52 protein-coding genes and 1 pseudogene (2 of these 53 cut by a window edge) are annotated in these 57671 nt (G+C 38.1%); 24 read left to right on the top strand and 29 right to left on the bottom strand.

Annotated elements, in window-relative coordinates; translation table 11 throughout:
• Positions 1–1812, bottom strand: the 5' portion of a protein-coding gene (locus POF52_RS18820; protein WP_271994061.1) for a (Fe-S)-binding protein. Its footprint begins 300 nt before the window's first position; the window shows 1812 of its 2112 coding nt (coding positions 1–1812); its start codon is at positions 1810–1812; its stop codon lies beyond the left edge, outside the window.
• A gap of 198 nt (positions 1813–2010) precedes the next feature.
• On the opposite strand from POF52_RS18820, the gene cls reads away from it, so the two are divergent.
• Both cls and uvsE read left to right on the top strand, forming a co-directional pair.
• Positions 2011–3204 carry a cardiolipin synthase gene (gene cls / locus POF52_RS18815; RefSeq protein WP_013085490.1) on the top strand — a complete coding sequence of 398 codons (1194 nt, stop codon included), beginning with the start codon at positions 2011–2013 and terminating at the stop codon, positions 3202–3204.
• 24 nt (positions 3205–3228) lie between these two features.
• Positions 3229–4182, top strand: a complete 954-nt coding sequence (uvsE, locus tag POF52_RS18810) for a UV DNA damage repair endonuclease UvsE (protein ID WP_271994058.1) — start codon at positions 3229–3231, stop codon at positions 4180–4182.
• A 31-nt stretch (positions 4183–4213) separates the two neighbouring features.
• On the opposite strand, the gene argS is transcribed toward uvsE, so the two are convergent.
• From argS to speE, 4 genes are all read right to left on the bottom strand, one after another.
• A complete protein-coding gene (gene argS, locus POF52_RS18805) occupies positions 4214–5884 on the bottom strand; it encodes an arginine--tRNA ligase (protein ID WP_176585192.1) in 1671 nt (556 codons plus the stop codon).
• Positions 5881–6321 (bottom strand): DUF1934 domain-containing protein, encoded by a 441-nt coding sequence (locus tag POF52_RS18800; RefSeq protein WP_014457736.1) that lies wholly within the window; start codon positions 6319–6321, stop codon positions 5881–5883. The genes argS and POF52_RS18800 overlap by 4 nt, the downstream gene beginning before the upstream one ends.
• Before the next feature lie 187 nt (positions 6322–6508).
• A complete protein-coding gene (gene speB, locus POF52_RS18795) occupies positions 6509–7387 on the bottom strand; it encodes an agmatinase (protein WP_013059842.1) in 879 nt (292 codons plus the stop codon).
• A gap of 75 nt (positions 7388–7462) precedes the next feature.
• Positions 7463–8290 carry a spermidine synthase gene (gene speE / locus POF52_RS18790; RefSeq protein ID WP_013059843.1) on the bottom strand — a complete coding sequence of 276 codons (828 nt, stop codon included), beginning with the start codon at positions 8288–8290 and terminating at the stop codon, positions 7463–7465.
• Positions 8291–8556: 266 nt separating this feature from the next.
• Between speE and POF52_RS18785 the strand changes: the two genes are divergently transcribed.
• Entirely contained in the window at positions 8557–10623 is a 2067-nt protein-coding gene (locus tag POF52_RS18785; RefSeq protein ID WP_074896238.1) for a transglycosylase domain-containing protein, read from the top strand.
• 38 nt (positions 10624–10661) lie between these two features.
• Here POF52_RS18785 and POF52_RS18780 read toward each other — a convergent pair whose 3' ends face one another.
• Complete coding sequence (locus tag POF52_RS18780) at positions 10662–11174, bottom strand: YwhD family protein (protein WP_013085495.1); 513 nt, start codon at positions 11172–11174, stop codon at positions 10662–10664.
• A gap of 19 nt (positions 11175–11193) precedes the next feature.
• Positions 11194–11838 carry a site-2 protease family protein gene (locus POF52_RS18775; protein WP_271994050.1) on the bottom strand — a complete coding sequence of 215 codons (645 nt, stop codon included), beginning with the start codon at positions 11836–11838 and terminating at the stop codon, positions 11194–11196.
• Positions 11839–12112: 274 nt separating this feature from the next.
• Here POF52_RS18775 and POF52_RS18770 point away from each other — a divergent pair, with 274 nt between their 5' ends.
• Positions 12113–12298, top strand: coding sequence for a 2-hydroxymuconate tautomerase (locus tag POF52_RS18770; RefSeq protein ID WP_013085497.1), 186 nt, complete (start codon positions 12113–12115; stop codon positions 12296–12298).
• Between the two features lie 46 nt (positions 12299–12344).
• Here POF52_RS18770 and POF52_RS18765 read toward each other — a convergent pair whose 3' ends face one another.
• From POF52_RS18765 to POF52_RS18755, 3 genes are all read right to left on the bottom strand, one after another.
• On the bottom strand, positions 12345–12854 hold the full coding sequence (locus POF52_RS18765; RefSeq protein WP_013085498.1) for a YwgA family protein: 510 nt from the start codon (positions 12852–12854) through the stop codon (positions 12345–12347).
• Between the two features lie 23 nt (positions 12855–12877).
• Positions 12878–14185 carry an HD domain-containing protein gene (locus POF52_RS18760; RefSeq protein ID WP_013059849.1) on the bottom strand — a complete coding sequence of 436 codons (1308 nt, stop codon included), beginning with the start codon at positions 14183–14185 and terminating at the stop codon, positions 12878–12880.
• Positions 14186–14378: 193 nt separating this feature from the next.
• Complete coding sequence (locus tag POF52_RS18755) at positions 14379–14603, bottom strand: DUF1450 domain-containing protein (RefSeq protein ID WP_013059850.1); 225 nt, start codon at positions 14601–14603, stop codon at positions 14379–14381.
• Positions 14604–14804: 201 nt separating this feature from the next.
• On the opposite strand from POF52_RS18755, the gene POF52_RS18750 reads away from it, so the two are divergent.
• Complete coding sequence (locus POF52_RS18750; protein ID WP_271994046.1) at positions 14805–15479, top strand: RsfA family transcriptional regulator; 675 nt, start codon at positions 14805–14807, stop codon at positions 15477–15479.
• A 128-nt stretch (positions 15480–15607) separates the two neighbouring features.
• Entirely contained in the window at positions 15608–16459 is an 852-nt protein-coding gene (locus tag POF52_RS18745; protein ID WP_271994044.1) for a lipoate--protein ligase family protein, read from the top strand.
• Between the two features lie 32 nt (positions 16460–16491).
• Here the strand turns inward: POF52_RS18745 and pta are convergent, their stop codons facing one another.
• A complete protein-coding gene (gene pta, locus POF52_RS18740) occupies positions 16492–17463 on the bottom strand; it encodes a phosphate acetyltransferase (RefSeq protein ID WP_013059853.1) in 972 nt (323 codons plus the stop codon).
• 276 nt (positions 17464–17739) lie between these two features.
• On the opposite strand from pta, the gene hemQ reads away from it, so the two are divergent.
• The 3 genes from hemQ to gerQ all read left to right on the top strand — a co-directional run bounded on the left by hemQ (position 17740) and on the right by gerQ (position 19591).
• Positions 17740–18483: a hydrogen peroxide-dependent heme synthase gene (gene hemQ, locus POF52_RS18735; protein WP_013085502.1), complete on the top strand. Its 744-nt coding sequence runs from the start codon at positions 17740–17742 to the stop codon at positions 18481–18483.
• Positions 18484–18662: 179 nt separating this feature from the next.
• The gene (locus POF52_RS18730; protein WP_016765947.1) at positions 18663–19085 is read left to right on the top strand and encodes a cell wall hydrolase; all 423 of its coding nucleotides are present in this window, start codon (positions 18663–18665) and stop codon (positions 19083–19085) included.
• 26 nt (positions 19086–19111) lie between these two features.
• Entirely contained in the window at positions 19112–19591 is a 480-nt protein-coding gene (gene gerQ, locus POF52_RS18725; RefSeq protein WP_013059855.1) for a spore coat protein GerQ, read from the top strand.
• 24 nt (positions 19592–19615) lie between these two features.
• On the opposite strand, the gene POF52_RS18720 is transcribed toward gerQ, so the two are convergent.
• From POF52_RS18720 to POF52_RS18710, 3 genes are all read right to left on the bottom strand, one after another.
• A complete protein-coding gene (locus POF52_RS18720; protein WP_013085504.1) occupies positions 19616–19987 on the bottom strand; it encodes a DUF423 domain-containing protein in 372 nt (123 codons plus the stop codon).
• Between the two features lie 15 nt (positions 19988–20002).
• A complete protein-coding gene (locus tag POF52_RS18715) occupies positions 20003–20308 on the bottom strand; it encodes a YwdI family protein (RefSeq protein ID WP_255323494.1) in 306 nt (101 codons plus the stop codon).
• Positions 20309–20423: 115 nt separating this feature from the next.
• Positions 20424–21098, bottom strand: a complete 675-nt coding sequence (locus POF52_RS18710; protein WP_271994036.1) for a uracil-DNA glycosylase — start codon at positions 21096–21098, stop codon at positions 20424–20426.
• Between the two features lie 177 nt (positions 21099–21275).
• Between POF52_RS18710 and POF52_RS18705 the strand changes: the two genes are divergently transcribed.
• A complete protein-coding gene (locus POF52_RS18705) occupies positions 21276–21722 on the top strand; it encodes a staygreen family protein (protein ID WP_271994034.1) in 447 nt (148 codons plus the stop codon).
• Positions 21723–22027: 305 nt separating this feature from the next.
• Positions 22028–23530 (top strand): glucose-6-phosphate dehydrogenase, encoded by a 1503-nt coding sequence (gene zwf, locus POF52_RS18700; RefSeq protein WP_013085508.1) that lies wholly within the window; start codon positions 22028–22030, stop codon positions 23528–23530.
• Between the two features lie 42 nt (positions 23531–23572).
• Here the strand turns inward: zwf and gndA are convergent, their stop codons facing one another.
• Positions 23573–24985, bottom strand: a complete 1413-nt coding sequence (gene gndA / locus POF52_RS18695) for an NADP-dependent phosphogluconate dehydrogenase (RefSeq protein WP_271994029.1) — start codon at positions 24983–24985, stop codon at positions 23573–23575.
• Positions 24986–25380: 395 nt separating this feature from the next.
• On the opposite strand from gndA, the gene POF52_RS18690 reads away from it, so the two are divergent.
• Both POF52_RS18690 and ald read left to right on the top strand, forming a co-directional pair.
• On the top strand, positions 25381–26616 hold the full coding sequence (locus POF52_RS18690; RefSeq protein WP_271994027.1) for a PucR family transcriptional regulator: 1236 nt from the start codon (positions 25381–25383) through the stop codon (positions 26614–26616).
• Between the two features lie 252 nt (positions 26617–26868).
• A complete protein-coding gene (gene ald, locus POF52_RS18685) occupies positions 26869–28002 on the top strand; it encodes an alanine dehydrogenase (RefSeq protein WP_013059863.1) in 1134 nt (377 codons plus the stop codon).
• 62 nt (positions 28003–28064) lie between these two features.
• Here ald and POF52_RS18680 read toward each other — a convergent pair whose 3' ends face one another.
• Positions 28065–28754, bottom strand: coding sequence for a hypothetical protein (locus tag POF52_RS18680; RefSeq protein WP_271994025.1), 690 nt, complete (start codon positions 28752–28754; stop codon positions 28065–28067).
• Between the two features lie 364 nt (positions 28755–29118).
• On the opposite strand from POF52_RS18680, the gene pdxK reads away from it, so the two are divergent.
• The gene (pdxK, locus tag POF52_RS18675) at positions 29119–29943 is read left to right on the top strand and encodes a pyridoxine/pyridoxal/pyridoxamine kinase (RefSeq protein WP_057240039.1); all 825 of its coding nucleotides are present in this window, start codon (positions 29119–29121) and stop codon (positions 29941–29943) included.
• A gap of 33 nt (positions 29944–29976) precedes the next feature.
• On the opposite strand, the gene POF52_RS18670 is transcribed toward pdxK, so the two are convergent.
• Positions 29977–30846, bottom strand: coding sequence for a Cof-type HAD-IIB family hydrolase (locus tag POF52_RS18670; protein WP_057240041.1), 870 nt, complete (start codon positions 30844–30846; stop codon positions 29977–29979).
• Between the two features lie 88 nt (positions 30847–30934).
• Entirely contained in the window at positions 30935–31642 is a 708-nt protein-coding gene (gene pgmB / locus POF52_RS18665; RefSeq protein ID WP_271994020.1) for a beta-phosphoglucomutase, read from the bottom strand.
• A 274-nt stretch (positions 31643–31916) separates the two neighbouring features.
• On the opposite strand from pgmB, the gene POF52_RS18660 reads away from it, so the two are divergent.
• The 9 genes from POF52_RS18660 to POF52_RS18620 all read left to right on the top strand — a co-directional run bounded on the left by POF52_RS18660 (position 31917) and on the right by POF52_RS18620 (position 41980).
• Positions 31917–33554: a PTS transporter subunit IIBC gene (locus POF52_RS18660; protein ID WP_271994018.1), complete on the top strand. Its 1638-nt coding sequence runs from the start codon at positions 31917–31919 to the stop codon at positions 33552–33554.
• Positions 33555–33558: 4 nt separating this feature from the next.
• The gene (locus tag POF52_RS18655; RefSeq protein ID WP_271994016.1) at positions 33559–34344 is read left to right on the top strand and encodes an endonuclease/exonuclease/phosphatase family protein; all 786 of its coding nucleotides are present in this window, start codon (positions 33559–33561) and stop codon (positions 34342–34344) included.
• 290 nt (positions 34345–34634) lie between these two features.
• Positions 34635–35735 carry a glycosyltransferase family 4 protein gene (locus tag POF52_RS18650; protein ID WP_057240049.1) on the top strand — a complete coding sequence of 367 codons (1101 nt, stop codon included), beginning with the start codon at positions 34635–34637 and terminating at the stop codon, positions 35733–35735.
• Positions 35732–36670, top strand: coding sequence for a glycosyltransferase family 2 protein (locus tag POF52_RS18645; RefSeq protein WP_013059871.1), 939 nt, complete (start codon positions 35732–35734; stop codon positions 36668–36670). The genes POF52_RS18650 and POF52_RS18645 overlap by 4 nt, the downstream gene beginning before the upstream one ends.
• A gap of 2 nt (positions 36671–36672) precedes the next feature.
• Positions 36673–38391, top strand: a complete 1719-nt coding sequence (locus tag POF52_RS18640) for a DUF6020 family protein (RefSeq protein ID WP_271994012.1) — start codon at positions 36673–36675, stop codon at positions 38389–38391.
• Positions 38391–38726 carry an EamA family transporter gene (locus tag POF52_RS18635; RefSeq protein ID WP_013059873.1) on the top strand — a complete coding sequence of 112 codons (336 nt, stop codon included), beginning with the start codon at positions 38391–38393 and terminating at the stop codon, positions 38724–38726. The genes POF52_RS18640 and POF52_RS18635 overlap by 1 nt, the downstream gene beginning before the upstream one ends.
• Positions 38719–39051 carry an EamA family transporter gene (locus POF52_RS18630; protein WP_016765961.1) on the top strand — a complete coding sequence of 111 codons (333 nt, stop codon included), beginning with the start codon at positions 38719–38721 and terminating at the stop codon, positions 39049–39051. The genes POF52_RS18635 and POF52_RS18630 overlap by 8 nt, the downstream gene beginning before the upstream one ends.
• 30 nt (positions 39052–39081) lie before the next feature.
• On the top strand, positions 39082–40584 hold the full coding sequence (gene murJ / locus POF52_RS18625; protein WP_271994007.1) for a murein biosynthesis integral membrane protein MurJ: 1503 nt from the start codon (positions 39082–39084) through the stop codon (positions 40582–40584).
• Positions 40585–40609: 25 nt separating this feature from the next.
• Entirely contained in the window at positions 40610–41980 is a 1371-nt protein-coding gene (locus POF52_RS18620; RefSeq protein ID WP_271994005.1) for an O-antigen ligase family protein, read from the top strand.
• A 27-nt stretch (positions 41981–42007) separates the two neighbouring features.
• Here POF52_RS18620 and POF52_RS18615 read toward each other — a convergent pair whose 3' ends face one another.
• From POF52_RS18615 to proB, 11 genes and pseudogenes are all read right to left on the bottom strand, one after another.
• Positions 42008–43807, bottom strand: coding sequence for a cation:proton antiporter (locus tag POF52_RS18615; RefSeq protein ID WP_271994003.1), 1800 nt, complete (start codon positions 43805–43807; stop codon positions 42008–42010).
• Positions 43808–44033: 226 nt separating this feature from the next.
• Positions 44034–45782 (bottom strand): thiol reductant ABC exporter subunit CydC, encoded by a 1749-nt coding sequence (cydC, locus tag POF52_RS18610; protein WP_442956653.1) that lies wholly within the window; start codon positions 45780–45782, stop codon positions 44034–44036.
• Positions 45779–47491, bottom strand: a complete 1713-nt coding sequence (cydD, locus tag POF52_RS18605) for a thiol reductant ABC exporter subunit CydD (protein WP_057240062.1) — start codon at positions 47489–47491, stop codon at positions 45779–45781. Before cydD ends, cydC begins: the two co-directional genes overlap by 4 nt.
• On the bottom strand, positions 47491–48507 hold the full coding sequence (gene cydB / locus POF52_RS18600) for a cytochrome d ubiquinol oxidase subunit II (protein ID WP_057240064.1): 1017 nt from the start codon (positions 48505–48507) through the stop codon (positions 47491–47493). The genes cydD and cydB overlap by 1 nt, the downstream gene beginning before the upstream one ends.
• On the bottom strand, positions 48494–49900 hold the full coding sequence (locus tag POF52_RS18595) for a cytochrome ubiquinol oxidase subunit I (RefSeq protein ID WP_025752440.1): 1407 nt from the start codon (positions 49898–49900) through the stop codon (positions 48494–48496). Before POF52_RS18595 ends, cydB begins: the two co-directional genes overlap by 14 nt.
• A 301-nt stretch (positions 49901–50201) precedes the next feature.
• A complete protein-coding gene (locus POF52_RS18590) occupies positions 50202–50657 on the bottom strand; it encodes a threonine/serine exporter family protein (protein ID WP_013059882.1) in 456 nt (151 codons plus the stop codon).
• A gap of 14 nt (positions 50658–50671) precedes the next feature.
• A complete protein-coding gene (locus tag POF52_RS18585; RefSeq protein ID WP_013085528.1) occupies positions 50672–51433 on the bottom strand; it encodes a threonine/serine exporter family protein in 762 nt (253 codons plus the stop codon).
• A 143-nt stretch (positions 51434–51576) separates the two neighbouring features.
• Complete coding sequence (locus POF52_RS18580) at positions 51577–52587, bottom strand: LacI family DNA-binding transcriptional regulator (protein ID WP_271993995.1); 1011 nt, start codon at positions 52585–52587, stop codon at positions 51577–51579.
• Between the two features lie 95 nt (positions 52588–52682).
• A pseudogene (locus POF52_RS18575) lies at positions 52683–53459 on the bottom strand (alpha/beta hydrolase).
• 291 nt (positions 53460–53750) lie between these two features.
• Positions 53751–54995: a glutamate-5-semialdehyde dehydrogenase gene (locus POF52_RS18570; protein WP_013085532.1), complete on the bottom strand. Its 1245-nt coding sequence runs from the start codon at positions 54993–54995 to the stop codon at positions 53751–53753.
• On the bottom strand, positions 54992–55825 hold the full coding sequence (gene proB / locus POF52_RS18565) for a glutamate 5-kinase (protein WP_014457700.1): 834 nt from the start codon (positions 55823–55825) through the stop codon (positions 54992–54994). Before proB ends, POF52_RS18570 begins: the two co-directional genes overlap by 4 nt.
• A 243-nt stretch (positions 55826–56068) precedes the next feature.
• Between proB and cstA the strand changes: the two genes are divergently transcribed.
• Positions 56069–57671, top strand: the 5' portion of a protein-coding gene (cstA, locus tag POF52_RS18560; RefSeq protein WP_271993991.1) for a carbon starvation protein CstA. The gene runs 206 nt beyond the window's last position; 1603 of the gene's 1809 nt are visible here — the first part of the coding sequence; it begins with the start codon at positions 56069–56071; the stop codon falls past the right edge of the window.

Genomic DNA, 57671 nt, shown 5'->3' with positions numbered 1-57671 from the left:
TTTCAAAACTTCTCTTGGTGCACTGTATACTTCGTTATATCTTCCTAAATAACAGGAATCATGGAAGGTGATTTTTTCATTAACCGCGTGTTTTGGTGACAGCTTACCTTCTTTCACCAACATAGCTAGTAATTCTGTGTGATGATACACTTCTCCTTCAAAACCGAAATCTGGATATTCATTTTTAAAAATATTGTAAGCATGTGGATCAATCGTAACAATTTTTTTGATTTCATTTTTTTCAAATTCAGCGATATTTTTAGAAGCTAACTCTTGGAATAAAAATTCATTGCCCAACCTGCGCGGCGTGTCACCAGAATTTTTTTCTTTATTTCCTAAAATCGCAAATGAAACACCCGCTTCATTGAGAAGCTTTGCAAACGATAGAGCGATTTTTTGGCTGCGGTTATCATAAGATCCCATCGAACCTACCCAGAACAAATACTCAAACGTTTCACCAGCTTTACTTACTTCTTTAACAGTCGGAATGTGAACATCTTCTCTTACATGCCGCCATTCTTCACGCTCTTTTCGGTTTAATCCCCAAGGGTTTCCTTGACGTTCAATATTCGTCATGGCACGCTGAGCATCCGCGTCCATCTTTCCTTCAGTTAATACTAAAAAACGTCGTAAATCTATGATTTTATCTACATGCTCGTTCATTACGGGACATTGATCTTCACAGTTTCGGCACGTTGTACATGCCCAAATTTCTTCTTCCGTAATGACATCTCCGATTAAAGCGGGATTATATTCCGCTGTTGCTGCAGCCTCTGCTCCGCCTTGACCGGCCGCCATCATCGCCAGCTGATTTCCTTTTGTTTTGGAGAATGCATACGTAGGAACCCAAGGTGCCTTGGATGTCACAACCGCTCCTTTTTCTGTTAAGTGATCGCGCATCTTTAAAATTAAATCCATTGGAGATAAAATTTTCCCTGTACCCGTTGCCGGACACATATTCGTACATCGACCGCATTCCACACAGGCATATAAATCAATAAGCTGATGCTGCGTGAATTCTTCAATCTTTCCAACCCCAAACGTCTCCTGGGTCTCGTCTTCAAAATCAATCTTTTCAAGCTTACCTGGCTTAGAAACACGGTTAAAAAATACATTAGCCGGTCCAGCCAGTAAATGAGCATGTTTTGATTGAGGAACATATACTAAAAACGTCAATAACACGGCTAAGTGAATCCACCATGAAACATAAAAAATGGAGATAGCGGCAATATCATTGATTCCCTTAAACAAGATCGCAATCGATGACGCAATCGGTTCTGTCCATGACGGTTCATGATTATGCCAGATGATTGACATACCGTTTCCGACAAGCACTGACAGCATAAGTGCTCCAATAAAAATCAGTACTAACCCAGATTTAAACCCTCTTTTTAAACGCACAAGCTTTTCTACGTAGCGACGGTGAAAAGCCCAGACAACTGCTACTAAAATCAAAAACGTCACAATTTCTTGAAAAAATGTAAAACCGGGATATAAAGGTCCAAGCGGCAAATGTTTACCTGGAAGCAAACCTTTTATAATGAAGTCTAACGCGCCGAACTGAACTAAAATAAACCCATAAAAAAACATGACGTGCATAATTCCACTTTTTTTATCTTTTAACAGCTTCTTTTGTCCAAACACGTTCACCCAAATTTTTTGCAGTCTTTCTTTTAACCGCTGATCAAATTCAACTTTTTTCCCTAATTGAATATACTCAATGCGTGTGCGAATTAAATATACAAACAAAGAAGCAGCGTAAGCGGTTACAATAATAAAAAAGAGAAAATTCACCCACAGCAACCCTGTCATCTCGTCCCCTCCTTGAATAGTTTGTTACCTTTCTTTCCTCCTGACGACTAAATTTTCTGATAATATATCTGTTTTCATTGTATATAATGAATGAGCATTCAGTCAATATCTTTTCGTTCTTTTGTTCATATTCTATTTAAACAAGGTGACACTAAGAACAACATAAAATGTATTTACATCGGGAAAAGAGGTGACATGATGAGCGGCATGGTTGTAATTTTACTTTTTATTATTTTTATTGCTTGGCTTGCAATTGACCTTGGCGTTGGAAAGAAAGTATTTTCTCAGGCTGAAAATACATTTCCAAAGCGCCGTGCTTCTCTTTTTTTGTTCGCAGACGGGAATGTCTTGTATAAAGATCTATTTCACGAAATAGAAAATGCCTCTTCGTTTATCCATTTATCGTTTTACATCGTACAAAATGATGAAATTAGTCAAGATTTTTTAGATTTACTAGTCCAAAAAGCACAGCAAAATATTGAAGTCCGGTTATTGGTAGACCGTGTGGGAAGCTATAAAATCAAGAAAAACAAAATTGCATTCTTAAAGAAACAAGGTGTTCATTTTGCTTACAGTCGAACGCTACGGTGGCCTTATTTGTTTTATACACTCAACGCACGCAATCACCGTAAAATGGCCGTTATTGATGGGAAAGTTGGCTACATTGGCGGTTTTAATATCGGAAGAGAATATTTAGGACTTGACGCCAAGCTTGGGGTGTGGAAAGATTACCACCTGCGTATGGAAGGTGAAGGTATCCAAGATCTTCAAATGCAGCTGTTGAGCGACTGGTATGCTGCTACCGGCATAGACCTGCGTAAAGTGGAAAGATACTTTCCACCAACCTCTGAAGGAGACTATGTTATTCAGCTACAGTCAACTGAAGGTTTTTCACTTGAAGAAAGCTTTTTATCGATTATCAACCAAGCCAATAGGGAATTGTACATAGGTACTCCTTATTTTATTCCAAGTGAACCTTTGATGAATGCTTTATTGCAAGCTCGTGCACGGGGAGTACAAGTTCATATATTGATTCCAATGCGTGCAGATCAACCGCTTGTTCATCATGCTGCATTTGCCTATCTTCCTACATTACTTCAAGCAGGCTGCATGATTTATCAATATTATTACGGTTTTTACCACGCAAAAGTATTAATTGCAGACAATGTTATCTGCGATGTAGGAACGGCTAATTTTGATAAAAGAAGCTTGTTTTTAAACGCTGAAATTAACTGTTTAATCTACGATGCCACATACATTGAAGAGGTAAAGAACAGCTTTAAAGCTTGTATGGGGGAATGCCCAGTTTTGTCTTTAGAAGACGTCAAAAACCGAAAATGGAGTGAAAAACTAAAGCAAGGATTTGCAACCTTTATTTCTCCGTTACTTTAATGAACGAAAAGAGGAAAATTTATAATGAAAATTAGATTTGGCTATGTATCACATGCCCTGTCGCTTTGGGACTGCTCACCTGCGAAGACTCTCACGTTTACTAGATGGGGGAAAATGAAAAAAGATGAGAGGCTGGATAAGCTTCATTACGTCACAAAACAAAATTTGAATCATACTAAGCGCGCTTTACATTTTAATATTGCCCATGAAATTATGCTGTATCGATTATCATCTTCTCTTGTCCCTTTAGCTACTCATCCTGAAGTAGATTGGAATTACATTGATGCGTTCCAAGACGATTGGTCAGAGATAGGAGAATTGATTCGGAATCATCAGCTGCGCGTGAGTTTTCATCCCAATCAGTTCACATTATTTACAAGCGACAAAAAACATATTACAGAAAATGCGGTAAAAGATATGGATTATCACTATAGAATGCTTGAAGCGATGGGAGTAGCCGATCAAGCTCTTATTAATATTCATGTAGGAGGAGCCTATGGCAATAAAGAAAAGGCGATCGGTCGATTTCATGAAAACATTCAAACGCTGCCACCTGTCATTAAAAAGCGCATGACTCTTGAAAATGATGATAAAACATACACAACTGAAGAAACATTAGCTGTATGCGAAAAAGAGAAAGTCCCTCTCCTCTTTGATTATCACCACCACAAAGCAAATGAAGGAGAAGAACTTCTTGCATTATTGCTCCCTCGTATCTTTGACACGTGGAAACATATCGGGTTAAAACCAAAAGTACATATCTCTTCTCCTAAATCTGAAAAAGAATTCAGAAGTCACTCTGATTATGTCTCAACTGATTTTATCGCACCTTTTTTGCAAATAGCTAAAGATATTGGAAAAGATTTTGACGTAATGATTGAAGCAAAGTTAAAAGATAAAGCGCTGCTAAAATTAGTGGAAGATTTAGCATCAATGAGAGGGGTAAAGCGTACGGGAGGTGCCACGCTTGCTTTTTAAATTTAAAAAGAGCCAAGAGGCTCTTTTTTTGTTACATTTTTTCGGGTGCTGAAACACCAATTAGTTTTAAGGAGTTTTGAAGCGTTACTTGAACAGCTTTCACTAGTTCAATACGCGCTTTACTTGTTTCTACATTATCGCTGTCTAATACTTTTTCTGCATTATAGAAGCTATGGAACGTAGAAGCAAGATCAAATACATAGTTTGTAATGCGGTGCGGAATACGTTTTGTTGCTGCTTCCGCTACGGCCTGAGGGAACTCTCCGATTTTCTTCAGCAGTTCCGTTTCTTTTTCTGCACTAATTAATGAAAGGTCAGCGTCAGATGTTGATTGAATCCCCATCTCTTCACCTTGACGAAGAATACTGCAAATACGGGCATGAGCATACTGCGCGTAGTATACAGGGTTTTCATTAGATTGAGAAACAGCTAAATCTAAATCAAAGTCTAAATGTGTATCTGCACTTCTCATCGCAAAGAAGTAGCGAGTTGCATCAAGGCCTACCTCTTCTACTAGATCACGCATTGTTACTGCTTTACCTGTACGTTTGCTCATCTTCATTTTTTCGCCATTTTGATACAGTTGAACCATTTGAATGATTTCTACTTCAAGCGTATCTTTTTCATAACCAAGCGCTTGAATCGCCGCTTTCATACGAGGAATATATCCATGGTGGTCGGCTCCCCAAATGTTAATTAGCTTATCAAATCCGCGTTGAATTTTGTCTTGGTGATACGCAATATCTGGTGTTAAGTACGTAAATGAACCGTCATTTTTAATTAACACACGGTCTTTATCATCACCAAATGTCGTAGAACGGAACCACGTAGCACCTTCTTCTTCATATACATGGCCTTGTTTTTTCAGCGTTTCAAGTGCAACTGATATTTTATCATTTTTATAAAGAGACGTTTCAGAATACCATACGTCAAATTTCACACGGAACTGTTCAAGATCACGCTTTAATTTAGCTAACTCATAATCTAACCCGTATTGACGGAAGAATTCAAATCGCTCTTCTTCAGAGGCATTTACATACTTGTCTCCGTGCTCTTTTGCTAGCTCTTTTCCGATGTTTATAATGTCAGCACCATGATAGCCGTCTGCAGGCATTCCTTTCTCTAAACCAAGAGCCTGCATGTAGCGTGCTTCTACTGAATAAGCCAGGTTATTAATTTGGTTACCAGCATCATTAATATAGTATTCACGTGACACATCGTAACCTGCTTTTTCAAGAACATTACATAATGAGTCTCCAACTGCAGCACCGCGGGCATGTCCTAAATGTAAATCCCCTGTCGGATTAGCTGAAACAAACTCAACTTGTACTTTTTGTCCGTTCCCTACGTTTGTTTGACCGTACGCTTCACCAGCTTTTACAATCGTTGGGATAAGCTCTGTTAAATAAGAGTTATTCATATAAAAGTTGATGAATCCAGGGCCTGCAATGTCAATTTTCTCGATAGATGCTTTTGATTTATCGAAGTTTGCTACAAGCTCTTCAGCGATAACACGCGGTGCTTTTTTTGCAATACGAGCTAGCTGCATAGCCATATTGGTAGAATAATCACCATGTGTTTTATCTTTTGGGGTTTCTAATAGAACTTCTGGAAGTTCTGCTTTTTCAGCAAGTCCTGCTTTGACCACAGCATCTTGAATTTCAGCTTTTAATTTTTGCTGCACTTGTTCGACGATGTTCATTTTTTCTCCTCCTTGAATGTAATGGTTAGCGCATATTTCCCGGTAGGCTGACCCTGTACTTCTAGATCATACGTTAAAAATAATCGACCCTTTTGAGTCATTTGTTTATATTCAATGTTATGAGCGAATGTCAGTAAATCCATACGTCCATAAGGGCTTATATAAGTTCCTTCGATCTGTACCTTTTTACGAAACGATTGCTTCATTTGAACAGCACCGGTTCGATTAATTGATACTTCATCTTCGCTAATTTTCACCATTGTTCTAATATCTCCGATTTCCTCTTGGCGCTCTGTGTATGTAAGATAAATTTTCGATCCTTTTTCATAATACATACCTTTTGCATTTACCGATGTTGTCTCTTTTCGGTGACCATCGCGGATATCCGTCACAATTTTAACTTCAATGGGTTTCTTGACTTCTGAAGCGTTACTCACAAAAGACACTTCCTTATTAAAATGAATACGTTATAACTTAAATAGTATAAACATTCTAAAGAAAGAATTCAATAATACTTCAAAGGAAATATGATAGATACGCCGAGAATTCACCTTTTTACAGTACGTGACGCATTCACATATTCCAAATAAAAAAGGCAGCCACAGCGGCCGCCTTTTACTTTATTTATTTCTTTTGTACCCAGCCTAAGATCATTTCGCGAATAAGCTTGCTTGCTGTATTAGCTGTTTGTTCAGACGGATCATAAATTGGAGCTACTTCTACTAAATCTCCTCCGACAATGCGAAGATCTGATTTAGCAATTGCGTGAATAGAAGCTAAAAGCTCTTTTGATGTGATACCGCCCGCATCTACTGTTCCTGTACCAGGAGCGTGCGCTGGATCTAATACATCGATATCAATTGTTACATAAACAGGACGACCTGCAAGTGTTGGTAGAATCTCTTTTAACGGCTCTAGAACTTCAAATTTTGAAATATGCATGCCGTTTTCTTTTGCCCATTGAAATTCTTCTTTCATTCCTGAGCGAATACCAAATGAATAAACATTCTCCGGTCCGATTAGTTCTGCAACTTTACGAATCGGAGTGGAATGAGAAAGTGGTTCTCCTTCATACTCTTCACGAAGGTCTGTATGAGCATCCATATGGATAATGGCCAAATCCGGGTATTTTTTATACATAGCTTTCATAACAGGCCAAGAAACCAAATGCTCTCCGCCCATGCCTAATGGGAACTTGTCTGCTGCTAAAAGCTGGTCGATATACTCTTCAATCATATTTAAGCTGCGCTGAGGATTCCCAAATGGAAGTGGAATATCTCCTGCATCAAAATATTTTACTTCCTCTAGCTCTCGATCTAAATACGGGCTGTATTCTTCTAATCCAATTGATACTTCACGAATACGAGTTGGGCCAAATCGTGAACCTGGACGATAGCTAACTGTCCAGTCCATTGGCATTCCGTAAAGAACCGCTTCACTTTCTTCAAAAACAGGGTGACTGCCGATAAATACATTACCTGAATAAGCTTCATCAAAACGCATATTTTGTTCCTCCTTCATTATTCATAGAAAAGATGCCAGCCTTAAACCTCTGGCATCTCACTTGTATGTGCTAACTTATTTAATAAGATCTTGCACAAATTTAGGTAAAGCAAATGCGGCTTTGTGCAATTCTTTTGTGTAATACTTTGTATCAATATCGAAGAAACGATCTTCGCTTACTTCTAATGGATCATGTTTCTTTGAACCCATTGTAAATGTCCATAAACCGCTTGGATATGTTGGAATATTTGCTACGTATAGACGTGTAATCGGGAAGATTTCTCTTACATCACGCTGAACATTTGAGATAAGTTCTGGCGTGAACCAAGGATTGTCCGATTGAGCAACAAAGATACCATCTTCTTTAAGTGCTTTTGAGATACCTGCATAGAATCCTTTTGTAAATAAATTCACAGCTGGACCTACTGGCTCTGTTGAATCCACTAAAATGACATCGTATTCGTTCTCGCTTTTAGCGATGTGCATAAATCCGTCATCTACTTGTACATCAACACGAGGATCTTCTAGTTTGCCCGCAATTGAAGGTAAGAATTTTTTCGAGTACTCAATAACTTTTCCATCGATATCAACTAACGTCGCTTTTTTTACGCTTGGGTGTTTTAAGATTTCACGGATTACGCCTCCGTCTCCTCCACCTACAACTAGTACGTTTTCTGGATTTGGATGCGTAAATAACGGTACATGCGCAACCATTTCATGATAAACGAACTCATCTTTTTCCGTTGTCATAACCATACCGTCAAGTAGGAGCATGTTACCAAACTCTTCTGTTTCAACCATGTCTAATTTTTGAAACTCCGTTTGCTCTGTATGTAAAGTGCGATTAATTTTAGCTGTAATACCAAAGTTCTTTGTTTGCTTTTCTGTGAACCATAATTCCATTTCAAACTCTTCCCTTCTATTTTGAGAATTAACCTATGCATAGATTACCCTAACATAATTTATACAAACATGAAAAAAGTATAGATGAATTCAGCAAAAAAGCAAGTAAAATTTTTAGCAATGGAGGTTTAAAACCACCTTTTCTATTTCATACTGATGATAGATACAAGCTTTAGAATCTACTTGCACCGCTCTTTTAATAGAATTTTGTTGTGTTGAAAACAACATGTACGGTGCATAGTGACACATATTGGTGGTGAATAGAAATGGAAACGGTATTAACCGAACATTTAAAAAAGGCAAGACGCATCTTCCGAATTCTTCTCGTCCTTGGTATATTAGCGGGGGCTTTATTGTTGTTTGCCTACATAAGCATCTTTCTCTACGCCAAAATCGCTGGCCCCCCTCCGCTAAATGTTTCTCAAACAGCTGTTTTCTACTCAGCAAACGGTAAAGTTCTTGATGAAGTTCACAATGGACAAAAGCGCTACTGGGTTTCACTTAATCAAATTTCACCTTACGTAAAAGATGCGACTTTAGCCGTTGAAGATAAGCGTTTTTATGAGCATCACGGCTTTGATATGCATCGAATCGCCGGAGCAGTTGTAGCTGATATAAAAGCTATGGGGAAAGTACAGGGTGCGAGTACCATTACTCAGCAGTATGCACGAAACTTGTTTTTAGAGCACGACAAAACATGGACTCGAAAGCTTCAAGAAGCTCTCTATACGATTCGTTTAGAAATGAATTATAGTAAAGACCAAATTCTAGAAGGCTACATGAATACGATTTACTACGGCCATGGAGCTTATGGAATTGAAGCGGCAGCTAGGCTGTATTTTGATAAGCATGCCAAAAATTTGACATTAAGTGAAGCGAGTATGTTAGCAGGTATTCCAAAAGGCCCTAGCTACTACTCTCCTCTTATTCATCAAGAAAATGCAAAAAAACGACAAAATATCATTTTATCTCTTATGAAAGAGGATGGAATTATCACAGCCAAGCAAGCAACAAAAGCGCTTGTAACACCTCTAGCATTCGCAAAGCCTGCCGAAAAAGATCCTAATAAAGAAGATGCTTCTTACTTTATGGATGCAGCGCTAGCAGAATTAAAGCAAGATTTAGGCATTGACGAAACCATGATTTATACAAATGGACTTCGCGTTTATACAACGCTGGATGAAAAGATGCAGCGAACGGCAGAAGAAAAAATGAAAGATGTTATCAGCAGCTCTTCAGACGTACAAAGTGCATTTGTTGCGATGAATCCTAAAAATGGACAAGTGAAAGCTCTTATTGGTGGAAGAAATTATGAAAAGAGCCCGTTTAATCGCGCTACTCAAGCAATAAGACAGCCTGGCTCAACGATGAAGCCATTTTTATACTATGCGGCGTTAAAAGATGGTTTTACTGAATCCACTCCAATGAAAAGTGAAGAAACGACGTTCAAATTAGAAGATGGTGTTTCGACATACACACCTAGTAACTATCACAACTATTATGCAGATGCTCCTATTACAATGGCTCAAGCCATCGCACTTTCAGACAACATTTATGCGGTAAAAACGCATTTGTTCATTGGGGAAAACCGCTTGATCGAAACCGCTAAAACACTTGGTATATCATCACCTTTAAAGAAAGTTCCATCTTTAGCTCTTGGAACTTCACCTGTCAAAGTCATTGATATGGTTAATGCGTACGGCATCTTTGCTAATGGCGGAAAAGAAATTCGTCCAACATTTATTAAACGAATTGAAACCCATGATGGAGAAGTTGTTTATCAAGCTCCTTCTGAACGGAAACAAGTCATTGATAAACGCTATGCTTTTCTTACTACCCATTTAATGACAGGCATGTTTAATCAAAAGCTAAATGGCTATACAACCGTCACAGGAAAGCCTATTTCTAAATATGTATCTCGTCCTTACGCGGGAAAATCCGGCACAACCTCTACGGACAGCTGGATGATTGGCTACTCTCCTCAGCTCGTTTCAGGCGTTTGGGTTGGATATGATCAAGGAAGGACAATGGATGATGTAGCTGAAAAAGGATACGCAAAAAAAATGTGGGCGCTATTTATGGAAGATGCTTTAAAAGGAAAGAAAAAAGAAAAGTTTAAAGCACCAAATGGATTAATGAGCGTAAACATTAATCCTCAAAATGGAAAGTTAGCATCCAAATCATGCCCTGTTCAATATAAAGCTTATTATTTAACTGGAACACAGCCGAAAACATATTGTACTGACCACATCGATCATGCAGCAAAAACGAAGAAAAAACAGCATGAAGCAGAGAATAAAAAGTTTCATTGGCTACCAAAATGGTTTGATTAAAAAAAGCTTAAGGCCAAGGCCTTAAGCTTTTTTTAGCATTACGATGTTTGAAGCGCTTCTTTTAAGTCATCATTAGATAACGTCCAGATTTCTTCATTATGAGACTTCAAAAACTCGCGAAGCAAAGCCTTAGACTTGTTATCCATCTCTTCTACCATAATGCGTCGTTTTAAAGATTTATCCATTTTGTTCACATGTTCAGGAAGTGACTTATAGCCGCGGCGAATTTCACGATCAACGGTCATTTCACATGCTGTCATACCTGCGTAGTAAGGTCCTTCTTGCTTACGATCAATCGTTACCCATACAAGCCAATATAACTTGCCATTTGGCACCTCGTCTTTATTCGGTAAGAACTTAATTCCTTTTTCTACTACACTTCTTGCATGCATCGCACCGATATCCACAAATACTTCTTCGTCGCTCGGACAAACAAAAACGGGTGAAATGTTTTCTAAACTTAACGCTCCAACTCCGTAGCCACCGTGGCCGTCGGTTGAATCGTCTTTTATGATATTAAATCCTATACTTTTCTTTTTTGGCTGAGTCATAGTAAGCCTCCTCTATTCATTAAATCAGTGGTGCTAATATCTGCTGAAAGATATTCATAACAAACGTTGCTGCTCCGTTTAGAAGCGGCCAGATCATAATTCGATCCAGAGGTGTAATCACAAGAATCAAAAATACAAAAATACCCCAAGACTCATACTGCGTCATTTTAGCTCGCGTAGACGGCGGAACGAGGTCTTCAATCACGCGGTAGCCGTCTAAAGGCGGAAAAGGCAACAAGTTAAATACACCTAGTGTTAGGTTTATTTGAATAAATAATGTAACAAAACGATAAAGCGCATCGTTGTCCACTGCGGCATTATTCATCAAATAGTAAATAAGCAAGCCGATAAATGCCAACACCAAGTTGCTAAACGGTCCCGCTATCGATACTAGAATACCAGCTAAACGAGGCTTTTTAAAGAAATAGCGATTAACAGGAACCGGCTTCGCCCACCCAAAACCTGCGATAATTAACAAAAGCGTTCCAAATGGATCTAAATGAGCCAGCGGAGAAAGCGTTAGCCTTCCTTGCTTTTTAGCCGTGTGGTCTCCAAATAAATAAGCTACATACGCATGTGCAAACTCATGCAGTGTGAATGCAACAATAAGGGTCATCACCACGTAAGGAAGGTCTTGCAATGAAAAAGCTAAAAAATGTTCCACTCTTTATCTCCTTTATTTTAAAATAATTTCTACACATCATATCTACTAGATAAAACGTTTGCTTACGCTAAAAAGGATACAAGGCTTCTTGAATATGGCCTCAAAGGTCTCAAAAACCAGACATGGGCTCCCTTTGGCCACACCTGGTTTTCTGCATCGATGTTATGATAAAAGTATACTACAGATTATGACCTGCATCACTACCTCATACTGTCATTTTATTCAGAAAACGGGTACACTAATCATATACTGACCAAAAAGGAGTGTACACATTATGCCAGTTGTAACTGTTAAGATGCTTGAGGGGCGTACAGATGATCAAAAAAGAGCTCTTGTTGAAAAAGTAACGGATGCTGTTGTAGAAACAACAGGTGCATCACCTGAAAAAGTATCCATTATCATCGAAGAAATGTCTAAAAACCATTACGCTGTAGCGGGCAAGCGCATGAGCGATCAATAACGCCTACATAAAAAAGATGCCATAGGAGTTGACCTATGGCATCTTTTTAATGCACAGACAGAGTTGCCTGAAGTTTTTCAATATATTCGTATGCTTCTGCAATGTCTTCTTCTGTATAATTTTGCTTACGCTTTAACGTAAACACTTTTTCTTTTACTTCTTCTTTAGGTAAATTATCAAAATATAAAATCGTAGAGACGAGCTCCAAAAATTTAGAGCTTTGTTCGTTCATATCCTTCATACATTCCTGCAAGTGTGGAAGCTCTAAGTCATAGTGACTTAAAAATCCTTCTCCCGCTTCTGTTAATACGTAGCGATACTGCATATACCCGCCTTTTTTCTCTTTAATTTCACTTAAAAAGCCTAAGTTACACAGCTCTTCAATTCGAAGCGTTAATTCCTCAGAATAAGGTCCAAAAAAGTGAAAATTATACTTTTCATAAAAAGGAAACTTCAGTTTTTTTCCGATAAATATCATCTTTTGTAACTTTTTTCTGCCAACAACTTCTCCCGCCGCGGAAAATACTTTCACAATCTTTGCGTGATCGTTTAACACAGCCCCTTCAACTCCTATACTATTTAACTCTGATCTCCTTTTAGTAAGTTTATAATCTGATCTTTAACTTTTCGCTTAGACGACAATTGATCAATGAGATCTTGTGGAAAATATAATTTATGATCGGTTCTCTTTTTCCCTGAAATTGCTTCAACAATCTCCGACTGACGTGATAATTCACGCACTTCATTATTTGGCATCAACAGATGAATCGGCAAACGTTCTTCCTCTTCACCCGGTCGATAAAAATCGTATGGTAAGTCGCTTGAAGAATCGACGACTAAATAATAATCTGGGTTAATGCCCGCTTTTTTAAAAAGTGTTGTAAGCTCCATCCACATTTTCATTTGTGAATTTGGATTAAACTCAATGTATTTAAAAAGCTGACGATTCATAAATCTTCGGCATAGATCAGATAAAATTTCATCCTCTTCTTCTTCCCATGCTTGAAAATAAAATAAAATAACAGATTCATCTAATTTCAAATACTCTTTTAGCGATATTTCTTCTTCAAAAATCGAATAAAAATGAGTGGGCTCCTGCTTGAACTCATAGTAATGATGATGGAGCTCTTTCGCACGATGTAAAATTTTTGTCAAAATAACTTCAGCACTTCTCGTAACAGGATGAAAATACACTTGCCAGTACATTTGATAGCGGCTCATAATATAATCTTCAACCGCATGCATACCGCTGTGTTTAATCACGGCTTGGTCTTCCCGAGGACGCATAACACGAAGAATTCGTTCCATATCAAAGTGACCGTAGCTTACTCCTGTGTAATAAGCGTCACGCTGCAAATAATCCATGCGATCTGCATCAATTTGACTGGAAATTAAACTAACGACAAGCTTATTTTCATATGTTTTCGCGATTACTTCGGCCACTTTTTTAGGAAAATCCTTTCCTACTTTCGTCAACACTTGATTTACCTCTGTGTCACCTACGATAATGGCTTGTGTAAATTCTTCATGATCTAAGTGGAAAACCTTCTCAAACGAATGTGAAAACGGACCGTGACCTAAATCGTGCAGTAAAGCAGCACAAAGACAAAGAAGACGCTCATCTTCATTCCATTCAGGGCGTCCTTGAAAGCCGTCATCAATAATACGGCGCACAATTTCATAAACACCTAAGGAATGACTAAAACGGCTGTGCTCAGCCCCATGAAACGTTAAGTATGTCGTTCCTAGCTGTCTAATACGACGCAGCCTTTGAAATTCGGCTGTCCCAATTAGCTCCCAAATAACACGATCTCTTACATGGATATAGCGGTGAACAGGATCTTTAAATACTTTTTCTTCACTGAGTTTTTCATTAGGATATGTCATTTACATACCTCTCTATCTTCACTTTGTTGTTGCTATAATTTTTCGACACTCACTTCCTATTTTCCTATTCAGAATAAAAAATCACCTTGTCAAGCAACCAAGGTGATTTACCTAACAAACAAGGCGATTCTGTTTGTAAGAAGCTCGTTCGACAAATAAGTAGCAGAAAAGCAGCTATTTATTGTTTCACTATCTATTTTTTTACTTTTTTCTCAATCTTCTCGATTAGTTCATCCTCTGTTGGCGCTGCTACAGGACGGTTATTTACAAATGCAAATGACTTTTTACGTCCGGGCCCACAGTAAGACTGGCAACCGATTTGTACTTCAGCTTGTTCATCTATTTTTTTAAGTCGAGGTAACAACGTTTTGACGTTTGTTGCCTGACAATCATCACAAATTCTAAATTCATTTGCCATGTTGACACAATCCTTTCAAAATTGGTTCATCATTTTGTCTAAGGGGTATTTTACCCCTATTTGAAGTCCGATGCAAGTTAAAGAAAGAAGCAAAATCTATCATACTCCTAGAAGAAATGGTATAAAGTATGGATTTTTTGTACATGATGATACTACAAAACATGATTACTATGAGTCATGGAAAATAGAGGAGTGAACAAAGTGAAAGATAGACAAGATGCTTGGACAGAAGAAAACGACTTATTATTAGCTGAAACAGTATTGCGCCATGTCCGCGAAGGAAGTACGCAGCTGAATGCGTTTGAAGAAGTTGGAGATGAATTAAATCGAACGTCAGCAGCATGTGGATTCAGATGGAATGCTGTGGTACGCCATCAATATGAAAAAGCACTGCAGCTAGCTAAAAAACAGCGAAAACAGCGCATGCGTGCACTTGGACAAGAGCAAGGCAAAAAGAAATTATTATATACGCCACCAGCATCTGTAGAGCATGTGGAACAAATGATGTCTGCACCTACAGCAACATATAGCTTATCTGAAACACAAGTAGAAAAAAGCAGCAGTGAAGAGCTTTCAATGGCTGACGTTATTCGCTTTTTGCAAACAATGCCAAATCAAGCGAGCAATTTACAGGCATTGCAAAGCGAAAACAAACGCTTGGTGCAAGAAAATGCAGAGCTAGCTAAGAAAAACACAGAGTTGGAAAAACAAATCAAACATCTCGAAGCAAATGCTACTACTATTCAAGAAGACTATGAAACATTAATGCAAATCATGAACCGTGCGCGGAAGTTAGCTCTATTTGATGAAGAAGAACGTTCTTCTACTACGTTTAAAATGGATCGTAACGGAAATCTTGAGAAAATGGCTGAATAAGCTATACGAACGAAGAAAGAGAGATGCCAAACTTGGCTCTTCTTTCTTCTTTTTCTATTTTACAGACAATGATATGACGCCTTTATGCTATAATATGTTCGTTTACTGTTTATAAAGGGGTTTGAGATATGCAGCAGAATAGTTTAAAACTTTTAGCACAGCCCGCTTGGCGTATTATTGATCAATCCAGTCTAGGTCCTCATTTTGATGCCCGTCATTCTTTTGCCATCGATGACACGCTTTGTACAACGGTTGGAAGAGGTGAATCTCCAGCTGTCATGCGCTCATGGGTTCATCACGATACGATTGTATTAGGCATTCAAGATACAAAGCTACCTCACCTAGCTGAAGGTGCAGCTTATTTACATGAACAAGGGTATAAAACAATCGTCCGCAATTCAGGCGGCCTCGCTGTCGTACTTGATCAGGATGTTCTAAACATTTCTTTAATTTTTCCAGATGCCGAAAAAGGAATTGATATTGATCGTGGCTATGAAGCCATGTTTGATTTGATTAAGATCATGTTTGCATCTTACGGTACCGCAATTGAAGCGAAGGAAATCGTAGGCTCCTATTGCCCCGGCAGCTTTGATTTAAGCATTCGTAATCAAAAGTTTGCAGGCATTTCACAGCGACGCGTTCGCGGCGGAGTGGCTGTACAAATTTACTTATGCGTTAACGGAAGCGGCTCTAAACGCGCTTCTCTCATTCGAGAGTTTTACAAAAAAGGGCTCCAAAACACGGAAACTAAATTTTCATACCCAGATATCCAGCCCCATACAATGGCTTCTCTATCTGAGCTATTACAGATTGATTTAACCGTTTCTGATGTCATGCTGCTTTTATTGCAAACACTAAATAGCATGAGCTCTTCTCTTGTAAATATGCCTTTAAATGCTACCGAACAAGAGCTGTTTGAGACGCAGCTGCAGCGCATGTATGACCGCAACGGAAAAGCATTGGGTTCATTAGCTGAATAAAAAAACTCCGCCCTAGGACGGAGTTTTTTTTATTAAAGTGCTTGAGCTGCTGTGATTAAAGCAAGCTTGTACACATCTTCTTCGTTACAACCGCGAGATAGATCGTTTACCGGTTTGTTTAGACCTTGTAAGATTGGACCTACTGCTTCGAAGTTTCCTAAGCGCTGTGCAATTTTGTAACCAATGTTACCTGCTTCAAGACTTGGGAATACAAATACATTTGCATCTCCTTTGATCACTGAACCTGGTGCTTTCTTTTCAGCTACAGAAGGAACAAATGCTGCATCGAATTGGAATTCGCCGTCTAATGTTACGCTTGGTGCTAATTCTTTTGCAATTTCTACTGCGTTTGCTACCTTTTCTGTTTCCGGAGATTTTGCTGATCCTTTTGTTGAGAAGCTTAGCATAGCAACACGAGGATCGATATCGAACATTTCAGCTGTACGAGCACTTTCGATAGCAATTTCAGCTAAATCTTGGCTGTCAGGTGAAATATTGATTGCACAGTCAGCAAATACGTATTTTTGGTCGCCGCGAACCATGATAAATACGCCAGATGTTTTCTTAACACCTTGTCTTGTTTTGATAATTTGTAGAGCAGGTCGCACTGTGTCTGCTGTAGAATGAGCAGCTCCGCTTACAAGACCGTCAGCTTTGTTCATGTGAACAAGCATTGTGCCAAAATAATTTTCATCTAATAAAATTTTGCGAGCATCTTCTTCTGTTGCCTTGCCTTTACGACGCTCAACAAATGCTGCAACCATTTCATCAAATTCAGAGTAGCTTTGAGGATCCAAAACCTCAACACCGTCTAATTTTACGTTTAGTTCTGCTGCTTTTGATGCTACAGCGTCTTTATTTCCAACAACGATAGGCTTTAAGATATTGTCGGCAGCTAAACGAGAAACAGCACCTAATACGCGCTCATCTAATCCCTCTGGGAATACGATTGATACATCGCTAGCTGATACTTTTTGTTTTAAACCTGTAAATAAATCACTCAAAGTAAATCCTCCTCGATATGTAAAAAACTTTTCTCATAATAGGATACTCCACTTTTTTTAAAAATCAAAGGCATGTCCTTCAAGAATCCATGATTACGAAAAAGTCTTTTAATTCTTAATTTTCCGCTAACACCTAAAATAAAACCTGTTTTTACTTTGTGACAATTGTTTAAAGTTTAGTCACAAAATCACAGGTTTTTCATTCCAGATCTTCGGACAAACTATGATATAGTAGAATTGGAATTTATCATAATCGGACAATAGGAGTGAAACGAAATGGCAGAAGCAGCACAAACATTAGACGGTTGGTATGCACTTCATGATTTCCGTTCAATCGATTGGGGCGCTTGGAAGCAGTTATCAAGCGATGATCGTCAAGCGGCTATCCATGAATTTTTAGGATTGATTGAGAAATGGAAAGGAACTGAAGCTGAGCAGCAAGGCAGTCATGCTTTATATACTGTTGTCGGTCAAAAAGCAGATTTTATGCTAATGCTTGTTCGTCCTACTATGGAAGAACTAAATGAAATTGAAACAGAATTTAATAAAACAAAGCTTGCTGAGTTTACCATTCCTACTTATTCATATGTATCAGTAGTTGAATTAAGCAACTACTTACCTGCCGGTGAGGATCCTTATGAAAATCCTCAAATCCAAGCTAGACTATATCCAACTTTACCAAAAGCTAGTCATGTTTGCTTTTATCCAATGGATAAACGTCGTCAAGGAAATGACAATTGGTACATGCTTCCTATGGAAGAACGACGCAGCTTAATGCGCAGTCATGGAATGATTGGACGTCAATACGCTGGAAAAGTAAAGCAAATCATCACGGGTTCTGTTGGTTTTGATGATTACGAGTGGGGCGTTACTCTTTTTGCAGATGACGTACTTCAATTTAAAAAATTAGTATACGAAATGCGTTTTGACGAAGTAAGTGCTCGCTACGGGGAATTTGGAAGCTTCTTTGTCGGAAATTTATTAAAAGAAGAAGCTATTGCACGCTTTTTACACGTTTAAACTAAGCCGCAAAAGCGTTCATCTCTTTTGTAACGCCTAGAGCAATGAACATCAATGAGCTTCACCTGTAAAAAACCTGTTTCCAAGTGGAAACAGGTTTTTTATTTTCTAGCCATGGCATATTCGCACTGAAAGGACCATATATATACAACAGTGTCACAAGTAAGCGAGGTGGGATAATGGCAGTCGTTGCACACAACGAAGAAGATGTTAAGCTCCTAGCCAGACTCATTCGAGCTGAAGCTGAAAGTGAAGGAAAACAAGGGATGTTACTGGTAGGAAATGTAGGCGTGAACCGCGCTAAAGCTCCCTGTTTGGATTTTAGAAATATAAGAACCATTCGTCAGATGGTGTTTCAAAACCCAGGCGGATTTGAAGCAACTCAAAAAGGCTACTTTTACCAGCGTGCCCGCCAGTCTGAAATTACACTTGCACGACGTGTATTAAGAGGGGAACGTTTTAACCCCGCGGAAAACTCACTGTGGTTTTTCAAGCCCAGCGGCGACTGTCCTGCTCAATGGTATAACCAAAATAACACAGGACGATTTAAATCTCACTGTTTCTTTGCACCAACTCAAGCTGATTGTCCAGGAGTTTACTAATTTCTTTTTGTTTGAAGGAGGTTCCTATGAAAAAACCAAAGTCTAATCAACCGCAACAGCAATATATGCAAAATCCGTATATGAGTCCAAACTACCCTTATTATATGCCTCAGCCGCAGCAGCCCCAACCAGGAGGCCAGCAGGTTCAAGGGCAAAGCCAAGGAGGTCCGCCCCCTACCTCTTCTGGAGGCAGTGGTGCACCCCAAGACCCAAATCAACTGCCCATTGAAGAATCATATATTGAAAATATTTTACGTTTAAATCGAGGAAAAATAGCGACTGTATATATGACGTTTGAAAATAATACGCAGTGGAACGCGAAGGTCTTTAGAGGAGAAATTGAAGCAGCCGGACGCGATCATATCATTTTAAGTGATCCGCAAACTGGCACCCGTTATTTACTGCTTATGGTTTATCTCGATTACATTACTTTTGAGGGTCCAATCAAATATAATTATCCGTTTAGCGGTGGAGGCCAGCAGTTGAGCAATTATTCTCCGCGTTAAAAAAACCCCTTTTCAGGGGTTTTTTTATAGCCATTTTACAGCTGCAACAACAATTAAAATCCAAGCCACAATAAACGCTACTCCACCTAGCGGAGTAATTGCGCCGAGAACTTTAATGCCGGACGTACTTAATACATAAAGACTGCCTGAAAACAGCACAATCCCTGCGAACATAATCCAGCCCGAAGCTGTTAACAAAGAAGACTGAGGAAATTTGTTTAATAGAAACGCAATGACAAACAGCCCCATTGCATGGAACATCTGGTACTGCACTCCTGTTTTCCATACCTCTAAATACTTCTCTGAGATTTTCCCTTCTAACCCGTGTGCTCCAAAAGCACCAAGAGCAACCGCTAACATCGCATTGATTGCACCGATTATTAAAAATAGTTTCATTTTTTTCTCCTCACTTTAGAAATCAAACAAACTATCGCCGTTTGCATCATCTGATTTCAATTTCGTTCCCTCAAAATTAGGTTTGGATGACTGAATAATCTGTTGGTGCATAATCTCAGGCGATTGCATAATTTCCGGTGAAGACATTACAACAGGTTTTGAAACCGAGATAGGTTTCGATACTGGAACCTCTTCATTTTGATCTAATGCAAGCTCACACAGTGCTTTTATGGCAACCAATTGATCTCGAACGTTCCCACTATTCGAATGGTGCTTTGCTTTTTGTACTTCTGCACTAATTTTATCAAGGAGCTGCGCCATTTTTATATCCATGTAGACACCTCATCTTACATTCAATATGACTTTATACAGCTATTTTATCAAAAGATGAAATAGGAGGCTATGTCTGAAGCTAATCTTCATGAAATGCTCACTTTTACACATCATCAATTTGCCAATCGATGGATTGACGTCCGTTTTGGAGCAAAAACTCATTTGCTCGTTGAAAATGATTATTGCCAAAAAATCCTCGATTAGCTGAAAATGGGCTAGGATGCGGGCTTTCCAAAATTAAATGATGGGAATGATGAATGAGCTCTTTTTTAGCTTGTGCATGTTTGCCCCACAGCAAAAACACGACGGGCTCCTCTTTTTGTGCCACTAATTCAATAATGCGGTCGGTCAGCTGTTCCCATCCTTTTCCTTTGTGAGAATTCGCTTCTCCTTTTCTAACTGTTAAAACAGTGTTAAGCAAAAGAACACCTTGTTCTGCCCATTTGACTAAATAACCGTTATTCGGAATGTGATAATCCATTTCATTTTTCAGCTCTTTGTAAATATTCACTAAAGAAGGCGGCGTTTTTACTCCTGGTTGAACAGAGAAGCTCAGTCCATGCGCTTGATTTGGTCCATGATAAGGATCTTGTCCTAATATGACAACTTTTACATTTTTATAATCCGTATAGTGTAAAGCGTTAAAAATATCATATTTATCAGGGTAAATAGTGTGGTGATTATATTCATCCACTAAGAATTCTCGAAGCTGTATGTAATAGTCTTTTTGAAATTCTTCTTCTAATAAAGGAGCCCAGTCATTTTTTAAAATACTCATTGCTTATCACCTCATAATAATCTTTTTTGTTATTTTATCGTAAACTCTGCCCCCTGCTCAAACGTTGCCTGCTTTAAATATACTGAGAGCCTGGGCATATTTTAATATTGTCATGTTCAATGAAACTTTGTATACACTTATAAAGAGTGTATTTTTATATTAAAGGAGGGATTCCATATGATCATTAGCAATCCCCACCAAATAGACGTAACCTACAGCCTGGGTGTTACACCCGTTGAACCGATGATACCAAGAAAATACACCGTTTTCCCAGGTCAACACACTTCTGTTCCTTCCATTCAAATCGGCATTGAATTTGCCTACGATCATATGCAAAAAGAGCGGAACGAATATTTAGCATCCTTCGTCTTTGATAAAGGTTTTTATTCCCTTACTGTGTATTATTACATCGGTGCGCATACATCAACAAATAAAACCATTACACGCTACCTTCACTTTTTAGAACAGCTCCCTGTCATTCTATCGTCCATCTATCACGCTGATGCTTCTTTTTTCGAAAAACATCCAATTTTAATGCACTGTCCTATTTTTATCATTGCCGATAGCCCTGAGCTGCCATTTTCAACAAAAAAATCTATCGGTTCTCTGTATCAATATAAATAAATGAGAAAAGCTACTGTTAAAATAACGGTAGCTTTTTCTCCGTATTCGAAACAAAATACTTTTAAACTTGTTAAAAACATGGAATAATAACTACAAATTGTTTTAATCTATTTGCGTTAACCCTTTAAAATCGTTACAATTTATTAGTAGTTCTATACATAAAGGAAAAGGTAAACAAGCAATCATTCGTTTGTTTATAAAGGCCGGGTTTAACGGGCAATGAATCCCCAGATTTCATTTAAGTGTTGTCTGTTAAAGCGGAAAAAAATTGAACGTAACTACGACAAAGTGAGGTCCTAGAAGTAATGACAAATGTACAACCAAAATCCATTATCGTAATTTTTGGCGCTACAGGTGATTTAGCAAAACGTAAGTTATTCCCCTCTATTTTCCGCTTATATAAAGCGAACAAACTATCGGAAGATTTCGCTGTTGTTGGTGTCGCAAGAAGACCTTGGACTAATGACGAATTACGCGAAAATGTAAAAAAATCAGTGAGCAGTTTCAAAAACAGTGACGCTGACATTGAAAAGTTTGCTTCACATTTTTATTACCAACCGTTTGACGTAACAGATGTCGCTTCTTATCAAGAATTAAAAAGCCTAACAGAAAGCCTTGATGAGCAATACAACGTGCCTGGAAATCGTATTTTCTATCTAGCAATGGCACCTGAATTCTTCGGAACAATTGCTTCGAATTTAAAAAATGAAGGTTTAACACAAACAGAAGGCTGGAGTCGCCTAGTCATTGAAAAGCCGTTTGGTCATGATTATCCTTCTGCTAAAGAATTAAATGAACAAATTCGCCATGCATTTAAGGAAGATCAAATTTATCGTATTGACCACTACCTCGGTAAAGAAATGGTGCAAAATATCGAAGTTATCCGTTTTGCAAATGCTCTATTTGAACCGATGTGGAACAATCAATACATTTCAAACATCCAAATTACGTCTAGCGAGACGCTTGGTGTAGAAGACCGTGGCCGTTACTATGAATCTTCAGGTGCCCTTCGAGATATGGTGCAAAACCATATGCTTCAAATGGTGGCATTGCTTGCAATGGAGCCGCCGATTAAATTAACACCGGAAGAAATTCGCAGTGAAAAAGTAAAAGTACTGCGTGCTCTTCGCTCTTTATCAGTGGATGAAGTAGATGATTATTTTGTACGAGGCCAATACGGCAAAGGTGTACTTGAAGGAGAAGAAGTGATCGGCTACCGCGAAGGAAATTCGGTTGATCCTGAGTCTAATACCGCTACGTTTGTATCTGGTAAGCTTATGATTGATAACTTCAGATGGGCTGGCGTACCGATTTATATCCGTACAGGTAAACGCATGAAAGAAAAAGCAACGACAATTGTTGTACAGTTCAAAGACTTACCAATGAACCTGTACTTCAATAAAGATAAAGAAATTCATCCAAACTTGCTTGTCATTCATATCCAACCGGAAGAAGGCATTACGCTTCACTTAAACGCGCGTAAAACGCCAGGTGCCACATCATCCACACCGATTAACTTGAACTATTGCAATAACTGTGGAGATAAAATGAATACACCGGAAGCTTATGAGCGCCTTATTTATGATTGCATGCTTGGAGATGCGACGAACTTTACTCATTGGGATGAAGTAGCCCTTTCTTGGAAATTTGTTGATACCATTTCAGAAGCATGGGAAAGCACAAAAGCACAAAACTTCCCGAACTACGAATCAGGTTCCATGGGACCAAAAGAATCAGACGCATTGCTTGCTGAAGACGGTTTCCACTGGTGGCCAGTCGGAGAAGACAACTTCTCACCTAAAGAGTAAATAAAAAAAGCAGCTGTAGTATACAGCTGCTTTTCTTGTTTTTTATTTTAACCACTCAGTATGGAATACGCCCTCTTTATCAACACGTTGATATGTGTGAGCTCCGAAGTAGTCACGTTGCGCTTGTAAAAGGTTCGCTGGTAACGTTTCTGTACGGTAGCTGTCATAGTAAGCTAATGCACTTGAGAAACTTGGTACAGGAATACCTTGTTTAACGGCAATTGAAATAACTTCACGAAGAGCGGACTGATAGCCTTCTACGATATCCTTGAAGTATGGGTCTAATAATAAGTTTGTTAGATCTGCATCGCGATCATAAGCTTCTTTAATTTTTTGTAAGAATTGTGCACGGATGATACAACCACCACGGAAGATCATTGCAATATCACCGTACTGTAAATTCCATTCATATTCTTCAGAAGCTGCTTTCATTTGAGCAAACCCTTGCGCATATGAACAAATTTTACTCATGTACAATGCTTTACGGATTGCTTCTACTAATTCGGTTTTATCACCTTCAAATGCAGCTGCATTTGGACCGCTCAATACTTTGCTTGCTTTTACACGTTCTTCTTTCATAGCTGAAATAAAGCGCGCAAATACAGATTCCGTAATGATTGGTAGTGGTACACCTAAATCAAGCGCACTTTGGCTTGTCCATTTACCTGTACCCTTTTGACCTGCAGTGTCTAAAATAACGTCTACAAGTGCTTTACCTGTTTCTTCATCTTTTTTCGTAAAGATATCAGCTGTGATTTCAATTAAGTAGCTATCTAGCTCGCCTTTATTCCATTCAGCAAATACTTCATGTAGTTCATCTGTTTCTAAACCTAATACGTTTTTCATAATGAAGTATGCTTCACAAATTAACTGCATATCGCCGTACTCGATGCCGTTATGAACCATTTTTACGTAGTGACCTGCACCATTTGGTCCAATGTATGTGCAGCAATCATCGCCTTCAACTTTCGCTGAAATAGCTGTTAAGATTGGTTTTACAAGTTCATATGCTTCTTTTTGTCCGCCAGGCATGATTGAAGGTCCTTTTAATGCGCCTTCTTCTCCGCCAGATACGCCTGTACCGATGAAATGGATACCTAATTCTTCTAGCTCTTTGTTACGACGAATTGTATCCTGGAAGAATGTATTTCCGCCATCGATTAAAATGTCGCCTTTTTCTAAGTATGGTTTTAACGAATCAATTGTTGCATCTGTAGCAGCACCAGCTTTAACCATTAATAAAATTTTACGCGGTTTTTCAAGAGAATTAATAAACTCTTCCACACTGTATGTACCTGCAAAATTTTTACCTTCTGCTTCTGTTTTTAGGAACTCTTCTGTCTTTTCAGGAGAGCGGTTATAAACTGAAACAGAATAGCCTCTGCTCTCAATGTTTAGCGCCAAGTTTTTCCCCATAACCGCTAAACCGATAACACCGATTTGTTGTTTTGCCATGTTAAATTCTTCCCTTCATGTGTAATATGAATTGGTCAACCTAATCGTAACTGAACATATCATAAAGAAAGTTACAGATTCAAGTTCGATATAACCATAATCATACGTTTTATTATACACATTTGAAAAGAATCATGCTCACCGAACATTGATTATTTTGAAGAAAATTTCGATAAAATAAGCGAAATGAACGCAGTTACTAATCATCCGTACATTCTTAACTACCTTTAGACGCATTTTAACATTTTCTTAAACAATTACTTTTGTTAAAATATTAAGCAGTTAATCATTTCAATGAATTGATGATCAACACGGTTGTTACCGTTTTACTATATTTATTGTAGCTAAAAAGCTGTACTAGTACTTATTTTGTTTTATGAAGAGGGATTTTATATATGACGAAACCAATCAAAGATCCGTTCAAGGAAAATTTTGATACGCTTGAAGAATTCGCTGATCGCATTAGCGAAGTATTGAACTGTCCTATTACCATTGAAGATGCTAATCATCGCTTATTAGCTTATAGCACCCATGACGAAAGAACGGACCAGGCGCGTATTGCCACGATTATTGGAAGAAGAGTTCCGGAAAAGGTCATCAACAACTTATGGAAAGAAGGCATTATTCCTAAACTGCTTGAGACAAATGAACCTGTGCGTGTGAAAAATATAAATGAAATTGGGCTTGGAGATCGTATAGCTATTTCCATCTGGAAAAATGAAGAAGTTCTAGGATTCATCTGGGCTGTTGAAATTGAGAAAGCCTTAGGCGACGAAGAAGTAGAGCTATTAAAAAAAGCTGCGAATGTATTAAAAAATAAATTGCTACAGCTTCAAATTCGAAAGTATAAACGAGAGGAACGTTCACAGGAATTTTTCTGGAAACTATTAACTGGTCACATTAAGTCTCGCCAAGAAATTTCAGAAGCGTTTTATGAAGCTCAAATTACAGCTCCATCAACGTTTTCCATTGCTATCTTCCGCTTCCAAGAGGATATTACGCCTGAAGCTGAACGTCAAATCTCGTATATGCTAAAAACGATGCATCGCTTAAAAATCGTTCTTTATACGATTGATTGCAATGACTTAATCTTACTGCTTTCTTTGGATGCGGTTGAAAACCCTCTTGATGAACAGCGAGATTTTGTAGACTATTTTAGAGGCAATATGTATGAACGCTTTGATGTTACTCAAATTAAAGCCAGCTGCAGCAGTATTTATTCATCGCACGATCATATCGAAAAAAGCTATAAAGAAGCCTTGAACGTATTAGATATGAAAAGCAAGTTTCCAGAAGAAACGAAAGAGATTATTAACTATCAGGAATTAGGTATTTATCAATTTCTTGATGTTATTTTAGAGAAGCGCGTGCACGATCAATTTGAAAACCATTCTTTAAAGAAGCTAACTGATTACGATCTTCGTCATAATAGCAATTTGGTGGAGACTCTCGAAGTATTTTTAAATAATGATAATAACATTAACGAAGCAGCAAAAGAATTAAATGTGCATATGAATACACTTAGCTATCGATTAAAGCGAATTTCAGAGATTGGTGATATTAACTTAAAGGACGTTAATCAAAAAATGACTCTTTATATTGATATTAAGTTAATGAAATATAAAAAATAACAGATGATGTGACTTTTTTTAACACTGAGCTATTCATTTATTTTCTAATAAACGAATAGCTCTTTTTTTCACTTTTTATTTCTTTATGATGTTAGATTACCTTACACAAAAATTAAAAATTCTGATAAGTAAGCGGTTACATTTGTGTGTTTAAACAAAAACCACTTCTTCAATTCTTCTTTCTAGACAAAGAAATTTCATAAAACTTTCTTTATACTAAAGGTACACAAACGACCAAGGGGGAAATTAATCATGATTATTGGCGTACCAAAAGAAATCAAAAACAACGAAAACCGAGTAGCGATTACACCAGCAGGCGTAGCATCATTTGTTGGTACAGGTCATCGTGTATTAATTGAAAATGAAGCGGGTATTGGAAGTAACTTCACAAACGAAGATTATGTAAAGGCTGGAGCTGAAATTGTTGAGACAGCAGCTGACGTTTGGGCACAAGCTGAAATGGTTATGAAAGTAAAAGAACCACTAGCAAGTGAATACGGCTATTTTAGACCAGGTCTTATCTTATTCACATACCTTCACTTAGCAGCTGAACCAGCACTAGCAAAAGCATTAAAAGATAGCGGCGTAACAGCCATTGCTTATGAAACAGTAGCAGTAAATCGTACATTGCCTCTATTAACGCCTATGAGCGAAGTAGCAGGACGTATGGCTGCTCAAATCGGTGCACAATTCCTTCAAAAATCAAACGGTGGAAAAGGAATTTTACTAGCGGGTGTTCCTGGAGTTAGCCGCGGAAAAGTAACGATTATCGGAGGCGGCGGTGTTGGTACAAATGCTGCAAAAATCGCAATCGGTCTCGGTGCTGATGTAACAATTATTGATTTAAGTCCTGAACGCTTACGTCAATTAGACGATATCTTTGGCAACCAAATCAATACGCTAGTGTCAAACCCTTATAATATTGCGGATGCAGTAGCAGAGTCAGATTTAGTGATTGGCGCAGTATTAATCCCAGGTGCAAAAGCTCCAAAACTAGTAACAGAAGAAATGGTGAAAACAATGAAGCCAGGTTCTGTTATTGTTGACGTAGCAATCGACCAAGGTGGTATCGTTGAAACAATCGACCACATTACAACACACGATCAGCCGACTTATGAAAAGCACGGCGTTGTACACTATGCAGTTGCAAACATGCCGGGAGCAGTTCCTCGCACATCAACAATTGCTTTAACAAACGTAACCGTACCTTACGCACTTCAAATTGCTTCTAAAGGTGTTCACAAAGCAATCGCTCAAAACGAAGCGTTAAAATTAGGAGTGAACGTTGCAAACGGAGCCATTACGTACGAAGCAGTTGCACATGATTTAGGTTATGATTATGTATCAGTAGACGTAGCTCTTGAAAAAGAATTAGCTTCTATCTAATAAATAGTGAAAAACGTCCTTAACCCGCTGTTAAGGGCGTTTTTATTTTGCATGAACAACAATTAGTTATAAAAAACACGACTATTTAAAGCTTTGTGTATCTGTTCACTGGTAATCTCCGGTACTATTGGCCAGAATTCAGGAGTAGGAAACATAAGGTTACTAGGCGTTCTATTATGATTTCCATCTAGTTCATGAAAAGGTTCTGGATCATCCGTCTCGTTAAAACGATTCGTAATAAACATAAAATGACCCAATTCATGTGCGAGAAGATACTCATCTGTACTTGCATTTGTCATAATAATAAGCGGAAAAGAATTATAAGTTACAGCGAGAGTAGATGAATAATCAAAATTAACAGGCCCAAATCTATTTCCATTCATGTAAAATACATATACATCAGCATTTTGACAAACTTTTCGGCCAGTTTTAAGCATTGCTTGTACCATTGTAAGATGACTAGACCCTCCAATTGGAAAATTTTCCGCATTACTAACAATGCCACTGATGTTTTCCAAAAAAACAACTGAACGTGTAATAGTAAATGTAACACCTTGGATTAATCGGTTTTTCTCATATTGTTTCCATATTTTATTAGCAGCTGCTATGTCTCTTTTTACACGATTGGGAACTATAGACTGATTATCTGTGGAGTTTCTATCAACTTTAGCTCCTGGTAATACAATTATACAAACATTTAAAGTGCCTGCCTTAACAGTTCTGAAGTGATCGTTTGTTAAATTTGAATTCATATAATAATCTTTGTGGTTTTTTTTGCGAGGTTGTGATTTGTTGAAAGAATACGAATCGTCTTTATAACTGTCATGATTAGAATGTTTTTTTATGTGAATCACCCTTTCTTAAGTTTCTCTTTATTTTATTCATGAAAAGAAAGAGTGCTTGTACCATAAGGTAAAAGAGGCTAAGACAAAAGTATACACTTAGGATTCATACAGTTTTTAGAAATTGAATATCTACATTAAAAGCGATAAAATAAAAGAAAAAGTGAAAAGTGAATGGAAGAAATTTATCTAAAACACATTGGGCAGCTAAAAACCGACCGGTGGAAGTTTTACTCTATTTTCTCTATGACCTTAAAATACGGGAGGATTTTTTATGACAATGAATAAAGCATTAACCATTGCGGGTTCTGACAGCAGCGGCGGAGCTGGCATTCAAGCGGATTTAAAAACATTCCAAGAACTGGGTGTTTACGGAATGACAGCTTTAACAACAATTGTAACAATGGATCCCGATAACAGCTGGTCTCATAACGTATTTCCGCAAGAAGTTTCAACTGTTGAACAGCAGTTGAAAACAATTGTAAAAGGCGTAGGCGTACAAGCTCTAAAAACAGGTATGCTTGGCTCAGTGGAAATTATTGAACTAGCCGCAAAAACAATTAAAGAATATGGTTTAAAAAATGTCGTAGTAGATCCTGTGATGGTATGTAAAGGAGAAGACGAAGCGCTTCACCCGGAAACAACTGTCAGCTTGCGTGATGTACTAGTTCCAAAAGCAACAGTCGTAACCCCTAATTTATTTGAAGCTAGTCAATTAAGCGGACTTGGTCCTATCAAAACGGTGGATAAAATGAAAGAAGCAGCCGTCAAGATTTTTGACCTTGGTGCCGAATATGTATTGATTAAAGGCGGAAGTAAATTGGCGCATGAAAAAGCAATTGATTTGCTTTATGATGGAAAAACGTTTGAGATCTTAGAGTCTGAACGTATTGAAACAACATTTACGCACGGTGCTGGATGCACATACTCAGCTGCGATTGCTGCTGAATTGGCAAAAGGCAGTGACGTCAAACAAGCTATTTATACAGCAAAAGAATTTATTACAGAAGCAATTCGTCATTCATTTGCTTTAAATCAATATGTTGGACCGACAAACCACGGTGCATACCGTCGTAACAAGGCGAAAGTAACAAACTAAAAAGCATGCCTTTAGGCATGCTTTTTAGTTTGCTTATTGTTTAACTGTTTCAAGCGCATTTAAAATAGCTTGAGCTACGCCGTGCTCGTCATTTGTTCCTGTTACGATATGGGCAAACTCTTTAATTTCTTGAGGGGCATTCCCCATCGCTACAGCACGTCCAACTCGCTGAAACATCGATACGTCGTTATAATTGTCTCCAATGGCCATCGTTTCCTCTAAAGAAATATGGCGTTCTTGAACAAATGATGTAACTGCAATTCCTTTTTGAGCACTTTCATCATTTATTTCAATATTTTCTTTACCAGATGCACTGACTGCAATCGAATCTAACTTCACAAGTTCTATTTTTGCCTGTTCTAACTTTTCTTCGTCAAAAGAGAAAGCAAGCAGCTTATAAATGTCCTTGTTTGGATCTTGAAACAACGCTTCATACTCTTCAATAAGCTTTACTCTGCCGCTATTGAAACGCTCTTTTGCCGCTTCTAACGATTTTTCATAATTATCTTTTAAGCTAGCGCTTAAATAAATATCCATTAATACCGACAAAGCTTTTTCATAGTCATTTGAATACGTACCTTCACTTGTATAGACTTCAAAGTACAACTGAAACTTTTTAAAAATATCCTCTACTTCGCGAATAGATTCCATCGTCATACCTACTGAATATTGTTTTTCCCCTTGTGGATTCCGAAGCTCTGCTCCGTTTGCACAAATTAAATATGTATGAAGCCCTGCTTCTTCTAAAACATAACGGGCCTCTTCATAAGAACGTCCCGTAGCAACAACAACTTCCACCCCTGCCTTTTGAGCTGTCTTAATCGCTTGGGCATTTTCTTTACTTACAACTTGTTCACTATTTACTAAAGTTCCATCCATATCGATCGCAATACATTTAATCATGATGTACCCCTTCCTATGTATCTTTGCTCTCTTATTTTATTCTAGCATATGTTTTTTTGCACTTTGCTACTTGCATGTAAAAGATTTACTAATTTTTTGTATACGCGCTGTTATAATCTGTTCCTTTTCTTGCTTTTTCGAAAACCTCTTTGATCGTCTTTAAATGCAAATCAGCTGTTGAATATACGTGAAAATTCACATCCTCTTCCTTCAGATGCTTACCAACGCCGATAGAAACCATATCTGTTTGATTAATAGCTTTTATACCGGCCTCTCCATCTTCTATGGCCACACATGCAGAGGGTTTTACTTGTAATTGATCGGCAGCTGTCAAAAATATTTCTGGATCTGGTTTTCCCTTCTTTATTTTTCTCACATCCACAATGCAATCAAAAAAAGAACGTATTCCTAGCGAATCTATTACAGTATTTGCATTTGAACTAGAAGAAGCAATTCCCATTTTAATGCCTTGCTTTTTGCAATCCTCTAACAACAATTGTATTCCTGGAAGTAAATGATCCTTTGTCATTTCCCTTATTAATGCTTGATAATGCTTATTCTTTTCATGAGCAAGCTGTTCTTTTTTTTCCACTGGCAGATGTACATTTCCTTGTGCAGCAATGAGCTCTACAGTTTTCACTCGGCTGATTCCCTGCAGCTGCTGATTGAGTTCTGCAGAAAACGAAACGTTAAGTTGATCTGCTACTTTTTTATTTGCTCTATAATATAAATGTACCGTATCTGCAATAACACCGTCTAAATCAAAAATAATCGCTTGTAGCCCTTCTTTTTTCATATTATCCTCCTCTGTACTTGTCTTTATGCCATTACTTGAATGCTTTTATTACATTCCATCATGTTAAAATACCGTTGATATTGTTCACTTTATCATAAAAATTTTTTCATCATTTATAATTCATGAATAAATTTTTCAAAAAAGAGAAATTTCAGTATTGCATTATGAAAGCCCTTTTATTACAATAAGGTTATGCAAACGGTTGCACTATCTTGAAAATATAGTTTATCAAAAAATAAAATGAAAACCCATACATAGGGGAAGGGGAAAAACTATGAAGAAGTTCTTTTCATTTGATTTTTGGCAGAAATTTGGTAAGGCTTTATTAGTAGTAGTAGCGGTTATGCCCGCAGCTGGTATTATGATTTCACTTGGAAAACTAGTTGCAATGACTGGGGGAGACATCACTGCTGTACAAACAATTGCACGCGTGATGGAAGACATAGGCTGGGGTATCATTACAAATCTTCACATCTTGTTCGCTGTTGCTATCGGGGGCTCTTGGGCCAAAGAACGTGCTGGCGGTGCATTTGCTGCACTCATTGCATTCATTCTTATTAATCGAATTACAGGAGCCATTTTCGGAGTTAAAGCAGAAATGCTCTCAGATTCAAAAGCAACGGTTCAATCACTGTTTGGACAAGAATTAGTTGTAAAAGACTACTTCACATCTATTTTAGGATCTCCCGCTCTTAACATGGGCGTGTTCGTAGGAATTATCGCTGGTTTTTTAGGCGCGAATTTATTTAATAAATATTACAACTATGATAAATTGCCTGAAGCCCTTTCGTTTTTTAACGGCAAGCGTTTCGTACCATTTGTGGTCATCGGTGGTTCAGTTGTAACAGCACTGCTTTTATCCATTGTATGGCCGTTTATCCAAGGTTCGCTAAATAGCTTCGGACAGTGGATTGCAACATCTAGAGACACAGCTCCTATTCTAGCACCATTTATTTTCGGAGCATTAGAGCGTCTGCTTCTTCCGTTTGGTCTTCATCATATGCTGACAGTTCCTATGAACTACACGGAGCTAGGCGGAACGTACAAAATTTTAACGGGTTCTGGAGCAGGTTCCACTGTTGCCGGTCAAGATCCTTTGTGGCTTGCTTGGATTGCAGATTTAAATAATTTCCGCGCTGCAGGAGATATGGACAGCTACAAACAGCTCTTACATGACGTTACACCTGCACGATTTAAAGTAGGACAGATGATTTTATCTTGTGCGTCATTAATTGGAATCGCTTTAGCAATGTATCGTAACGTAGATCCTGACAAACGTTCGAAATATCGTTCAATGTTCTTTTCAGCTGGACTAGCTGTTTTCTTAACAGGCGTAACAGAACCAATTGAATTTATGTTCATGTTCGCGGCACCTCTTCTATACGTCGTATACGCTATTATGACAGGACTGGCTTTTGCCATTGTTGATATTATTCATGTTCGCGTACACTCCTTTGGCGTAATTGAACTATTAACACGTACACCAATGATTATCAAAGCCGGACTATGGGCTGACTTAATGAACTTTGTCATCGCCTGCCTTGTATTCTTTGGCTTAAATTTTGGAGTGGCAAACTTCTTAATCAAACGTTTTAACTTCCCAACGCCGGGACGTAACGGAAACTATATCGATGAAGAAACAACTGCAACAAGCAGCATGCAGGTGAAAAATGATTCGCTTGCCCCAGTCATTATTGGACTGCTTGGCGGAGAAAACAATATTGAAGACGTTGATGCTTGTATGACTCGCTTACGTGTAACGGTAAAAGATATACATGCCGTTGCAGGAGAAAGTGAGTGGAAACAAAACGGAGCCCTTGGTTTAATCTTGAAAGATAAAGGGGTACAAGCTATTTATGGACCTAAAGCGGATGTTTTGAAATCCGACATTCAAGATTTGTTAGGAGCTTAACATAATGAAGCTATTAACGTTAAATTGCCACTCTTGGCAAGAGGAAAATCAGCTAGACAAGTTATCTTGTCTAGCTGAAGTAATTAAAAAAGAAAAATATGATGTCATTGCTTTACAGGAAGTAAGCCAAAAGATAGACGCACCTTATGTATATGACTACATTCGTAGCGATAATTACGCTTGGCTTTTAGCAAAAGAACTGGGTAAGCAAGGTGAAGACTATCAATTGGTATGGGATTTATCTCATATAGGCTATGAAGTGTATGAAGAAGGAATTGCCATTTTAACAAAACACCCGATTATTGAAGAGCATTCATTTTTTGTTTCACAAACGTCAAATATTGACTATTGGAAAACGAGAAGAATTGTTGGAGCCACAATCGAATATGAAAAAGAACTCCTTACGTTTTATTCTTGTCATCTTGGCTGGTGGGATGACGAGGAAGAGCCGTTCAAGCAGCAAGTTGATACGCTGCTAGCTCATGTACACAAAGATAACCCATTTTTCCTACTTGGAGACTTTAATAATGACGCTCATAGACGAAATGAAGGTTACGACTACCTGTTGAGCCAAGGCCTCTATGATACGTATACTCTATCGAATAAAAAAGACAGCGGTATTACAGTTAAAGGTAACATTGCTGGATGGGATGATAATGAACGGGCACTGCGCCTTGATCTAATTCTATCGAGTCATGCGAAGGATATTCAGTCGTCAACTGTGGTTTTTAACGGCATACATTATCCCGTTGTTTCCGACCATTTTGGGGTAAGCGTTGAAGTGAAATAAGTGACATAAAGCGAACGAATAGCGTTCGCTTTTTTCGTGTGATTATGAAGATGTGAAACTCATCTTCTTTACTGCTTTATCTATCGTTTTAGAAGTGTCCGATAAACTTTCGCATTTTAAAAAGTAGGTGTGCTATAATATTGTGATGTTGGCGATATGCAACCCATTTTTGCATGTTTATCAATGAAATCGCTCAACTTAATAGTAAGATGATACATGTAAGCTCTATTTAAATGAACACCCGTTGTCATTATCATAAACTAATAAAGAAAAATAGGTGTGAAACAATCATGAAAATTTTGTTGATTTCAAATATGTATCCTTCGGAACAATTCCCGAGTTATGGTGTATTTGTTCAAAACACTGAAAAAATTTTAGTTCAACATGGTATTCAAGTTGATAAAATTGTCATGCAAAAAAAGACAAGCAAATTAAGCAAGCTTTTTAGCTATGCTTCTCATTATGCTAATGTCGTCTTGACGGGCTTGACAAAAAACTACGACTACCTTTACGTACATTATGCATCTCATAATGCTCTTCCGCTGCTGATTCTTAAAAAGCTAAAGAAGAATGTGAAGATTGTGACAAACGTGCATGGTTCAGACGTTGTACCTGAAGTACCTTCACAGGAAAAGTATCAGCCTAGAGTAAATGACTTATTGCACCATTCTACTAAAATTATTACTCCTTCTCCTTATTATAAAGGGCTCGTTGAAGAGAAATATAAAGTTCATAACCCAATCTATATTTTTCCAAGCGGAGGAGTGAATAAAGATCTGTTTCACCCTTATGCAGATAAAAGCAAAGCTTATCAAGAGCTAAACTTGGACCCTACTATCCGTTATCTTGGATGTGTAAGCCGCATTGATGTGGGTAAAGGATGGGAATACTACCTGCAAGCAATTGCAAAGGCTGAACAACAAACGCCCACTTCTTACAAATACCTATACGTTGGAAGCGGAAAAGACGAAGCTGCATTTAAGGAAATGATCAAGACTCTGAGCCTAGAGGAAAAAGTCATCCATTTCCCTCTCCTTCCTCAGTCCTCTCTTGCTTACGTATATAATGCGATTGAAGTATTCGTGTTTCCGACCGTAAGAAAAGGAGAAAGTTTGGGCTTAGTCGGCCTCGAAGCTATGGCTTGCGGAGCACCCGTAATTGGGAGTCAGATTGGTGGTCTAAAAGATTACATTATAGACGGAAAGAATGGTCTATTCTTTGAGCCTAAAAATGTAGACGAACTAGCTTCACAGCTACAGGCTTTTATTAACCTTCCTGAAGATGTGAAACAGCAAATGTCTCAACAGGCGTTACAAACAGCAAACCGCTACACAGTAGATGTAATTGCTGAACAACTCCCAACAATTTTTTTTGATGAGGTGGAAAAATGAAAGTCGCAGTTTTAATTCCTTGTTATAACGAGGAAGTAACAATTGGAAAAGTAATTGACGATTTCAAACGCGAACTGCCTAGTGCAGATATTTATGTGTACGACAACAATTCAAAAGATCGCACAAGTGAAATTGCACTTGAACACGGGGCAATCGTCAAAAAAGAATTCAAGCAAGGAAAAGGAAACGTTGTACGTTCGATGTTTCAAGAAATTGATGCAGATTGTTATGTCATGGTAGATGGGGATGATACGTATCCTGCAGAATTTGTTCATCAATTAATTGAGCCTATTAGAAATCGAGAAGCTAACATGGTCATTGGAGATCGTTTATCAAACGGAACGTATCTCGAAGAAAACAAACGTGCTTTCCATAATTTTGGTAACAACTTAGTACGTTCTTTAATTAACGGCCTGTACAAAAGCAACATTAAAGATATCATGACAGGTTATCGTGCCTACGATAAATTATTTGTAAAATCAATCCCTGTGATGAGCCCGGGATTTGAAATTGAAACAGAAATGAGTCTTCACGCGTTAGATAAACGCTTCCGCTTAAAAGAAATCGCGATCGATTATCGCGATCGACCTGAAGGCAGCGAATCGAAACTTAATACGTTCTCTGATGGATTTAAAGTGTTACGAATGATTTTTACGTTATTTAAAGAGTACAAGCCGCTTCAGTTCTTCTCCATTTGGACAGTGTTGTTTATTGTCGCAGGATTAGCTGTTGGTGCTCCGGTACTTTATGAATTTTTTGATACAGGCTTTATTACCAAAGTACCTTCATCTATCTTAGCAACTGGATTGATGGTGTTAGGTGTTTTATCTTTCGTCTGTGGATTAATTCTAGATACAATCGCTTCATTAAATCGCAAGCAATATGAATTAGAACTAAATAAAAAAATTGAACAGATTGAACAAGTAGGAGAATAACAATGATGAAGAATAAAAAAAGTATTTTGCTGCTTACAGTAACAGCTTTAATTATTCTTATCGGTTTAAGTATTGGTAATCCAGACGGTGTTCACTATCTTTCCCTTTTTGCTGCACTTGTATTTACCATTATAAGCTCTATTTTTATTTATAAAAATAGAGCTTATGCTTCATTTAAACCGCTAGAATGGCTATTGCTGATTGTTTTTTCGTTTATCGTACAGTTTTCGCTTTTAGATAACTTACATATGACGAGCTCAACTATTTTCTTACTCGTTTTTTATGCCATCAGCCGTACCTTATTGGCAATGCTGCTGACGGCCGCTGTACTCAGCGCTATCAAACAGATAAACGATTTTCACTATACATTTGCACACCCAAAGCGTTACCTAGGAATTGTTACGATTCTTATTTTAGCTGTTAGTCTATATTACTGGTTCGCCTTTTTCCCAGCGGCCATGACTCCCGATTCATTAGCACAGTGGAGACAGGCACATAACGGAGAATTTAACGATTGGCACCCTATTATGATTACGTGGCTGATTATGCTGCTGACAAAAATATGGGATAACCCAGGAATTGTAGCATTCACGCAAATTGTTGTTGTAGTAAGCATATACGCCTATACGTTTGACTTTTTCATTAAACGCAAAGCACATCCTGTTATGATTGGACTTTTAACAGCTATTATTGTCGTTATTCCAAGCTTTTTAATCTTTTCAATTATTATTTGGAAAGATATTTTATACAGTGCTTTTCTGCTGTTTTTTACGGTGAATATTGCAAAAATCTATTTGTCAAAAGGTGCTTGGATTAAAAGTAAAGCAGGCTTTGTCTTACTTTTACTTTCCGCATTTGGAGTAGCTTTCTTTAGACATAATGGTTTTCCTGTATTTGTTTTGACTTTCCTTTTAATGATCGTCTTATTCAGAAAAAATTGGAAACCTCTTGTCACGATTTTCTTAGTCGTCTTTATTTTACAAAAGATTGTTACAGGCCCTGTGTTCACGTGGCTTGATGTACAGCCTTCGGATCCAAATGAGGCTTTGTCTATCCCAACTCAACAAATTGCAAACATCATTTCAAATGATGGGGAGATGTCAAAAGAAGAGCGCGAATATTTTAATAAAGTGCTTCCTATTGAATTGTGGAAAGAAAAGTACAATCCATATAAAAGCGATCCTATTAAATTCACTTGGAAATACTACGACCGCGAGTTTATTTTTAATGATCTAGGTCTTTACTTTAAGAATTATGCTAGCATTGTCATCAAAAATCCTTATCTAGCAGCAGAAGGCTTTCTCAAACAAACAGCTTTAGTATGGCAAATCAATCCTTTTAAAGATGGCTACACAGATACGTATGTAACCAACATTTATTACGGCAATGATTTAGGTCTTAAAAATAAAGTAATCGAGCCGTTTATTACGCATACTGCCAATGCTTACTTAGCTATTTTTAAGCACCCTGTTTTTACATTCTTATGGAAACCAGCTTTTTATCACTGTGTCATTTTATTATTTTCATTAATGCTAGTGATTCGAAGAGGAATTACGTCACTTATTATCGTCATTCCTTGGGCTCTTAACACGCTTTCTGTTCTTGCGGCATTGCCGGCTCAAGATTTTCGATATTTATTAGCAAGCGTATTTGTGTCTTTCTTCTTTATTGGTCTTCCTTTTATCCGATTTGATCAGAACGAAAGGGATGTGACCTCCTGATGGAGAGCAATTACAACAAAAAGCTAGGAATCACACTTATTATTGTGGCTTCCCTGTTTACAGCTGTTGGACAACTTTTTTGGAAGTTGTCCGAAGCTTCATTTAACTTAAATTTAATTATTGGTTTTTTTCTTTATGGATTAGGAGCGGTTTTTATGATTGCCGCCTTTAAATTTGAAAGAGTTTCCTTGCTTCATCCATTTTTAAGCCTAGGATACGTAATCAGCATTGCTCTTGGTTTCTTTCTATTAAATGAAACCATTAGCCCTATGAAGCTGGTCGGTACTCTTATTATTATCGTAGGTGTAATTTTAGTAGGTGGCCAAGATGAATAGTATCCCGCTTTTACTTATTATGACCCTTTTAGGTTCAGTTGGAGCTGTCTTTTTCAAGTATATTTCTACGTATTTAAATGAAAAAAAGATAAAGCTAGCGCTTATTTGCTTTGTGGGTGGCGGCCTTTTTTACGGGGCGGCAGCTCTGCTTAATGTGTATGTTTTAACGCTGTTACCTTATTCTATTGTATTTCCGCTCACGTCTATTACGTATATTTGGACATTAACATTCGGTTACTTTTTAATTAAAGAAAAAGTTACAACAAAACAAGTTATCGGCTGTATTCTTCTAATTGTTGGATGCTTCTTTATTGCTAATAGTTGATGAGATAACTTGAAAAGGTAGGAGTTTCGCATGAAAAACTTAAAATTCGCGAGCATTTTACTGCTCATATCAACATTATTTTTGAAATTTTCTAGTATGATTCGTGATTTAGTTATTGCTAACTATTTCGGTACAAGTTATATCGTCGATTCATACAACGCAGCAATGATCATTCCAAACGCTTTTATTTTATTTATGTTAACGGGGATGAAGGATGCATTTATTCCTAGTTATTTACGTTATGAAAAAGAAAATAAAGGAAAGGTTCATTTGACTAATATTGTTAAATCAACCTTTCTTATTTGTTTCATTATTTCGGTTCTCGGATCAATTGCCGCTTTCTTTTACTTTCCCGCTTCATACTCTAATTTTTCCAAAGCAGCAATTGAACTAGGAATTTATACGGGCGTTATGTACTTTTTATCTCTTTCACTAGTTGGAGTGAATGCCGTATACGAAGGTGTATTTGATGCACGAAGTCAATATTCTTTCTCCGTGTTTTCTCAAACGGTTGTTGTACTATTTACGATTTTAAGTACAATCCTATTACATTCAATCATGGGCGGCTATGCAATTGCTCTTGGCTATTTTGTAGGAACAATTGCTTCTTTCTTAATTAAAATTGTCTATTTTAAACCGCAGCATCTGCTGTTATGGAAGCAAAAAATTGACCGTGATGAAGTGGTGGCTTTTTATAAAGTATTCATCCCTGTCGGTGTGACCATTATGGTCGGTCAAATTAACTTAACTGTAAACTTCTTCTTTGCTGGCTCCTTTGGTGAAGGTGTTATTTCATACTTAAATTACGCCTTCAGACTTGTAAGTATTCCCCAGGCAATATTCGGGGTTACGGTCGCAACCATTATTTATCCGCTGATTGCAAGAGCCATTTCTGAAAAAGATGAAGAACGCTTTAAATCGGGAATTGAAAAAGGGATTACGTTTATGCTGATGCTTCTGATTCCGACGATTGTTATTATGATTTTTTATATGAAAGACATTGTAATGATTGCTTATCAGCGCGGTGCATTTGACGCAAATTCGACGTTAAAAACAACGGATGTATCTTATTATTACCTAGGTTCGGTGTTTTTCTATTCGCTGCAAGCTGTTCTTGCAAAAGGATTTTATTCTCTTCAAAAAGGTTATCTTATTATGAGAGCAGGCTTATTATCCATTGTGTTAAACATCATCTTTAACATGATTTTCACTAAATTTATGGGATACCAAGGATTAGCACTTTCCATGTCAGTGGTTGCCTTTTTCTATACGGCCATCGTATTCGTTATGCTAGCAAAACAAATCAATCACTTCCATTACGGATATCTAGTGAAAGAAACAGGAAAAATTCTTTTAGCATCCGTACCTGTTGCTATCCTCATGTTCTTCTTAAAGGACATCGCATTTTTGAATTCATTACATGTTATCTTACGATTTGGTATTGTCTGTATTGCAGGTGGTTTAGTATACTTAATGTCGACGCTATTATGCAGAGTAGAAGGTGTTATGCTTTTAGTTAAAAGAAAACGTTAATTCACGTAAAACAGGAGAGTACTATATGAAGAACACATACTGGTTATTTTTTCTGTTCGTTGGTTTTATTTCAATTCAGCCAATTATTGATATGCTAACGACGTACATGGTTTTGAACATGGATAGTGGTCTCTCAATTGGGGTTGTTATTCGCTTTCTATATATGATTTTCGCAGGTGTCCTACTTTTAGTGTTTGCCAAACAATCAAAATGGGCTAGATATTCGATTATCTACCTTATTGTTTTTGCACTCTTTCTTGGACTCAATATCTACTTAAATCATCAATGGAAAGATCCTTATTATATTGGGCAAGAAATTAAATTTTTCAATAAGGTTGTTTATATGAACGTTACATTACTTGGAATGATTGTAATGTTTTCACATTATCGATCGTCTTTGGATGTAAAAAGAATACTGAGCAAAAACTTATTGACTGCTTCACTCATCATCAGTATTGTTTTTATCGGTACAATGCTAACAGGTACAGCACTAGAGAGTTATCAGTATAATAAAATCGGATTCAAAGGCTGGTTTTATGCAGCGAATGAGCTAGGGGCAACCATTGCTATTTTGCTTCCCCTCACACTGCTTTTAGCTTTAGATAAAGTACGTTCGTTTTCAAAAGCTTATTACTGGATTCCTTTTATCTTGTTAGCCATTTCGTCCATCATGCTTGGAACGAAAGTAGGCTTAGGTGCCGTTATTCTTTCTTTAGTTGTAGCAACAGTTGTCTTATTTGCAAAATTATTTACGAATAAACGCAGCTTAATTAAAGCCAACTTAGTAATCTCAATTCTGCTTTTAATTGTAACCGGAGCAACCACTCCGATTTCTCCAGCTTATAAAAACACATATACGCACATCGATATGTTAGAGGCTAAAAAAGAGAAAACAAAGCAAGAAAAGCCGGAAAAGAAAGAAAAAGAAAAGCCGGCTAAAAAGAAAAAGGAATCAAATTTAGATGACAAAGATATTCAAAATCTAATTTTAAGCAGCCGTGAGCAATTTTTAGCTCATCATAAGGAAGAGTATGCAAAAGCACCTATTGCAAGAAAAATGATAGGTATGGGCTTTTCTGGTGACTATACCAAACAGCTTCCGCCAAAGATGATTGAAATGGATTTTTATGATCTGTTTTTCTCTTTAGGTATCATCGGATTTTTACTATGGGTTCTTCCACTTCTATTAATTGGTTTAACCGTATTGGTTCGATTATTTAAAGACCCGTCACAGCTTCTTGATGAAAGCTTTATGATGTATAGTACAGCAATTGTATTAGCTCTTGGAATTGCTTTTGTAGCTGGGCATGTCTTCACCGCACCAGCCGTTACTATCTATTTTGCAGCAGCTGCTGCTTATCTGTTCGTCATTCATTTCAAACAAAGACAAGCATAAAAAAACAGGCCATTGAAGGCCTGTTTTTTATCTTTTTAATGGCTGAAGGCTTAACACCGTATCACCCGCATTAACGTTTATTTCTTGGTCATGAGCAAAAAAATTCAATGCCTTTCCTTGCTTGCTCACTGCTAGTAAAAGAGAATCATCGCTTTTCTCCTCAAGATATGTTTCATACGTATATTCATCCGTAATTTTTGTATTGTAAATCGTATATCCATGCTCCATTTTATGATGTAGAAACTCCCACGTAATTCCTTTCTTAAAGAGCATGCGTCCTCTTACCGTGTGCATAATTTCATCGACATCTTCTCTTGAATCTTCTTGGTCACGAATACTCAATTGAAAAACATTGTTCCGTCCCATATCTTGAAGAAAAGCAGTACAAACAAGTGCATTATATGCATCTAACTCAGTTGCAGCAATCACGTATTCATAAGGAGTTAAATCTAGATGATATTCCGTTTGCTCAGCTAGAACTTCTCCGTGATACACATCTACTTCCGCTCTGCGTGCAACTCTTAACCGCTCCCACGAAGAATCAGCAACTAACACTGGATAGCCCAGCTGTTTTAACTTGGAAGCAAGAGCAACCGTAAAATCATTGCTTCCTACAAGCAAAATACCAGGTTCTTCTCCAATTGATAAATCAAGCTTCCTAGCTAGCCATGAAAGGGAAAAACCGTGTGCACAAACCGTAGCAAATACTAAAGCAAATGTCAGCGTTGTTAGGATGGAAGCATCTTTAAATCCTTCATCGATTAGTACTTTCGCAAAGTAACTTGAGACCGTTAACGCCACAATGCCGCGCGGGGCAATCCAGCCAATCAGTATTTTTTCTTTTATAGATAAATCTGTCCCTACCGTTGATAAAAAGATGGAGACAGGTCTGACAATAAACAGCATAAGTAAAACAAACAAAATAATATTCCAATGAAAAATTTCAGTAATGGTCTTCATCGTCAGTCCAGCCGTTAACATGATAAAAATAGTAGAAGTCAATAGAACCGAAATGTTCTCTTTAAAATGTCGCATATCACTAATAGATGAAATATGCATATTAGCAAGGGTAATCCCCATCGCTGTTACTGCTAGAAGACCTGTTTCATGCTTAATTTCATCAGCTATCGTAAAGCAGGCAATAACAACAATAAATACGACCGGAGATTTTAAATACTCTGGAATATGCCCCTTTTGAAACATCCATCCTATTCCGCGGCCAAGAAGCCATCCTATTAAAACAGCAATAATAGAGGCTACAAAGAAAAAGAGAATTGTTTTTCCACTCACTTCTCTCAGCACTAAAAATTGAACAATTTCAAACGAAAAAACGGCCAGCAGTGCACCAAATGGATCAACAATAATACCTTCCCATTTTAAAATCGCTGCTGGTTTTGGTTTTAATTTAGCTTGTCGTAAAAGAGGTAAAATCACGGTTGGACCCGTCACAATAAAAAGCCCTCCGATAACAATTGCCACCGCCCATGATAAATCCGCTATATAATGAGCAGCTAAAGAGCCTAAAATCCAAGCTAGCATGGCTCCGAGCGTCACAATGCGAAACACGGGCTTTTCGATTCCCCTTACCTCTCTCATGTCTAAGTTCAAGCTGCCTTCAAATAAAATAACAGCTACAGCAATAGATACAAAAGGATCAAAAAGCTGAGCAAATTGTGCTTTAGGATCAATTAAACCTAAAATAGGGCCTGTTAGTAGTCCGATAATTGACATCACGACAATTGCTGGTAACTTAAATCTCCAAGCCAGCCACTGAGATAGAACTCCCAGTCCCACTACGAGCGTGATATGTATAAGCATAGGTTCCATTGTATCTTCCTTCTCTCGTTCGCATAATGTGTATATATTTTCCCTAAAATAAACCGATGTTATACAGGAAGAAACAAACACTACCTTGTTTTACCACTTTTTCAAAAATGTTAAACGCATACTCTTTTCTTTGAATCCAAGCTGTTTTCTTTCATTCGACACATATTTTACTCGTGTTTGTCGAATTTCACTTTATTATCAAATAATAAAAAGCCTTTAGCTTCTGCTAAAGGCTTTTTGCCGGATGATCCAATTCATATAGCTTTTGATAGTGACTGTTCGTCGCAAGTAATTCGTCATGCGTTCCTCGAATGGCTATCTTACCATCTTGCAAAAATAAGATTTCATCCATTTTTTCCATCCCAACTAAATTGTGTGTAACCCAAATTAAGGTTTTATCTTGAAGAGTTTCAAAGATAGTGGATAACAGACGCTTTTCAGTCATAGCATCCAACCCTGCAGTTGGCTCATCTAGCATAACAATTGGCGTATGCTGAAGCAGAACACGTGCTAACGCAATCCGCTGACGTTCTCCTCCCGAGAAGCGCTGACCTGTTTCGAGCATCGGAGTTTGATATCCTTGGTGCAAACCTTCCACAAGGGAGTGCATATTCACTTGCTTCATGGCCTCAATTACTTCTTCTTTTGTGGCCTCCTCATTAGCTAGTAGTAAATTGTTGGCTACGCTTGTATTAAATAAGTAAGGATTTTGATTTAATACAGAGATGAGTTTTGGTACATCTTCACGAACTTCAGCTACAGACTGACCGTTTAGCTGAACTGCACCTTCTGTAGGTACTAAGGAGCCTTGCAGCAACTTTAATAGAGTCGATTTTCCAGCTCCACTCTTGCCAAGAATCGCAATTTTTTTCCCTTGCTCGACTTGAAATGAAAGATCATGAATTACTGACTCCTCCTCATTACTATAGCGAAAGCTTACATGCTCAACTTTTAATCTAACCGAATTCCGTGAACCTTCATAAGGTAGAGAAAGAGTATGTTTTTTCTTTTCGTTCACCTCTTCCCAGTTCTTTTCCATTGCCTGTACTCTATTTAATGATTCTTCAAACTGAGGAATCTTTTCTACTGCATTGGATACTGGCAGCAGAGCTTCAGATAAAGGAAATACTACTAAAATAAAAGCAGCAATAAACACACCTGCAAGCTCTTTATCTGCAAAAAGAGAAGCTCCAAACCAAATCATTGTGACAATTAAACCTGCTACAATAAGTTGTCCAAACAATTCTCGGTAATACGTCCATAGTTTAAGCTTACGATCCATGCCGTCTAACTCATTTTCTGTTTTGTCATACGAATGAAAAAATGACTGCTGCTGACCGCTTAACACCCAATCAGCCACTCCTAAAAAGCCATCTGTGACCTTGGCATATAACTGTGCTTTGCTTGATTTATATCGCTGATTGGCTGCCTTCATATGCCAAAGGGAAAAAAGCGGCACTACTACTACTAATAAAAATAAATAGATGGCAATCAAACATGCAAACTTTAGGCTAAAGAATCCTAAAGCTACAATCGAAATAACGTATAAAATAACAGCTGAAATTGTTGGAAGAATGGTACGCAAGAACAAGTCTTGTAAACTTTCAATATCTTCCGCGAGAACTCCTAAAACATCTCCTGTTTGATAGCGAGATGTAGCAATTAACGGTTCAATCAAATGATAAAGACGTGTACGCATTTTAGCTAAAATGCGAAGAATAAAATCGTGACTGACAAGACGCTCCGCATAACGGAAAGCTGCTCGGCTTAAACCAAATGTACGCACAAGTACAATTGGAACATACACCAATAAAATCGTTTCTGGCCGTAAGGAAGAAGCTGAAATCAAATAACCTGACGTGAACATTAGCGCGCAAGCAGAACCAATCGTTAACAAGCTTAGTAATAAGATAGAAAAGATACGATATTTATATGTTTTAAAGTAGGGCCATATCCAACTTTTATATTTCATCATATCTCCTCCTCTTTATGTAAAAATTGATAGTAAGCTCCTTTTTTTTGAATCAGTTCTTGATGATTACCGATTTCTGCAACCTTTCCGTCCTCTATTACAACAATGAGATCCATGTCTTTCATCCAATGCAGACGGTGCGTAGCTAAAATAAATAACTTCTCTTGGAACATCGTTAAAATATCTTGTTTTAATTCATATTCCGTTTCAATATCGACTTGTGCCGTTGGTTCATCAAGCATAATAATAGGACGGTCGCTTAGAAATGCCCTTGCTAGAGCAATTCTTTGAGCTTGGCCGCCGCTAAGCTGTCGTCCCCCATCCCCTATCATTTCATTTTCCTTCTTAGGCATCTGTTGAACCGTTGATAAAAGTCTTGCTTTCGTTAAAGCATCTTCATAATCATATGAACCGCCTCTGTCTTGATAAAATTCAATATTTTCTTTTACTGTTCCATTAAAAATAAATGGGTGCTGAGGGATATACGTAATCTGCTTTTGCCAAGCATCTGAGCGTAAATCAATTGGCACGCCGTTTACTTCAGCAGAGCCTTCTGTAGATTGTACAAAGCCACTTAGTATATCAATAAGCGTCGATTTTCCAGCTCCGCTTTTTCCGATGATTCCAATTTTCTTCATTCCTTTAACATGCAGTGACACATCTTCAAGAGAAGCTGGATGCTCTTCGTCATATTTTACAGTGATATGCCTTAATTGAAGTTCACTGTTTTCAGTCCAACTAGGAACATCTTCTTTTTTAGCCGGCGATTTTTCAGCCTGCTTCACAATCTTAAGTAATGCATCTCCGGATTCTTTTCCGTCTAATGTTGCATGGTAATCATTTCCGACTTCTCGTATCGGCAGGAAATATTCAGGCGCCAGCAATAAAATCATAAGTGCAGGCTCTAATGTCATAGACCCGTTTACGAGCCGCAAACCAAGCATAACAGCCACGATGGCTACAGATAACATCGTAAAGAAATCTAAAGCAAACGTAGATAAAAAAGCAATTCGGAGCGTTCCCATTGTCGCTTTTCGATAACGGTCACTGACTCTTTCAATCGTTTCAGCATGCTCCTTACTTTTCCCGAGAAATGTTAAAGTTTCTAACCCTCGAAGCGAATCTACAAAGTGGTTGGACAACACGTGATATGTCTCCCATTGGCTATCTATTTTTTTTTGTGCAGCCAATCCAAGCAAAATCATAAATAAAATTAAAATTGGCATGGTCACAAGTAAAATAATGCCTGAAAGCCGATCATGGTACCAAACGAAAGCAAGAACCAGCCAAGGTGTAACGCTAATGGCGGCCAGTTTAGGCAAAAACAGCTCGAGATAAGCGCGAAGCTTCTGTAGGCCTGTGGTGATGAGCGTCACCAAGTTTCCTGTTCCTTCATCTTTGGTAAAACGCGGTCCTAATGCAAAAATGCTTTGCATGACTATCAAACGAAGTTCCTGAGTCGTTTTGACTCCAAATTGATATGCTGTTTTTTTTACTATAAAACCTACGATCTGACGAATCATAAAGGCAGACAAAAACAATCCGATTGCTTTTGTCTGCGAAGTTAAACTTTCACCATGAAAAAGAGCGGTAATTACTTCGGCGAGCCACTTAGCTTGAAAAATAATGGCTACACTTTGAATAGTAATAAGCCCTATTAACATGGCAAGAACCACTTTTATTCCGTTGTAAACCATTAAATTTCTACCCATTAATACTCCATATGCTCCTTATGATCTACACGTTTTCTGAAAACGTAGTAGCTCCAAATTTGATAACCTAACACAAAAGGCAGTAATGCAATAGCAGCGTAAGACATAATTTTTAAGGAATAATTCCCTGATGCTGCATTATGAATCGTTAAACTATAGCTTTCATTGATTGAACTAACCAAAACGGTTGGAAACAATCCTGCAAATATAGAGGAAATTGATAAAATTAAAATTAAGCCAGACATAGCAAATGCCCATCCGTCTTTTTTACGTGTAAGGAAAAATCCTGCTAGTAAATACACGAAAATACCGATGGAAAATGTATATAGCATCAAGCGGCTATGATTACTGAATAAATCTGTTTCAAAAAACGTCATGCCTGAAAAGATAAGAAGTAATAAAGCATTTATAGGCAAAAGCTTCATAGCGACCTTCCGTGAACGATCTCTAATATCGTCCATCGTCCGGATCGTGGCAAAAATAAGTCCGTGCCATAAGCAAAGCATTGTTAACGTAACGCCGCCTGTGATGGTATATAGATTAACAATATCCGAAAAGCCGGCATTCATTTGCATGTTGCGCTCCACAGGCAGTCCTTTCATTAGCGCTGAAAATAAGATACCAAAAATGAGCGGTGGAAAAAGACTTCCAAAGAAGATAACCCAATCCCATGCATTTTTCCACGCTTGTTTTTCAACTTTCCCTCGAAATTCAAATGCTACACCGCGGCCAATAAGCGAAAGCAAAAGAAGAACAAAAAGAACATATGACCCGCTTAATAGCGTTGCATACCAGTTTGGAAAAGCGGCAAACATAGCACCGATTGCTGAAATTAGCCAAACTTCATTTGCATCCCAAAAAGGACCGATTGTATTAATAAAAGCTCGTCGCTCTAAGTCGTTTCTTCCTAAAAAACGAGACACCATTCCAATCCCAAAATCAAAGCCTTCTAAAAAGATAAAACCAACAAACAGAATGGATACTAGTAAATACCAGAATTCATTAAGAGAAAACATTGTATCCCTCCTTTGTAAACGGATCAGTTGATACTACTTTTGTATGTGCTTCGTGATCATGATCTGGACCTTTTTTAATTTCTTTAACGAACAAGAACACCATAATCACAGCTAAAATTAAATAAAAGAACGAAAACGAGATAATAGAAAACAGCAATTCACCTGCTGTTACACCAGGAGACACGGCATCTTCCGTTTTCATATAGCCAAATACAACCCAAGGCTGACGGCCAATCTCTGTCATAATCCAACCTGCTGAGCTTCCAAGGAACGGAAAGGCAATGGCAATCGTCATAATACGTAAAAATAGTTTGCTTTCTTGAAGTTTTTTACGAGAAAGCAAGTACGTGCCCCAAATGCCTAATGCACATAATACGCCACCTAGACCAGCCATAATGCGGAAACTCCAAAATGTTGTCCGAACGGGTGGAATATAATTTCCTGCTCCATATTTCGCCGTATACTGCTCCTGCAGCTCGTTCATCCCAGGAACGGAACCTGAAAATTTCCCGTATGATAAGAAGCTTAATAAATAAGGTATTTTGATTTCCCCCGTATTTTTCTTTTCATCGGGGTGAATATTTGCTGTCACCGTCCAAGCGCCTGGACTTCCGCTGTTTTCCCATAATCCTTCACTTGCGGCCATTTTCATCGGCTGTGTTTTAACTAAGTATCCAGCCTGTTCATGACCAGATAACGCAATTCCTACACCTGAAACTAACCCTACAATAATGGCAACTTGAAATGATTTTTTGGCAAAAGCCAAATGTTTTTTCTTCAAGAGCATAATGGCACTGACACCCGTGATAAAAAAGGCGCCTGTTGCAAACGAACCTAAAATGGTATGAGGGAATTCAACCCACAGCTGACCGTTTGTTAACAATTTAAAGAAGTCATTCATTTCTAAACGGCCATTATTCAGCTCCATTCCAACCGGATGCTGCATAAAAGAATTAGCCGTTAAAATAAAGAACGCCGAAAAAATAGTACCTAGACTAACAAGCCAAATACATAGACAGTGCAGCCATTTAGGCAAACGATCCCACCCGAAAATCCACAGTCCAAGGAAAGTGGACTCCATAAAAAACGCGAGCAGTGCTTCAATAGCAAGCGGCGCACCGAATACGTCTCCTACAAACCTTGAGTACTCTGACCAGTTCATGCCAAACTGAAATTCTTGTAAAATACCTGTTACGACTCCCACAGCAAAGTTAATCAGGAATAAGTGCCCCCAAAACTTTGCCATCTTTTTATACTGTTCATCTTTTTTTACTACGTACATCGTTTCCATGATCGCTACTAAAAAGACAAGACCGATAGATAGCGGTACAAAGATAAAATGAAACAGCGTCGTTGATGCAAATTGAATACGTGATAGTATAACTGTATCCATCTTCTTTCTCCTTTCATATATAAGAACATTCATCATTTCCATAGATACTTTGCTCATTTCTGAGCATCTTTTACTTACATTGTGAAACATTGAGCATAATAATTCGATAGATATGCTCAATGTTTCACATACATATGTAATATCTCTCTTTCTATTTACATAGTATAGTCTATTTTTTTAGCTGTGCACGTACATTTTTTGAACGTTTTTAGACTAAAACGTGACTTTCTTGTGACAAAAAAGTGAAGGATCTCTTTATTTTTCTCATAAAAAAAGCACGCTCTGATTTGAGCTTGCTTCTCTATGGTCGATATTTTGCTTTGGCATTTAATTTAGACTGACGAATGATTTGGTTGATGACTTCAGAAAACACAATACCAATGGCAATTGAACCTGAAATCATAAAGGCTTTTGCTGCAAGACTAATCGCTTCATTATAGTTATTTTCTACAAAGTTACGCATGGCATCGTATGCTGTTCCTCCCGGAACTAGCGGAATAATACCTGCTACGGTGAAAATAATGATCGGCGTTCGATAAATTTTTGCGTAAATTTGACTAATAATAGCAATAAAGAAGGCCGATGCAACTGTGCTTGGAATTTCATCTACGCCATAGAACGTTAGCAAATAGTAAATGAGCCAGCCAATCATTCCGACAAAGCCACTTTTTAATAATGATTCACGTGGAACATTAAAGATGATCCCAAATGCTGCTGAAGCAATAAAACTTGTAATTATCTGCTCTACGATATGCATATGATGCCTCCCCTCTATAGAAGTGTAAATACAATGGCAATACCTGCACCGATAGCGAATGCCGTCAGAAACGCTTCTGCTCCTTTTGATAATCCAGACAGTAAATGTCCCGCCATTAAATCTCGCACTGCATTGGTAATGGATAAGCCAGGAACGAGTGGCATAACGGATCCAATAATAATTTTATCAATTTGCGTGCCTAGTCCTGAAGCGACTAAAAGAGCTGATAAAAGTCCAATAACTAACGAAGCGGTAAACTCAGCAAAAAAGCGAATCGGAATAAGACGGTGGAAATACACCACGGTTAAAAATCCGAGACCTCCTGAAAACATAGCTGGAATAAAGTCCGTCCATAAACCTTGAAACATGATTAAAAAGCATCCGCTAGAAATGGATGCAGCTGCAAGTTGAACCCATAGTGGAAAAGCTACGTTTGTTGCTTCAATTTCTTGTAGCATTTCATACGCTTCCTCCAAGGAGATGTTTCCTTGACTGATTGTTCTTGAGACGCTATTTACCATGGTTACTTTTTTTAAATCTGTCGTTCGTTCGGAAATACGAATTAACTTCGTTTTCGTCGGTTCTTTCGTTTCAAGTGAAAACATAATCCCTGTTGGCGTCACATAGCTGTGGGATTTTTTTATACCGTAAGACGCTGCAATCCGCATCATTGTGTCTTCTACTCGATACGTTTCTGCCCCGCTTTCTAACATAATTTTACCTGCTAGTAAGCTAACGTCCATAATTTCATATTTATCTAATTTTTGTTGTGTCATCAAATCGCTCCAAACATATTAAAGCTTGGTTTTTCCCCTACAGCATACAGTGTATAAGAAAGAGGGAAGTGGACGCAATGGTTAATGTAAAAAAGTGTGGACTTTTTGTCTCACACTTTCAGGAATAGTATATACATTCCTTATCAATTCATACGTTTTGTGGTCTCACGCTCTACTAATATAGGTGCCATTTTATACTGTATCTGATCTATTTCTTGCTGATCCTGAATTTGCTGAAGTAAGAGGTTTACTGCTTTTTCAGCCATTTTTTCCATCGGTTGACGGATAGTTGTTAGTGGAGGATGCGCTTCACTAGTTTCAGTAATATCATCAAACCCTATAACAGACAAATCCGATGGAACGTGAAGCCCATTTTGCCACGCACAGTGTATCACTTTCAGAGCGATGCAATCCGTAGCACAAATAAGCGCAGTTGGAGGCTCTGGATGATGAGCTAGCTCATTTATAAACTCATATAGTTCATCTGAGTTATTCATATCTTCTTTCACAAACTTTGCGTTTGCTGACGGTACATACTGATAAAAAAGAGACAGACGGTGCTCGACTCCGCTTACAGCTTTTCCAACGAACCCTATATTCTTATGACCAAGGTCCGTTAAGTGAGCAACAGCTAATTGCATTCCCACCGCATCATCTACATGTACAATCGGCCAAAGTGCAGAAGAGGCGTCTCCTGTAAGAGAAACGTAAGGCGTTTGATATTGTTTTAATACATCTACAAACGGATGCTGAGCAGCTACATAGTCTAATAAAATGACCCCATCAAACCAATGGTTCATCATAACATTTAATTGACGCTCAGCCGTTGTTTCTTCGTAATCCGTGTGTCCAATAAGAACGTCCATCCCTCGACTTTGGACTTGTTGCTGTACCTTTTTTAATAGTTCAATTAGAAACGGATCTTTTAAATCTCTAATTAATATCCCGATAATCCCTGTTTTTTGGGCCCGAAGAGCTGCCGCAAATGGATTCGTCTGATACCCCAAATGAGCTGCTGCTTTTAGCACTTTTTGTTTAGTTGTTTCACTAATTTTAATTTTACCTTCTTTATTATTGAAGATTCTTGATACCGTAGCTAATGAAACACCCGCTTCTTTTGCTACTTCTGTAATCGTGATTTTTTTTCTCCCCATTCGTACCGACTCCCATTTCCTTTTAGTCTATCGACCAAGTAAACATTTTTCTTTATTATACTACTAGAAGCCGGCACCACTGAAAACTACCTTCCCTACTTTTCACTAAACAGCCACTTTAACACATCTTGAATTTTTTGATCCCAATATGCCCAGTCGTGACTTCCTTTTTCTTCTTCATATGTAAAACAAATAGGCTCTTGCTTACAACGCTCGGAAAAACGTTTATTTTCCTGATATAAAAAATCTTCCGTTCCACAGCATTGATAAATACGCGGAGTCACTTCTCCATAGCGCCGGCGATTTTCAAGCAGCCACAAAAGATCATCCTCAGGTCTAATAATAGGGGGCATGCCAAAAATCAAAGGATAATCTAAGAACTGAACTTCTCCTCGCCCTCCAAGCCCTTCAACGTCCATCACTCCTGATAAACTGGCAGCTGCAGAAAATTGATGTGGTTTGCGAAACGCCCATTTTAACGCGCCGTACCCTCCCATAGAAAGGCCAGCTACAAAATTATCTTCTCTTTTTTCCGATAACGGAAAGAATGATCTAGCCAAGTGAGGAAGTTCTTCTGTTACAAACGTCCAATACTTCTTTCCATAAGCCATATCTCTATAAAAGCTGCGATCTACATTTGGCATTACAACTGCAAGTCCTAATTCTGATGCGTAGCGTTCAATCGATGTTCTTCTCATCCATATCGTATGATCATCAGAAAGACCGTGTAATAAATAGAGCGTAGGGTGTTTCTCACTTCTTGTATTGGTTTGTAAACCAATTTGAAATTTTGTTTACTGCGGTATCAAAACGTTCATTGAAGTACTTATTTGCAATACTTCTGAAAAAAAATCACATTGCATAAACGCCATATTTCTCTTCCCCCTATTTTTTCTTCCCTATTGGTTGATAACAAAACGTACATAATTCATATAAAAGTTGAAAAATAGTTTTATTATTCACAATTTTTAGTTTAACATAAAAACATCTTTTATGAAAACGTTTTACGTATAACGTTTTTTTTATTGAAATAGTGACGGTGATTTAAAGAAAATGAAAACTATGTTCACCCTAACAAAAAAAAACGAACCATTGATCAAAATTTTTGATCAATGGTTCGTTTTTACTTTGTCTAAAATATTTTCGTCCCAGCCTCTTCTTTTTTATCGAATTTGTCCATCTCCATAAATAATATATTTTAGCGTTGTTAATTCTTTTAATCCCATCGGTCCACGCGCATGAAGCTTTTGTGTACTAATTCCGATTTCTGCCCCGAAACCAAACTCTTCTCCGTCCGTAAACCTCGTTGAAGCATTCACATAAACAGCGGCTGAATTAACGCGTTGTAAAAAACGCTGAGCATGGGCATAATTTGTTGTGACAATCGCTTCAGAATGATGTGAACTATGAACATTAATATGGGAAATCGCTTCATCGATATCATCTACGATTTTAACCGCCATGATGAAATCCAAGTATTCTTTCTTCCAATCCTCATCCCCTGCGGGAACAAGATCTGGAACGATTGTTACCGCACGTTCATCACCGCGTACTTCTACATCTTTCTCTCGTAGCGCTTGAACAATAATCGGCAAAAATTCATGAGCCGCTCGTTTATGGATAATCAGCTTTTCGGCTGAGTTACACACCGCTGGACGAGATGTTTTTGCATTAATGACAATATTGGCCGCCATGTCACCGTCATATTCTTCATCAACATAAATGTGGCAGTTCCCAGTTCCTGTCTCAATAACGGGAACCGTTGCATTTTTTACCACCGCTTCAATTAAACCAGCACCGCCTCGAGGAATTAATACATCGATATATTCATTTAATTTCATTAACTCCAGTGCTGTTTCTCTCGACGTATTTTCAATAAGCTGTACGCTATGCTCAGGCAACCCTGCACTTGCCGCAGCTTGAGATAATACAGAAACAATCGCTTGATTCGAATAAAACGCCTCGCTGCCTCCGCGCAAAATAACTGCATTTCCTGCTTTTAAGCATAAGCCTGTTGCATCACACGTAACGTTTGGACGCGCTTCATAAATAATTCCTATGACACCAATAGGTACACGCTGCTGTCCAATTTGTAAGCCATTTGGTCGCTTCGCCATAGACAGCACTTCTCCTACCGGATCTGCAAGCGCAGCTACTTGGCGCAGGCCGTCTGCCATTCCGTGAATCCGCTCTTCATTTAAAGATAGACGATCCAACATCGCTTTTGACGTGCCTTTTTGAACGGCTTTTTCTACGTCTAATTTATTTGCTTTTAAAATCGCCTCTTGTTGATCCAATAGAGCAGCCGCCATTTTATAAAGTGCCTGCTGTTTTTGTTCGCTCGTTACATTTCCTAAGAAATAAGAGGCTTCTTTTGCCTGCTTTCCTTTAAGCTGCAATTCACTCATTTCATTACTCCTTCAGCTTGTTTTAAGAATAACGTTCCAATTTCTTGGCCTTCAATAATATCTCGCAAAATACTTGGTTCTTTACCATTTGCTAAGATTAAGCTCACGCCTGCACTTGTAGCTGTTTTAGCAGCGGTAAGCTTTGTGACCATTCCGCCTGTTCCAACATCCGTTCCGCTATCTCCAGCAAAATTCTCAAGCTCCGGTGTGATGCCATCTATTACTTTCATTAATTTAGAGTTAGGGTTTTTTGTGGGATCTGAATCAAAGAAACCGTCAATATCAGATAAAATAACAAGTAAATCTGCGTGAATCAAAACTGAAACAATGGCAGATAAATTATCGTTATCGCCGAAGCGCACGATGTTTTCAATTTCATCGATTGCAACCGTATCGTTTTCATTCACAATAGGAATTACTTTGTCTTCAATTAATTTTTCAAACGTGTTCACAACGTTATTGCGCACATGTTCATCTTCGATTACATCCTTCGTTAACAGTACTTGACCAACGATGTGGCTGTACTCACCAAAGAATTTACTATAGATATGCATAAGCTCACATTGCCCGACAGAGGCCGCTGCTTGTTTTTCTCGAATAGAAGTTGGCTTTTCCTTTAACTTTAGTTTTTTTACTCCCACTTGAACGGCACCTGATGTAACAAGCACAACTTCTTTTCCTGCATTCATTAAATCGGATAAAACACGCGCTAGTTTTTCAATGCGTGCTAAGTTAATATCTCCATTATCATAGGTCAACGTAGATGTCCCTACTTTGACTACGATACGCTTGCTATTTTGTAACTCTTGACGATGGTTCACTCTTTTCATCTCCCTAACTAAAACACCTAAATGCGTACTAATTTTTTTAAAAATTATAGCAGAGATTATGCGAAAAGTCTTATAGTTTTTCAAAGGGAATTTGAACTTTCTAATTTTTTAAATAATTAAGGGAAAAACTGGTGATAAAAGCGCTTTCTTCTTTTATAATGAAAGTTGTAAGGGGAACACACAATTACATAACGTTGTGAAGTAGTACAAACGTCAGACAACTAAGGGATAGGGGGATTTGTAATGAATGCGGTTACGATTGTTATTGGATCTATCTGTATTTTAATGATTGCGTATCGGCTATACGGAACATTCATGGCTGTTAAGGTCTTGAAACTAAACGATTCGCAAAAAACACCAGCACATGAACTTGAAGATGGGAAAGATTATGTGCCAACCAACCGATGGGTAACATTTGGTCATCACTTTGCAGCTATTGCAGCTGCTGGTCCGCTTGTTGGACCTATTTTAGCAGCTCAGTTTGGCTATTTGCCCGGACTGCTCTGGCTTTTAATAGGAGCTGTAATCGGAGGAGCCGTTCACGATGCGGTTGTGTTATTTGCATCTATGCGCCAAAAAGGCGAGTCGCTTTCCGAAGTGGCTAAAAAAGAGCTAGGACCTGTCGCTGGTTTTTGTACAGGTTTAGCTATGCTTTTTATCATTACCATCACAATGGCCGGTTTATCTATGGTCGTGCTACACGCACTTGAGAAAAACCCTTGGGGTACATTCGCTGTTGGAATTACGATTCCGATCGCAATGGGGGTAGGTATTTACCACAAAAAAACCGGTAATTTAAAAGCGGCTTCTACCGTCGGCTTCATTTTAATTTTAATCGCCGTATTTAGCGGTCCTTATATTCAAGGAACAGCTTTAGGAGATTTTTTAACGCTAGATATTAAAACACTTTCAATTATTCTTCCCGTTTATGCATTTTTCGCAGCGGCCTTGCCCGTTTGGCTGCTTTTAGCACCTCGAGATTATTTAAGCAGCTTTATGAAAATTGGTGTCTTTATCGCGCTGATTGTAGGCGTGTTTTTCGTAAATCCAGCAATTCCATTTCCTGCAGTTACTGAATTTATTCACGGAGGCGGCCCTATTTTAGCAGGACCCGTGTGGCCGTTCATTTCCATTACGATCGCCTGCGGTGCTATTTCCGGCTTCCATGCATTTGTTGGTTCAGGGACAACCCCTAAGATGCTCGACCGTTGGAGTGACATTAAAGTTGTAGGCTTCGGGGCGATGTTAGTCGAATGCTTGGTAGGAATTATGGCATTAATTGCAGCAACAGCTTTACATCCTGGAGACTATTTTGCAATCAACTCTACACCTGAAGTGTTCAAAACGCTCGGCATGAACGTGACAGCTCTTCCTCAGCTTAGCCAAGAGATTGGTCTAAACTTAGAAGGCCGTACAGGCGGGGCTGTTACACTGGCCGTAGGAATGACATATATCTTCACAGAAATTCCTTGGTTCAGCCACCTGTCTTCTTACTTTTTCCAATTCGTCATTATGTTTGAAGCAGTGTTTATTTTAACTGCTATCGACGCGGGTACACGCGTTTCCCGATATTTAATTCAAGACTTTTTCGGTGAATTTTATAAGCCATTGAAACGAGTAGACTGGCTTCCGGGGTCCATTTTTGCAAGCGCCCTAGCCTGTTTTATGTGGGGGTATTTATTGTTCTCAGGAGATATTGGCTCAGTTTGGGCGCTGTTCGGCGTATCGAATCAGTTAATGGCCTCTATTGGTTTAATTATTGGAGCAACCGTTATTCTTAGAATTGCAGATAAACGCTCCTATATGCTTACTTGCCTTATTCCGCTAGCCTACCTTTACGTAACGG

It is taken from the genome of Priestia sp. AB (assembly GCF_028369225.1).
In the GTDB taxonomy this organism is placed as follows: domain Bacteria; phylum Bacillota; class Bacilli; order Bacillales; family Bacillaceae_H; genus Priestia; species Priestia megaterium.
Note: the sequence above shows the minus strand (reverse complement) of the source record. Positions and strands in the feature narration are given on the sequence as shown.

Coding starts and splice junctions, on each gene's coding strand:
- POF52_RS18760 (WP_013059849.1), bottom strand. CDS start 14,185: ATGACATATCCTAATGAAAAACTCAGTGAAGAAAAAGTATTTAAAGAT.
- POF52_RS18660 (WP_271994018.1), top strand. CDS start 31,917: ATGAAGAAGTTCTTTTCATTTGATTTTTGGCAGAAATTTGGTAAGGCT.
- POF52_RS18785 (WP_074896238.1), top strand. CDS start 8,557: ATGGAAACGGTATTAACCGAACATTTAAAAAAGGCAAGACGCATCTTC.
- POF52_RS18655 (WP_271994016.1), top strand. CDS start 33,559: ATGAAGCTATTAACGTTAAATTGCCACTCTTGGCAAGAGGAAAATCAG.
- POF52_RS18770 (WP_013085497.1), top strand. CDS start 12,113: ATGCCAGTTGTAACTGTTAAGATGCTTGAGGGGCGTACAGATGATCAA.
- POF52_RS18620 (WP_271994005.1), top strand. CDS start 40,610: ATGAAGAACACATACTGGTTATTTTTTCTGTTCGTTGGTTTTATTTCA.
- POF52_RS18690 (WP_271994027.1), top strand. CDS start 25,381: ATGACGAAACCAATCAAAGATCCGTTCAAGGAAAATTTTGATACGCTT.
- POF52_RS18585 (WP_013085528.1), bottom strand. CDS start 51,433: ATGACACAACAAAAATTAGATAAATATGAAATTATGGACGTTAGCTTA.
- speB (WP_013059842.1), bottom strand. CDS start 7,387: ATGCGTTTTGATGAAGCTTATTCAGGTAATGTATTTATCGGCAGTCAC.
- uvsE (WP_271994058.1), top strand. CDS start 3,229: ATGAAAATTAGATTTGGCTATGTATCACATGCCCTGTCGCTTTGGGAC.
- POF52_RS18780 (WP_013085495.1), bottom strand. CDS start 11,174: ATGACTCAGCCAAAAAAGAAAAGTATAGGATTTAATATCATAAAAGAC.
- POF52_RS18730 (WP_016765947.1), top strand. CDS start 18,663: ATGGCAGTCGTTGCACACAACGAAGAAGATGTTAAGCTCCTAGCCAGA.
- POF52_RS18640 (WP_271994012.1), top strand. CDS start 36,673: ATGATGAAGAATAAAAAAAGTATTTTGCTGCTTACAGTAACAGCTTTA.
- POF52_RS18580 (WP_271993995.1), bottom strand. CDS start 52,587: ATGGGGAGAAAAAAAATCACGATTACAGAAGTAGCAAAAGAAGCGGGT.
- cydD (WP_057240062.1), bottom strand. CDS start 47,491: ATGGGTAGAAATTTAATGGTTTACAACGGAATAAAAGTGGTTCTTGCC.
- POF52_RS18590 (WP_013059882.1), bottom strand. CDS start 50,657: ATGCATATCGTAGAGCAGATAATTACAAGTTTTATTGCTTCAGCAGCA.
- POF52_RS18680 (WP_271994025.1), bottom strand. CDS start 28,754: ATGAATTCAAATTTAACAAACGATCACTTCAGAACTGTTAAGGCAGGC.
- POF52_RS18705 (WP_271994034.1), top strand. CDS start 21,276: ATGATCATTAGCAATCCCCACCAAATAGACGTAACCTACAGCCTGGGT.
- POF52_RS18710 (WP_271994036.1), bottom strand. CDS start 21,098: ATGAGTATTTTAAAAAATGACTGGGCTCCTTTATTAGAAGAAGAATTT.
- ald (WP_013059863.1), top strand. CDS start 26,869: ATGATTATTGGCGTACCAAAAGAAATCAAAAACAACGAAAACCGAGTA.
- POF52_RS18630 (WP_016765961.1), top strand. CDS start 38,719: ATGAATAGTATCCCGCTTTTACTTATTATGACCCTTTTAGGTTCAGTT.
- gerQ (WP_013059855.1), top strand. CDS start 19,112: ATGAAAAAACCAAAGTCTAATCAACCGCAACAGCAATATATGCAAAAT.
- POF52_RS18650 (WP_057240049.1), top strand. CDS start 34,635: ATGAAAATTTTGTTGATTTCAAATATGTATCCTTCGGAACAATTCCCG.
- POF52_RS18615 (WP_271994003.1), bottom strand. CDS start 43,807: ATGGAACCTATGCTTATACATATCACGCTCGTAGTGGGACTGGGAGTT.
- POF52_RS18755 (WP_013059850.1), bottom strand. CDS start 14,603: ATGGCAAATGAATTTAGAATTTGTGATGATTGTCAGGCAACAAACGTC.
- cydC (WP_442956653.1), bottom strand. CDS start 45,782: ATGATGAAATATAAAAGTTGGATATGGCCCTACTTTAAAACATATAAA.
- POF52_RS18670 (WP_057240041.1), bottom strand. CDS start 30,846: ATGATTAAATGTATTGCGATCGATATGGATGGAACTTTAGTAAATAGT.
- speE (WP_013059843.1), bottom strand. CDS start 8,290: ATGGAATTATGGTTCACAGAAAAGCAAACAAAGAACTTTGGTATTACA.
- argS (WP_176585192.1), bottom strand. CDS start 5,884: ATGAACATCGTCGAACAAGTGCAGCAAAAATTAAAAGCTGAAATTCAA.
- POF52_RS18645 (WP_013059871.1), top strand. CDS start 35,732: ATGAAAGTCGCAGTTTTAATTCCTTGTTATAACGAGGAAGTAACAATT.
- gndA (WP_271994029.1), bottom strand. CDS start 24,985: ATGGCAAAACAACAAATCGGTGTTATCGGTTTAGCGGTTATGGGGAAA.
- POF52_RS18745 (WP_271994044.1), top strand. CDS start 15,608: ATGCAGCAGAATAGTTTAAAACTTTTAGCACAGCCCGCTTGGCGTATT.
- hemQ (WP_013085502.1), top strand. CDS start 17,740: ATGGCAGAAGCAGCACAAACATTAGACGGTTGGTATGCACTTCATGAT.
- POF52_RS18720 (WP_013085504.1), bottom strand. CDS start 19,987: ATGAAACTATTTTTAATAATCGGTGCAATCAATGCGATGTTAGCGGTT.
- proB (WP_014457700.1), bottom strand. CDS start 55,825: ATGAAAAGAGTGAACCATCGTCAAGAGTTACAAAATAGCAAGCGTATC.
- cydB (WP_057240064.1), bottom strand. CDS start 48,507: ATGTTTTCTCTTAATGAATTCTGGTATTTACTAGTATCCATTCTGTTT.
- POF52_RS18570 (WP_013085532.1), bottom strand. CDS start 54,995: ATGAGTGAATTGCAGCTTAAAGGAAAGCAGGCAAAAGAAGCCTCTTAT.
- POF52_RS18635 (WP_013059873.1), top strand. CDS start 38,391: ATGGAGAGCAATTACAACAAAAAGCTAGGAATCACACTTATTATTGTG.
- pgmB (WP_271994020.1), bottom strand. CDS start 31,642: ATGAAAAAAGAAGGGCTACAAGCGATTATTTTTGATTTAGACGGTGTT.
- POF52_RS18715 (WP_255323494.1), bottom strand. CDS start 20,308: ATGGCGCAGCTCCTTGATAAAATTAGTGCAGAAGTACAAAAAGCAAAG.
- murJ (WP_271994007.1), top strand. CDS start 39,082: ATGAAAAACTTAAAATTCGCGAGCATTTTACTGCTCATATCAACATTA.
- cls (WP_013085490.1), top strand. CDS start 2,011: ATGAGCGGCATGGTTGTAATTTTACTTTTTATTATTTTTATTGCTTGG.
- pdxK (WP_057240039.1), top strand. CDS start 29,119: ATGACAATGAATAAAGCATTAACCATTGCGGGTTCTGACAGCAGCGGC.
- zwf (WP_013085508.1), top strand. CDS start 22,028: ATGACAAATGTACAACCAAAATCCATTATCGTAATTTTTGGCGCTACA.
- POF52_RS18595 (WP_025752440.1), bottom strand. CDS start 49,900: ATGGATACAGTTATACTATCACGTATTCAATTTGCATCAACGACGCTG.